Source organism: Tolypothrix sp. FACHB-123, from assembly GCF_014697075.1.
Lineage (GTDB): Bacteria > Cyanobacteriota > Cyanobacteriia > Cyanobacteriales > Nostocaceae > Aulosira.
Map to the genome: position 1 here is coordinate 1 of NZ_JACJRE010000035.1, position 57,671 is coordinate 57,671.

The window sequence follows — 57,671 nt, forward strand, 5'->3', positions numbered from 1 at the left end:
AAGGGGAATGAAGGGGCTGCCGACGGCAGCCCCTTCATTCCCCCCTTAAAATGATTATCATTCTTGTTAATGGAATAGTTTATTTTCTGGAAGTCCCTTACATCAAATTGCTGTCACGGTAATTACAGTTCAAGAACTTTTTAACGGCTGGATTGGTAAAATTAATGAGCCGTCTTCAGTGCATAATCTTCCCGCACTCTACTCAAAGCTGTGGACAACCGTCAAATATCTGCAAACAGTTGAGATCCTAGATTTCACACCAGAAGCTGATAAATGTCTCAAACAATTGCTGAAAGAGAATCCTCCTCTGCGGAAAAATCGATTGCAAAAAGATATGCGAATAGCTGCAATCGCATTATCTCTTAATGCCACAGTTGTTACCCGTAACCAACGAGATTTTGCTTTAGTACCCAGATTAGCGATCATAGATTGGACGCTGTAATCAGGCTTCTCAATTAAACCTAAATAAAAAAATTCCCACCCAAGCATAAACTTGGATGGGTAATAGGGGGTAAGGATGCGATCGCATCCTCAACCACGAAATTACTTAGTTTCAGTGAAGTCAGCATCAATGACATCATCACCACCACCAGAAGGAGGAGTGGGGCCGCCATCACCAGCACCAGGCGCACCAGGCGCACCACCGCCAGCTTGTTGATAGATGTTGCTACCGACTGCGAATAGTGCTTGTTGCAATTCTGGTGTCAGCTTCTTAATTAGCTCATCATCTTCTTTGGCTACAGCGTCGCGGAGGTCTTTCACCAAACCTTCAACTTTGGTTTTGTCAGCCGCAGGAACTTTATCACCTAATTCTTGCAACTGCTTCTCTGCTTGGTAAGCCAAGGAATCAGCTTGGTTCTTGCGTTCAATCTTCTCGCGACGTTCCTTATCAGAAGAAGCGTTTTGTTCAGCTTCTCTCACCATGCGATCAACATCGTTTTTATCTAATGTTGAAGCACCAGTGATACTGATGGATTGTTCCTTACCAGTACCTTTGTCTTTTGCAGTAACGTTGAGAATACCGTTAGCGTCGATGTCAAAGATAACTTCAATTTGAGGAACACCCCGTGGTGCTGAAGGAATACCATCTAAGCGGAAGGTTCCCAGACTCTTGTTATCGTTAGCAAATTCCCGTTCACCTTGGAGAACGTGGATTTCTACATTGCTTTGACCGTCTACTGCTGTGGAGAAGACTTCTGATTTCTTGGTAGGAATTGTGGTGTTACGAGGAATAATCTTGGTCATCACACCACCCAAGGTTTCTACACCCAGAGACAATGGTGTTACGTCTAACAACAAGATACCAGTAACATCACCAGCCAATACCCCTGCTTGAATAGCAGCACCAACAGCTACCACTTCATCAGGGTTCACGGTTTGGTTAGGATCTCTACCTAACAACCGCTTCACTAACTGTTGTACTGCGGGAATCCGGGTAGAACCGCCCACGAGTACCACTTCATCGATATTGTCTTTGGTTAGCTTGGCGTCTCTGAGAGCGTTTTCTACAGGGATGCGGGAACGGTCGATTAGGTCAGAGCAGAGTTCTTCAAACTGAGCACGGGTGAGGGTTGTATCCAGGTGCTTAGGCCCGTCTTGGGTAGCGGTGATAAATGGTAAGTTAATTTCCGCTTGGGTAACGCTGGAAAGCTCAATTTTGGCTTTTTCTGCGGCTTCAGTTAAACGCTGTAAGGCTTGTCTATCTTTGCGTAAATCAATACCTTCTTCTTTGCGGAACTGTTCTGCTAAGAAGTCAACAATTTTCTTATCGAAGTCGTCACCACCTAAATGGGTATCACCAGATGTAGCTAGTACTTCAAATACGCCGTCACCAACTTCTAAGACAGATACGTCGAAGGTACCGCCACCAAGGTCAAATACGAGGATGGTTTCGTTACTCTTCTTGTCAAATCCGTAGGCGAGAGAAGCGGCTGTCGGCTCGTTGATAATCCGCAGAACTTCAATACCAGCAATCTTACCAGCGTCTTTTGTAGCTTGGCGCTGAGAGTCGTTGAAATAAGCCGGAACAGTAATTACAGCTTGTGTAACAGTTTCGCCCAAATATTTACTAGCGTCTTCAACTAGTTTGCGCAGAACCTTAGCAGAAATTTCTTCAGGAGCAAATTGTTTACCAGCTCCAGGAGAGTCTACCTTAACGTTACCGCTACTGCTGAGTACTTTATAGGAAACTTCTGTCGCTTCGTTTGTTACTTCATCGAAGCGACGACCGATAAAGCGCTTCACAGAGTAGAAAGTATTTTCTGGGTTCATCACCGCTTGACGCTTAGCGATTTGCCCTACCAAAGTATCACCATTTTTCGCAAATGCTACAACAGATGGTGTTGTCCGAAAACCCTCTGCGTTAGCAATAACTGTGGGTTTACCACCTTCCATGACTGCTACGCAGGAGTTTGTTGTACCTAAGTCTATTCCAACTACCTTTGCCATTTTAACTGCTGGCTCCGTATAACTACAAATGAATGAGATTTATTAAGGTCTAAATTTTTGAACCAACTGTGTTGATTAATGCAGCCAGTTCAGCATGAATACCTTTGGTGGGGTTTTTTGGGGCATGAGACCCAATACTATGCTGATATATATACTGAGCTTATGTAGTCAGTTCATTAAAGGGGGTTTCCCGAACCTGTTAAGGGACGGTTCAACTTGACGATGCATTGAGTTGGCTCATGGATTAATTCGCTTGCACACTGTACTAATGTATGAGAATTAATACTTTCAGGAATTGGGGCGAACCGTAAAATCAAAGTGGGGTTTGCCGTCTTTATAATGTTTGTCAGTAGTCAGTGGTCAGTGGTCAGTAGTGGATAAGTCAATGGTAAATAGTCATTTGTCATTGATCATTGGTCATTTGTGATTAGTTTTCCTTGTCGATTCTATTCACTCACTGTGGGTGGGGAAAAATTGTATGCGTCGTGCTTCTGGATGTTTATTTGGGCTGGCTCTTGGTGATGCATTGGGTGCTGTGACAGAATTTCTGAGCGTTGCAGAAATCTGTCGTCGCTTTCCGCCTAATGGGCCGCAAGTACCAGAAAGTAATCCAGCACTAGTGACTGACGATACGCAAATGACTTTAGCTGTAGCGCAGGCTTTGATAGAGACTTCCTCAGTCAACTGGAATGCAACTAATTTGGAAGCAGCGCTCACACATAACTTTGTTGAGTGGTTAAATAGTCCAGATAATAATCGTGCGCCTGGTATGACTTGCTTGGGGGCTTGTGAAGCTTTAGCAACTGGGATACCTTGGCAGGCAGCAACTAGGGTAAATTCTAAAGGTTGTGGTGCCAATATGCGGGTTGCGCCTGTGGGTTTGTTGCGATTAGATGGAACAACTCGTGCAGCTATTTCCCAATTTCAAGCTGCATTAACACATGGTCATCCTACAGCTTTGGCGGCTTCTAATTTAACCGCAACTGCGATCGCAGATCTGATCAGTGGTGGCGATCCCCAAGGTTTACCTTCCCGGCTCTACAACTATGCCCAGAGTCAGCGCTTAGTTTATCATCATGATTGGCTAGGTTCGCTTTGGCAACGTTCCTACATCAATACACCAGAGGAATTTATTAGTCGTGGCTGGGATGAATGTCTCGCTGTACTCGATCGCCTCAACAATGCATTAGCTAATCCCAACCGCGAAGCCGATCCTTGTTTAGCGACAGGCGATGGTTGGGTAGCAGAAGAAGCATTTGCTACAGGTTTATTATGCTTTTTACTATTTCCCGAAGAACCATTAACTGCACTACGACGTGCAGCAGTCACAGCAGGTGATTCTGATTCAATTGCTTGTTTAACAGGGGCGTTTGCTGGCGCTTATTTAGGTATGGCTGCTTGGCCGGAAGATTGGGTAACTCGTATTGAATACCGCGATCGACTCACAACAATAGGTAAACTTTGGGATTGAATTTTTTTGCTGCCAATTTAACAGCGTAAAAGCGGTAAAATCGCAAAAGCGCAAATTTTAGCCCAGCCAGAGTGAAAACTGACAGCATCTTTTATCGCCTTTTTCAAGAACTACCAGAAATTTTTTTTGAATTAATTGGTAACTCTCCCGACAATGCAGAGGCTTATCAATTTTCCTCTGTGGAAATTAAGCAGACTGCATTTCGGATTGATGGTGTTTTTCTTCCAATCCAAGGAGAACAGAATCCGATTTACTTTGTGGAAGTTCAATTTCAACCTGACGCAGAAATTTATTCGCGCCTAGTTTCGGAAATTTATTTATACCTACGTCAAAACCAACCGAAAAATTCTTGGCGGGGAGTAGTCATTTATCCAACGCGAAGTCTAGATATATCAGATATCAATAATTACAGTGAATTATTCACCAGTCAGCGTATCAGTCGGATCTATCTGGATGAATTAGGTGAAATAGCATCATTACCAGTTGGTATTGCTACTATTAAATTAGTTCTGGAAGATAAAGATACAGCAATTGTAAGTGCTAGGGAATTAATCAACAGAACCCAACAGGAAATTAACACCGGATCAAAACAGCGACAGTTACTAGAATTGATAGAGACAATCTTAGTTTATAAGTTTCCTACTATGAGTCGAGAGGAGATAGAAGGTATGTTTGGTTTAAGTGAGTTGAAGCAGACAAGAGTTTATCAAGAAGCGCAAGAAGAAGGTAGACAAAGAGGTATTGAGGAAGGTAGACAAAGAGGTATTGCAGAAGCGAATTTAAATGCTATCTCTGGAATGCTAATGTTAGGTTTGACAATTGAACAAATTGCCCAAGCTTTGAATTTGGATATTGAACAAGTGAGAAATGCTGCACAACTAGCAAAAACTCAGAATGATAGATAACTGATCGTCGTTAAAATCTCTGACTAGACTTATACAACAAGGAAAATTATTACCCTCACAGCACTAAGTGTGATGTGACTAAAATTATCGAAAATTTAGCGATCGCTCAATCAGTCTTTTAATTAAGAAATATCAATAATTTGAAATTTTGGATTATTTATATGCTTACTCTTTCTCCTAGCCTACAAGCTAGACTTTCTCAACCTCTGAAAATTGGCTCGTTTACAGTCAACAGCCGAGTTTTACAATCACCTTTATCTGGAGTCACAGATTTGGTATTTCGCCGTTTGGTACGTCGCTACGCGCCAGATTCGATGATGTACACGGAAATGGTAAATGCTACGGGGTTGCACTATGTGAAACAGTTACCGAAAATTATGGAGGTAGACCCCAAGGAACGACCAATTAGCATACAGTTATTTGACTGTCGCCCAGATTTTTTAGCAGAAGCCGCAGTCAAAGCTGTCGCTGAGGGTGCGGATACTGTTGATATTAATATGGGTTGTCCAGTTAATAAAATTACCAAAAATGGCGGTGGTTCTTCGCTGTTACGTCAGCCAGAAGTTGCAGAAGCAATTGTGCGGGAAGTGGTAAAGGCTGTTGATGTCCCTGTAACAGTTAAAACCCGTATTGGCTGGAATGATAAAGAAATTACCATTCTTGATTTTGCCAAGCGAATGGAAGATGCTGGCGCAAAAATGATCACTGTCCACGGACGCACTCGTGCCCAAGGATACAATGGTAATGCACGTTGGGAATGGATTGCCCGTGTAAAGGAAGTACTTTCTATTCCAGTGATTGGAAACGGGGATATATTCTCTGTAGAAGCGGCGGTGAAATGTTTAGAACAAACCGGTGCTGATGGGGTAATGTGTTCTCGCGGAACTTTAGGTTATCCGTTTTTGGTGGGAGAAGTCGATCATTTCTTGAAAACTGGAGAACTGTTAACGCCACCTACTCCGATTCAGCGTTTAGAATGTGCCAGAGATCATTTACAAGCCTTGTGGGAATATAAAGGCGATCGCGGTGTTCGTCAAGCCCGTAAACACATGACTTGGTACGCTAAAGGTTTTGTCGGTGCTGCTGATTTACGGGGACAGTTAAGTTTAGTGGAAAATGTTAATCAAGGTTTAGATTTAATCGATCGCGCCATTGAACAATTGACTAAGGGTTATGAACCGGAAGTAGATACAGAATCTAACTTTGCTATAGCCTAAAGTTCATAGTCAATCATTTTGAATCTGTACTAATTTTGACAAGACTTTCAGGAATAAACACTACAGCATTATCAACTTGGGTAGAGCAAGCTAAATCCCATGTTCATCGCGGACGAGTAGCCGATCGCACTCCGCGATTAAACATGGCTAATCCTTATTGGTTTGCGGTTCACATCTGTTGTGTTACCGGACAAAATTACAGCGTTGGCGATACAGATTATGTATTCCCACTCATGAGTGTAGTTAAAGCGTTTTCGCTACTCTATCTGCTAGAAACTTTCGGCGCAGAGAAGGTTTTGCAATGGGTAGGCGTTGAACCATCACAAGCACCGTTTAATTCCCTAGATCAATTAATTGCCGATCGCGGTTACCCCCGCAATCCGATGATTAACAGTGGCGCTATTACTTTAGCTGCTAAATTACCAGGCGATAATGCTAGCGATCGCACTCAGCGTTTTTGTCAATGGCTAAATCAATTAGCAGGTTGTCAGCTAAAGTTAGATGAATTAATGCTAGCTTCAGTTCGCTTAACACGTTCGCCAGCTAATCAAGCGATCGCTAATTATCTCGCCCAAAGCCAACATATTGAGCTTCCAGAAATATCACTTGACACATACGAACAAATATGCTGCTTGTCGGGAAAGGTAGAAGACTTAGCTTTAATTGGCAAACTCTTAGCAGTGAGAGATGGGATAATATCACCAAAAAACCGTCGAATTGTTAATGCTGTAATGTTAACCTGCGGATTGTATGAAGCATCTGCTGAGTTTGCTGTCAGAATCGGTCTACCGATGAAATCAGGCATAAGTGGTGGACTGTTAGCAATAATACCAGGCGCAGGAGCGATCGCTTGTTACAGCCCTGCCTTAGATACAGTGGGAAATCCAGTAGCAGGGTTAGCATTTGTCGAAACTTTAGCACAGCAGCTAGAGTTGAGTATTTTTGGATGAACACAAATATCAACCAGAGGATGCAGTTGTTTAAAGTTAAGACCAGTAGTTTTTTTAATTATCAAGCCTGCCAAAGCAGGCTTTGTTAAATTAGCAGCACCTTTATAGGTTAACGGCGGAATTTCGGACGTAGCGAGAGATATCCCCCTTAATTAGATACAGGAGGCTCAACAATTTCTGGTGTTGTAGGCGCAACACTCGGTGATGTTTGAGGTGTAGGGCGTGGACGACGCTGAAAATATTTGCTTAATCGCGTTTTTAAAGGCTGTTCTACCTCTGGCTGTGGTGTTTCTGTAACAGTCGGTGTTGGTGTCGCTTCTGGCTGTGGTGTTTCTGTGACAGTCGGCGTTGGTGTTACTACTGGTTGCGGTGTTTCTGTAACAGTCGGTGTTGGTGTCGCTTCTGGCTGTGGTGTTTCTGTAACAGTCGGTGTTGGTGTTACTACTGGTTGCGGTGTTTCTGTAACAGTCGGCGTTGGTGTCGCTTCTGGCTGTGGTGTTTCTGTAACAGTCGGTGTTGGTGTTACTACTGGTTGTGGTGTTTCTGTAACAGTCGGCGTTGGTGTCGCTTCTGGCTGTGGCGATGCTGTCACAGTTGGTGTTGGTATTACCTGTGGTTGCGTTGGCGAAACACTAGGGGATGGAGTAGCTACAGGACGAGGACGACGCTGGAAATATGCCCCAGATTTTGGTTTTTCTGGTGACTGAGTAGCCTCAGGAGTTGGCGTTACCTCTGGTTGTGGTTCTATTGTCGGTTCTGGCTGTTTCGATTCAGTTGGCTGAGTTATCGGGGTTTCTGGAACCTCAACTTCTGGAGTTGGCTGTGGTTCGGGTGTGGCTTTAGGTGTAGGTGTAGGTTCTGGGACTTTAGCAGTATAATTCGGGTCTACAATGCCACGTACCTGATCCGCTGTCAGTTCCCCTTTGACAATTCTCGAAAGTGTATCTTTACCATTGGGCTGGTAGTTAATTATTCCAACTGTGGTATTAAAGACATTTTTGACAGGATTACCCTGATTATCGAGAAATTCCAGTTTTACCCAATTTTTACCAGGTTTAAAGCCATTGAGATAAACAGCTTGCCAACGATCTAAAACGAAGCTTTCACCATTAATCGTGCAGCGAATCCGCCAATCACTGAGATCATCCTTGGAGTTGTCTTGCGCTAAGAGGTGCAGCGGGGCATTAGTGAGGTAAAAATCCAGTAGGATAGGTTCTGCCCCATAGTCGCCTTTAGGACGGCTGTAGGTTAACAGAGGTAGAGATGGATCGGGGTTGTTATCTTCAGTTTTGGTAACAATATGAAATTGTGTCTGGGCATAAGCACCCTCATTTTTAAAACTCTCATGCCAAGGGCGCGAAGCAAAGACACGCAAAGTATGAGTCCCTGGAGCTAAGTCTGAAAACACCAGGGGCTGATTTAAATCATAAACAGGTGTATAAGGTTGATTATCAAGAATTACATGCAGATGAGGCCCTAATTCCAGTTCAGGGTTCTTAAATATGGGTAGATCCTTTACTTGAAAGCGGACTGTAACTTTATTTTCTGGTAGAACTTCCTCAGGTTGGGGTGTAATTATTGCCACCTGTGGCTGATAGCCTTCCAAGGCTGGGCGAAGTTCTTGGATTGTCGTTGGTGGGGAAACTTCCGCAAACTCTTTGGCAATCTGTTGTGACTTGTCTGTATAACCAAAAGACACATCTTGGCTGGCAGCTTTTTCGCCACAGCTAGCCAAACTCAAGACTATTAACAATGTCATCAGCCATCTTACAACTGCGAATCTCCTCGTGAGGAGATTCTCTAAAACTTTTTTGTGCCAAGAGTTCATGCCTTCTACCGAGCGATCGTCTTCAACAACTGCCAAATTATTTTGGCTCAAACTGTCCATAGGGAACTATAGCCCAAAAGGTGAGATCTGCTTTAATCAGCATAATTTTTACCGCCATACTACCGCCCTACTTATGTCAGTTGTCCTTGCTGACAAAGTTTTCAGCGATGAAAACCGTTTTTGTATTACTCGGATTTAGCTGCGGGAGAGATTTACACAAGTTCCTTATCTGCTGTGTCTACTTCCCCGTATTGAGCTTAATCAATAAATTTTTCGCCCAAGATTTTTGGAGACATAGCATGAAGATGTCATTTTTTTGACAGTTTTTTGCTAATCGTAATTTAAATCAGACTGTAACAAGGGTAACAGCCAGAATCCTTGCTGTACGGCAAAAACCTATAATGTTTACGAATTGTGTTCCTTTGTAAATTAAATGAATAATCTATTGACTTTTTGTCCATTGCTTTGAACTTCAAAGGCAGATTGGACAGTTATTTTGGTGATTTTGAATTATTGTTAAATTATCGCCAACAATGTACAAGTTAAGACTTTATAATTCAACAGAAACAAACTTCCACATCGGGTCTTCATCGCCCCCCAGAATTTTCTGGAGGATGCGGTAATGGTTAACTTTGTGGTTTCCTGATTCCTCATTCCTTATCTAGAGAGGAGGTCGAATGACGATTAGTCCTCCGGAGCGAGAGGAAAAAAAGGCAAAAGTGATAGTCGATAACGATCCAGTACCTACCTCATTTGAAAGATGGGCAAAACCTGGTCATTTCGACAGAACTTTAGCCAGAGGTCCCAAAACCACCACATGGATTTGGAACCTGCACGCCCTCGCCCACGATTTTGATACACATACAAGCGATCTAGAAGACATCTCCCGCAAGATATTTGCTGCCCACTTCGGTCACTTAGCCGTAGTGACCATTTGGCTGAGCGGGATGATATTCCACGGCGCTAAGTTTTCCAACTACGAAGCTTGGTTAAGCGACCCTCTAAACGTTAAGCCTAGTGCGCAAGTCGTTTGGCCCATAGTCGGACAAGACATTTTAAACGGTGATGTTGGCGGTGGCTTCCACGGTATTCAAATCACCTCTGGCTTGTTCCAAGTATGGCGTGGCTGGGGTATTACCAACTCCTTCCAGTTGTACTGTACTGCCATCGGCGGCTTGGTATTAGCAGGCTTATTCCTGTTTGCCGGTTGGTTCCATTACCACAAGCGCGCTCCCAAACTGGAATGGTTCCAGAATGTGGAGTCCATGCTGAACCACCACCTACAAGTATTGCTAGGTTGCGGTTCCTTGGGATGGGCTGGACACTTAATCCATGTGTCCGCACCAATCAATAAGCTGTTGGATGCAGGGGTAGCCGTCAAAGACGTTCCCTTGCCCCATGAGTTCATCCTGAACAAAGGCTTGTTGACAGAGCTTTATCCCAGCTTTGCTAGTGGTTTGGCACCTTTCTTCACCTTGAACTGGGGTCAGTATGCTGACTTCTTAACCTTCAAGGGTGGTCTCAACCCAGTAACAGGCGGCTTGTGGCTGACAGATATTTCTCACCACCACTTGGCGATCGCTGTACTGTTTATCATTGCTGGTCACCAATACCGCACCAATTGGGGTATCGGTCACAGCATTAAAGAGATCCTCGAAAACCATAAAGGTCCTTTCACTGGTGAAGGCCACAAAGGTCTTTACGAAAACCTGACCACTTCTTGGCACGCTCAATTAGGTACTAACCTTGCCTTCTTGGGTTCCTTGACCATCATCATCGCGCACCACATGTACGCGATGCCACCCTATCCATATTTGGCAACTGATTACGCTACACAGTTGTGTATCTTTACTCACCATATGTGGATTGGTGGTTTCCTAATCGTTGGGGGCGCTGCTCACGCAGCAATCTTCATGGTTCGGGATTACGATCCAGTTGTAAACCAAAACAACGTACTGGATCGGGTGATTCGTCACCGAGATGCGATTATCTCTCACTTAAACTGGGTTTGTATTTTCCTCGGCTTCCACAGCTTTGGACTTTACATCCACAACGACACAATGCGTGCATTGGGTCGTCCCCAAGACATGTTCTCTGATACAGCAATTCAGTTGCAGCCAGTATTTGCACAATGGGTACAAAATATCCATGCCTTAGCTCCTGGTTCAACTGCACCTAATGCTCTAGAACCAGTTAGCTATGTCTTTGGCGGTGGTATTTTGGCTGTAGGTGGTAAAGTAGCCGCTGCTCCTATTGCTTTAGGTACAGCAGACTTCTTGGTTCACCACATTCATGCCTTTACTATTCACGTAACTGTCCTCATCCTGCTCAAGGGTGTGCTGTTTGCTCGTAGCTCTCGTCTAATTCCAGACAAAGCTAACTTGGGCTTCCGCTTCCCTTGCGACGGTCCTGGTCGTGGTGGTACCTGCCAAGTTTCTGGTTGGGATCACGTCTTCCTAGGACTATTCTGGATGTACAACTCCCTGTCAATTGTAATTTTCCACTTCAGTTGGAAGATGCAGTCTGATGTATGGGGAACAGTAGACGCAGCAGGTAATGTAACTCACATTACTGGTGGTAACTTTGCCCAAAGTGCCATCACAATCAACGGTTGGTTGCGTGACTTCTTGTGGGCGCAAGCTTCACAAGTAATCAACTCCTACGGAAGTGCACTGTCTGCTTACGGACTTATGTTCTTAGGCGCTCACTTTGTATGGGCATTCAGCTTGATGTTCCTGTTCAGTGGTCGTGGCTACTGGCAAGAACTGATTGAGTCCATCGTTTGGGCGCATAATAAACTGAAGGTAGCACCATCCATTCAGCCTCGTGCTTTGAGCATCACTCAAGGTCGGGCAGTAGGTGTAGCTCACTACCTCCTAGGAGGAATTGCTACTACCTGGGCATTCTTCCACGCACACATTCTTTCAGTAGGCTAGCAATCAGCGAATTTAGGGTTTTGGTGAGGTAGCTTGCTCTGGGAGTTATAACCCACGAGCAACTGCCAAACCAGGAAGATTTGAGATTTAGCCCAAAATCCCCAATCTATCACCAAAAGCTAAAATCCGAAATTAAAGCTGAAACCTGATGGCTAAAGGTCAGAGGAATTATCAAACCTATGGCAACAAAATTTCCAAAATTTAGCCAGGATCTCGCACAGGACCCGACTACTCGTCGGATATGGTATGCGATCGCTACAGGCAACGACTTTGAAAGCCATGATGGCATGACAGAAGAAAATCTTTATCAAAAGATTTTCGCTACTCACTTCGGTCACTTGGCAATCATCTTCCTGTGGGCTTCCAGCCTCCTGTTTCACGTAGCCTGGCAAGGTAACTTTGAAGAGTGGATCAAAGATCCAATTCACATCCGCCCCATTGCTCACGCAATTTGGGATCCCCACTTCGGTAAACCAGCGATCGAAGCTTTCACCCAAGCTGGCGCTAGTAATCCTGTAAACATTGCTTACTCTGGTGTTTACCACTGGTGGTACACCATCGGTATGCGCACAAACAGCGAACTGTACACCGGTTCAGTTTTCCTTCTGCTGTTTGCAGCCGTACTACTGTTTGCAGGTTGGTTACACTTGCAACCCAAGTACCGTCCTAGCTTAGCTTGGTTCAAGAATGCTGAATCTCGCTTGAACCACCACTTAGCTGGTTTGTTCGGCGTTAGCTCTTTGGCTTGGGCTGGTCACCTAATTCACGTTGCTATCCCTGAAGCTCGCGGACAGCATGTAGGTTGGGACAACTTCCTCAGCACCGCTCCCCACCCAGCAGGGTTACAACCCTTCTTCACTGGTAACTGGGGTGTTTATGCGCAAAACCCTGACACAGCAGGTCATGTTTTCAGCACATCCCAAGGTGCAGGTACTGCAATCCTGACTTTCTTAGGTGGTTTCCATCCCCAAACAGAATCCCTGTGGCTGACTGACATTGCTCACCACCACTTGGCGATCGCTGTACTCTTCATTGTTGCTGGTCACATGTACCGTACCAACTTTGGTATTGGTCACAGCATCAAAGAAATGATGAATGCCAAAACTTTCTTTGGCAAGCCTGTTGAAGGCCCGTTCAATATGCCTCACCAAGGTATATATGACACCTACAACAACTCTCTGCACTTCCAATTAGGTTGGCACCTAGCTTGTTTGGGTGTAATCACCTCTTTGGTAGCACAGCACATGTACTCCCTGCCTCCTTATGCATTTATTGCTAAGGATTACACCACACAGGCAGCGTTGTACACCCACCACCAATACATCGCCATCTTCTTGATGGTTGGTGCTTTCGCCCACGGCGCTATCTTCTGGGTTCGTGACTACGACCCCGAACAAAACAAAGGTAACGTACTAGACCGTGTTCTCAAGCATAAAGAAGCGATTATCTCCCACCTCAGCTGGGTATCTCTCTTCTTAGGCTTCCACACCCTAGGCTTATACGTTCACAACGACGTAGTAGTTGCTTTCGGTACTCCTGAAAAGCAAATCCTAATTGAGCCAGTATTTGCTCAGTTTATCCAAGCTGCTCATGGTAAAGTTCTCTACGGCTTAGATACTCTACTGTCTAACCCCGATAGCGTAGCCTACACAGCTTACCCCAACTACGGTAACGTTTGGTTACCTGGTTGGTTAGATGCCATCAACTCTGGCACTAACTCCCTCTTCTTAACAATTGGCCCTGGCGATTTCTTGGTACACCATGCGATCGCTCTAGGCTTGCACACCACCACCTTGATTCTCGTTAAGGGTGCTTTGGATGCCCGTGGCTCCAAGCTGATGCCCGATAAAAAGGACTTCGGTTATGCATTCCCTTGCGACGGCCCTGGTCGTGGCGGTACTTGCGACATCTCTGCTTGGGACGCTTTCTATCTAGCTCTGTTCTGGGCATTGAACACAGTAGGTTGGTTAACCTTCTACTGGCACTGGAAACACCTGGGTATTTGGCAAGGTAACGTTGCTCAGTTCAACGAAAACTCCACCTACCTCATGGGCTGGTTCCGTGACTACCTCTGGGCTAACTCCGCTCAGTTGATCAATGGTTACAACCCCTACGGCGTTAATAACCTGTCTGTTTGGGCTTGGATGTTCCTATTCGGTCACCTAGTTTGGGCAACAGGCTTCATGTTCCTCATCTCCTGGAGAGGTTACTGGCAAGAGTTGATTGAAACTCTAGTTTGGGCACACGAGCGCACTCCTCTAGCTAACCTAGTTCGCTGGAAAGACAAGCCCGTTGCACTCTCCATCGTTCAAGCTCGTTTGGTTGGTCTAGCTCACTTCACCGTCGGCTACTTCGTAACCTACGCAGCGTTCCTAATTGCTTCTACTGCTGGTAAGTTCGGTTGATCTGGCTACTAGTTTGTAGGTGATTAAACAAAATCCCCCACTCTGTAAGTGGGGGATTTTGCTTGTATAAAATTGGCTATTGCTTGCTTGTAAATAACCTCTAGAAGTGAAAGCAATAGATTTGCTAGAATTTTAGTAATTTCAAAAATAAAGTTTTGTAAAAGAAAATTTATTAGCCTTACAAAAGTTTGCAGTAACTTTACATGTTAGGTTTTTGTAATTTGGTGTGAAAAATATGGCAGAACTAGAAATCCCAGACAGATATAAGCCTGGGTTCGAGAAACTCTTAAGCATTGACAACAGAACTGTAGATGAATTAATGGCGGCCTTGAAGCAAGCAACTCCATCGCTGCTGATTGAGGATTTAGCTTCAACAGTTGCGTCAAAAGTTCAGGCTTTGACAGTAGAAGAAATCATAGATGTCGTAGAAGCTTTAATTTCTTTATATAATTTTCGAGACTACTCTGGTGAATCGATAGAGGATCTTGTAGAGAGGCTCAGTCAGTCTGTTCGAGATGATGAAGAATTTCTAGATATTTCCGATGAACAAAAACAAGAATTTAAGCATAAATTAACTGCTTTCTTAGAATTTGATGGTGTACTTAGTGTTACCTCCAAAGCAATAAACGTCGTGCGCGATCATGAACGTGTGTTTACACGCTCTCGTGTTTTGACAGATATGCGTCCCATATTTGAATCGGACATAGAAAAAGGCCCAGCAGGTGTCGCAATAGTTCACATGCTGAAAATTGAGTATGTAGATTTAGATGGGACACATGAATTTTTTGTCGCTTTGGATTCAATAGATTTAGAACAATTACGCGAGCAATTAGATAGAGCAGATAGAAAAGCAAAAGCTATTGAGTTAATGTTAGGCAGAGTAAATATCCCTTATTTGAATTACCTAGATGTGGAGTAAAGGTTATAAAAATGGCAGTAGTAGAAAAGCTCAAGCTTAATCCTTGGATTCAGGAAGCTCGAGAGAGACAGAGTTTCAAGCGCTCTCAGTTAGTTGATTCAGTCAGCGACTATGGATTTGTAGTTAATAAGAACAAGTCAAAGGTTAAGTTTGGCTTGAATTATCCAGAGGATAAACGAAGAATAGGCAACGAGAATAACTATGATACTTTACTCTCCTTAAAAAAACCTAAATGTCGTCAATATGGACGAGGCAATCGTTCCCAATATTACGCTGTTTCTAAACAAGTTGAGATAGAAGATACTTTTGCAGCGCTTGTTAAACAATGGCGTGAAGAAAACCGAGGAGTATCATCTACTAATCAAATATCAATGCACCCTGCATACCAACAAATTATTGGAATGGGTGAAGCGGTAATACCGCTACTACTAAAAGAGCTTGAGAAGAAATCTGGACAATGGTTCTGGGCACTAAAATCTATTACCAGAGAAGATGCTGTACCTCCAGAGTATAAAGGAAACACAAAAGAGATGACAAAGGCTTGGCTGGATTGGGGTAGGAGAAAAGGCTATAAGTGGTAGGTAATAATTTTTGGATAAGGAATGTAAAATCATGGATTGAACGTGATTATCCCAATTTAATTACCCACGGCTATAACATTACAAGTCCAGATACACCTGACTACAACTGTGTTGGTTGGGCAGCAGAGGATGATCAAAATTGGTGGTGGCCAGATATTCAAAATTTACACTACTGGCCTCCAGGTGTTCCTAGGGAAGAGACTATTGAGGCTTTTAAACAAGCATTTAGAACACTTGGTTATGAAGTCTGTGAAAATGATGTCTTGGAAGAAGGATTTCAAAAAATAGCAATATATGCTAATTCAAATAAAGTACCGACGCATGTTGCTAGACAGCTTCCTAGTGGTAAATGGACAAGTAAGCTTGGTCAAGATGAAGATATAGAGCATAATAATTTACAAGGATTAACGGGACAGCCTGGATATGGTGAGGTTGCCTGCATTATGAGAAGAGCAATTTAACTTTTATTATTGGTGATTTTCTCGATTATTTGAACTCAACGATTTGAGGCTGAAAAAGTACTACATCTGTACAAATCCTTCTTCAAATTGACAGCACATTAATGGAAAAGATAAACAAAGAGTGGGCAAGAATTCATATATATTAAATAAATATCTCAATTAAGTTTAGGTGCAATCCCCCACACTTTAATTTGTTTATCAAAACTACCACTGGCTAACATTTGCCCATTGGGGCTAAAAGCGATCGCACTTACCCAATCTGTATGCTCATTGAGTGTAGTAATTAACTCGCCTGTAGTCCAATCCCACAGTTTAATTCCGTCTTTACCAGCACTAGCAAGAGTTTTACCATCAGGATTAATAGCGATCGCATTTACCCAGTTGTTATGTCCTTTAAGGGTGCGGACTAGTTCGCCAGTATAAATATTCCAAATTTTAATAGTGCGATCGCGACTAGCAGTAATTAAATTTTTTCCGTCTGGGGTAAAAGCTACAGTGGTGACTAAATCAACATGTCCGACATAAGCGCGAATTAATTTTTCGCTACCTAAGTTCCACAGTTTCACTACACCTTGATAGTCTCCACTGGCTAAAGTTTTTCCATCAGGGCTAACTGCAAGGGTATGAATTAAATTACCAAAACTGGCTAAAGTTGCTAAAGGACGCTGCTGTGGTAAATCCCATAAGCGAATTCCATCCATTGCGCCGCTGACGAGAACTTGATTATCTGGGGAAACAGCTAAAGACAGCACATTAGTACTATGTCCCACAAAAGAACGTTTAAATTTTTGATTTTTTAAATTCCACAGATTAATTGTGTAATCACTACTACAGCTGGCAAGGGTTTGTCCATCGGGGGAAATTACCAAAGATTCCACCGCTGTTTTATGTGCTTTACGAATCGTCCCCACTCTATTTCCTGTTGTGAGATTCCACAGGCGAATTACACCTTCATTTTCCGCTCCACCACTAGCGAGAATTTTGCTATCCGGACTAAAAGCTAGAGATTTTACTGTTCCCCCATGTCCATGAAGAGTGTAAATTAACTGAGGATGAGCAAAATCGCTTCTAGATTGTAACTTTGTTGGTTCTACGGCAGCATGAGCAGTTTTCTCAGAAAATCCTTGCCAGATTGTAGACGGAAAAGTCATAGCAGCCATAAATGCCAAGACAATATACGGGCGAAGCACAGAATAATTTCTAACTTTTCCCTTACTGCTCACTGTCGTTTCCCATTTTGTAACACCTGCTGCCACCGTACTCTACTTTTCGTACAGCCGTCCTCCGAGCGTATACTGAGGTGTTGGGTGTTGGGCATTGGGCATTGGGCATGGGTGGACTAATGACTATCAACGAACGCAAAATACTTCACTTGGAAAACTCCCAGTGAAGAACATCAAGACCACGTTACCCTACCAAGGTACTGTGCTTTTATTTTTGAATTTTGAATTGTTACTGTGGTGGTTTTTTCTTCGTTACAGTCAGCATAGGTAAAGTCGTGCTAGAAGAACGAGATGGGAGGTAATGCTGAACAACAGGCTCCTCTTCTGGTAAAGGGCGACTTTGCTGAATGCGCCAGAGTTTTACACCAAGGCTAACTCCGGCTGTAACCAAACCAAAGGTAAATAACGACCAACTATCATCTAAACCACCAATCAGCGCATCTACTACGCCCATTGTGATTAATAAACTAACGATTGGCTCTTTGCGGTAGGATGACTTCAAAAAACGAGGAAATATAACGTTCATCACTGTTTAATTTGATTTCGTTTGGCTTTTCGTCAAAGAAAATAAGTCTTTCCTTGATCCCTCTGCCTTTGGGTGCAGTTAGTCAAGAAATTGAAAGTATTATAATTATCTTCAGTAGGAGAGGAAGTGTAGTAATTTACCTTCTTGCACATAGAATTGCAAGTTTTGGATAAATTCATCACTTTTGCTGGATCTCTTAGCCATAGACGGTAAGTGTTGAGAGGTAGTTTCGCTATCTATTACTTAAGTTAAAACCAGCTAGAATACCCAGCTGGTTAGAACTCTTCTAATTACTAGCTTACAACCTTCATGCTTGTGCGTTGTGGCTGATCTACTTGAGACCGAGCCATGATAGCACGCCTTGATTGGTGACGTATTCAATTACCACCATTAAGATGAAGCCAATCATTGCTGCTCGACCATTTAATCGTTCGGCATATTCGTTAAAGCCTAACTTTGGTTCCTCTAGTTTGGGTGTAACAGTTGGCTTTGGTTGTGTCATCATTAACAATTCCTCTCTTATATTCGGCAAACGAAATTGGTCGTGAAAAGTCTGTAGACGTTGCGACTGTTTGCTGAGTTGTCTTCAACTTAGCACCATTGTGACTAGCCTTCAGACATTAGAACTTCCTTTGGTGTGGAACTGACTTGCTCTGCTAGGAACTCAAGCTACATTGCTTTAGTAACCAAGCAGCAGCTTTGGGGGACGACCCCATGTAAACAGAAGTTTACAATTTTTTATTATTCTTTATATATTTTAGAAAGACTAGGGCAATAGTCAAGGGTAAGACTTGGTCGCACCGTAATGGAAGTTAAAAAACACAAGAGCAATTTAGTTAGCAATCCTGAATACGGAAGTAGCCAGTCGATTACTGGCAGGCTAAAGTGTAACCACAATTTATCAGAGGCTATAAATGGAAATCGGCGTTCCTAAGGAAACCAAGGATCAAGAGTTTCGTGTTGGGTTGAGTCCTTCAAGCGTACGAGTATTAAAAGAAAATGGTCATGCTATTTTCGTGCAGACACAAGCAGGTATTGGCGGTGGATTTACGGATGATGACTACATAGCTGCTGGGGCTGAGATTGTTCCTAAAGCAGAATTGGCATGGAACAGAGAACTAACGATTAAGGTTAAAGAACCACAAGCAGCAGAGTATCAATTTCTACAAAAAGGGCAGATATTGTTTACTTATCTGCATCTGGCAGCCGATCGCAAATTGACGGAACATTTAATTGATTGTGGCACTTGTGCGATCGCCTATGAAACCGTAGAACAACCTGGTGCAAATAAATTACCTTTGCTCACACCCATGAGCATAATTGCAGGACGGTTATCCGTACAATTTGGTGCAACTTATTTAGAACGCCATAAAGGCGGGAGAGGCGTTCTTTTGGGCGGGGTTCCGGGAGTGAAACCGGGTAAAGTAGTGATTTTAGGCGGCGGCGTTGTGGGGACAGAAGCCGCTAAAATCGCTGTAGGTATGGGAGCGATCGTGCAAATTTTAGATGTAAATGTCGAGCGCTTATCTTACCTAGAAACCCTATTTGGCTCTAGAGTTGAATTACTTTACAGCAACTCTGCTCATATAGAAGCCGCAGTTAAAGAAGCTGATTTGCTTGTTGGTGCAGTTTTAGTGCCAGGACGTAGGGCACCAATATTAGTATCCCGCGAATTGGTACAAAAGATGCGTCCTGGTTCTGTAATTGTGGATGTTGCTGTCGATCAAGGCGGTTGTGTAGAAACTTTACACACTACCAGCCACACAAATCCAGTGTATGTGGAAGAAGGAGTTGTGCATTATGGCGTTCCTAATATGCCTGGTGCAGTACCTTGGACAGCCACCCAAGCACTGAATAACAGTACCTTACCCTATGTTGTACAGTTAGCAAACTTGGGCATTAAAGCGTTAGATGTTAACCCTGCATTGGCTAAGGGTGTAAATGTGCAAAATCATCGCTTAGTGCATCCCGCTGTACAGGAAGTATTCCCGGACTTGGTAAGCTAAGACCATAACAAACTTGATATTTAGAGAAAGTTTGTATTTACTTAGGGATTACAGGTGTAATTTTTATACCTAATTTACCAAATTAATTTACCAGATACGAGGTTTCGTATCTGGTAAATTTTGGTGTATGAGAGAGATCGCCTAATATTCTGATTATATTTTATACCAATCGCCATTTGTAATTCAGAAACTCAGATGCAGTAATACTGGCGAAAATTACATCTATTATTTGATTTTCGATAATTGGGATTAACTGTAGGTTGGCGATCGCTGTTTTGTTTACTTTAAATTATTAGAATAAATCATTGTAGCAGCATTCAATAATTTTGCTATGGCTCAATTCCTTCCAAGTTACACAAATTATTAATCAACTACTTTAATCAAACCGCGCTGTAAAGCATCAAAAACTCGACTAATTTGCAATCTTTCTTGTTCGTTCAAATCTTCTTTAGATAGCAGTGTTGACATCAAAAGCTGCTGATCGTGACGGGTAATTCTACGAATAGCAAATATATGCTCTAAGACTGTTTCTAACTGCATTTGGCTTGAAGTGGCAGTAGTTAGCATATTCTTGAATAAAATTTTTGGGATTTATATAAATAACTGTTGTTAAAATAACAAGTTTTGGCAAAGTTTGACATTGGTATCTCTACGGAATCCCTGATGATTAGTAGTTTTCCCAAGATGTTGTTGCTGGACAAGCTCTTGATATCAATTCCATGTCAGGTGGCGCTATATTCCCCTTGAAGCTGAAATATCAGGCGAACAAACAAAGCCCACTTACCCTACTCTATTCTTCGGGAACGACTACCCTACGGGAAGGGCTTCGCCCAACGTCGTACGAGAACGCCTGACGGCGAACGGGAATGTCTTCGACGAATTTAGGCTAATTAGGCACAATTTCGTACAAAAACTCTGCCTGAAATATTGCTATTTAACGGCAACACCTTTATATAAATATCCTGAGATTTTTGGTATTTTGGGAATATAAAATTGCTCAACTGTCAAATTAGCAAACTGTGCTGCAACTAACTGTCTGATATTGCGGTTGATGTTGCAACCATCACCAATTGCTTTGCTGAGGGGGTTCAGGCGATTTTGCCAAACTTGAATATTTGCCTCATCACTTAATCCATGTTCCAAAAAAAAGTATCTTCCACCTGGTTTGAGAACCCGATGAATTTCATTAATAGCTTGAGTAACCTGGGAAATACTACATAAACAAAAAGTACTGACGACAGTATCAAAAATGTTATCAGCCATTGGTAAATCCTCTCCACTGAGAACTCGATTATCAACTTGAATAGAAGAAGATTGAATACGTTTTTGAGCTAACTTATTTATTCCCGCATTAGCATCGATTGTAATTAGCTTTTGCAGATGTTCTGGGTAGTAAGACAGGTTTACCCCAGAACCAAAGCCAATTTCTAACACTTCTCCGGTGACATCTGCTAAAATTTCTCGACGATATGCAGACAATGTAGGACTAGACATGGCTGCATCTATAAGTCGTGGAGCGATAACCTGTGAATAGAAACCCATTGACTATACCTCCAATCAAGCAATTGCAATTAATAGTAGCGTTAGTTTCACCTACTGCTGCTGTGCTGTGCTACATCCAAAAGATTCACCTAACGGGGTGAATCACTTGGACGAAGTATTTTTATATGCATAGTCTTACTGTAACTATAAGCAAGTCAAGTTGCTGATTGGGTTGATAGTTAAACTCGATTTTATTTAATACATAAATATGCAAATTGAAAGTAAACGTCTAATTTTAGTACCTATCTCACCCGCATATAGAGAAATCATATTTCAGGAGTTTACACCAGAAATCACTGAGTATACCTATGCAGTTTCCTCAGCAGATATTGCCCAAACTGATCAATTTATTAATCAATCAATGAAAGAGCTAGAAAAAGGTACTAATTTAGTATTAGTAATTTTACTCAAAGAGACGAAAGAATTTATCGGTTGTATTGGGTTACATGATATCAATACAAATACACCTGAGTTAGGAATATGGACGAAAAAATATGCACATGGCAATTATTATGGAAGAGAAGCAATTTCTATACTTAAAGCATGGGCAGAACAAAATTTAAATTATGAATATTTGCGTTATCCAGTGGATAAACGTAATATTCCTAGTCAGAAAATTCCTGAATCTTTGGGGGGAATAATTGCCGCAGAGTATGACAAAATTAATTTAGGTGGCAAGCTTTTACATACAGTTGAATATCGGCTGTATAAATCTAATACATGTAGGGTGGTTGACTGTTAACCGTTGACAGTTAACAGTCAACAGCCAAAACCGATATTTTTCACCACTGAAATAGGATCGCTATATGCTGGGCATTGAATACCCTTAAGCATATTTAAATTGATTGATGGGATAAATTAGCGAATAAATTTATTTACTTATTTCACAACTATTTTAAAATTCTCAAAGGTAACTGAAAAACCTTCTCCCTGAGGTGAGGCGCACATTATTCCTACTTGTAATGTTTCAGTCTGGGTAAGATATGCCAATCGCAGCATTTGATAATTCTCATTATCTAGCGAATATTGTACTTCTACAGTTTCTGCACGACGCTGTACCCGGAGACAAAGTGCAACTGGTGGTTTTGATAGGGGAATTACTGACCAATCAGAGTAATCTCTTGTGACTACTGCACTAACATTTTGTACTTCTTCAACATACTCAATTCCGCATTTGAGCCAAATATTTTCATTTTCCCGAATCATCAACCCAGCTTGGTCATATAATGCCTGATACTCGCCTATAATTTTGACTTCAACTGTAAAATCACCTGTAACTTCCTGATAGTAGAAGTTGCCATTATCACGCATGAAATTATAGTGAGTCTTTTGCCAAAAATCAGTTTTAGCACCTGCACTAACATGAATAGATTCTGCCTTTTTATGCCATGCAGGAGGTTCGTTATACCATTTCATTGAGTTCATAAAGCCGATTGCAAGTTGGTGAGGTACAGATAATTGTAAAGGCATGGCAGTACTATGCTCTTACCTGCGTACACCATTTACCTGAAATACGCGGTATTTTGCATTCTTTTTTCAAATTGGTATAACTCGTGAATGAGGCTCAGAAGCTCGTGAATGAGGCTCGGAAGCTCGTGAATGAGGCTCGGAAGCTCGTGAATGAGGCTCAGAAGCTCGTGAATGAGGCTCAGAAGCTCGTGAATGAGGCTCGGAAGTTCATTAATGAGGCTCGGAAGCTCGTGAATGAGTCTTTGATATTTGTTTACCTGCTTTTTATAGCGATCGCAATAGCAATATTGATCGCGTCTCAACTCACCAACCCAGATCGCAGTGCATCTAGGTAAGTTGCGCCTTGATAATTAAAATATGCCGGCGTTACTTCCACCGTCAACTTGCAGCATTACTCCATTGACATATGAAGCCACGGGAGAACAAAGAAATACAGCAACGTTAGCAAATTCCTCTGGAGTACCCATGCGACTTAAGGGATTATTGGCATTGATAGCTGCAATTTCTGCTTCTTTTGTTGTGCCATTTTTGGTAATGCGGGCGTTGATTAATTCTTCTACTCGCTCTGTATATGTCCAGCCGGGTAAGATACTATTAACGCGGATTTTATCGTTACCTAATTCTTGGCTGAGTGTTTTAGTTAAGCCAATCACTGCTAGCCGAAGGGAATTAGATAAAATTAAATTTTGAACTGGTTGCTTAGTAGAAGTTGAGGTAATAGTCAGAATCGCCGCGTTGCGAGATTGGCGTAAATAAGGCAAAGCAGATTTTACTAAGTTAACTGCACTGAGCAAATTAAGATTAATTGCGGCTTCCCACTTTGCTAGATCAATATCATCAAATGTGCCGGCAGGCGGCCCCCCAGCATTAGTAACGAGAATATCTAAGCCGCCAAATTTATTGACTGTTGCATTAATTACTTGTTCAATTTCTGCTGGTTGAGTAACATCTGCACGCATAGCAATTACTTCTGCACCTGTTTCACCAGCAATTTCCGCAGCAGTGTTGTCAACTAATTCACTGCGGGCGCAAATAGCTACTTTTGCACCTTCACGGGCAAATTGCTTGGCTGTGGCTTTACCCAGTCCTTTGCTAGCGGCTGTGACTAAAACTATTTTGTTATTCAGTTGTAAATCCATATCTTCGGTCTGAGAAATTTATTTATAAGAATGGGAGATAATTTTGAAGATTCAGGATTGAAGTCCTGATGATAATTTATTTACTTACTTACTGCACTAATCAAGTAAATCTGGTTGTTCGCGTACCATCCGCTGATAGAGTGGCTGAAAGCAACACCAGCCATTAAAAGGCGTACCTACTTGGGTTTGTGTTAGGCGTGCAGTCTCATGTCCAATAATCTTAGGTTTACCCGCAGCTTCAGCTAACAGTTGTGCTTGGCTTGAGCGTTCTAAGTTAATAAACCACCAACTAGCTTCATCTACAGAACGACCGACGGTAAGCATTCCATGATTGCGCAAAATTACAGCTTTTCGATGACCTAAGATTTCGGGAATTCTTTTAATTTCGGCTATATCTAGTAAATCGCCTATGTAGTCATCAAAAACGCTATGATCTTCATAGAAAGCACAAGCATCTTGATTTAGTGGGTCAAGTAGACGACCTAAACTAGACCAAGCTTTACCATACACAGAGTGGGTGTAAACTGTAGCGATCGCATCAGGTCGAGCTTGCAGAATATGGGAATGAATGGTAAAAGTGTCTCGATTTACCGGGCTATTGCCTTGAACTACATCACCGTTGTGATTTACCAATATTAAATTAGAAACTCGAATTTCACTAAAATCTAACCCCTGTGGGTTGATCCAAAAGTGGTCGATCAATTGTGGATCGCGGACTGTAATATGACCATTTGGAGTTTCGTTAAATCCCAGCTTGGCAAACAAGCGAAAAGCTGCGGCTAGGCGTTGCTTGCGGTGTAAGCGTTCATCTTCAACTTGCTCAAATACGGGAGGTTTGGGTTTCTCTAATTTACGCATATTATTTTTCCTAAAGTTTCCAGCAACCACTAGCAAGTAACCATTAGTCTTTTGACAATGGTTCCCATATCTTGTAGTGCAACATCATCTATAAATTCGATGCCAAAACAAGCAATCGGCATCAATAGCGATTTTCTTGCCTTTAGCGGGCATTAAAAAATGTTTATTTAGGCTTTTGTACTATTGTGAAAGTAAATGTTATGTACGCTGGACGCTATTTTTTTGATTAGCACCATCGGTCTTTATGCCTAGTTGCTCCAATCTGGAATAACTTAGGGATTCCTTTAAGATAATTGTAAATGGATATCGCCGGAATACAGTAGCTTGTCCTTTTGACAGCAGCTTTCTGGCATGACTAAGGTGTATGGGAGATAAAGGTAGTCTGTTGGCATCAAGAATAAAAACTTTAGTCATTATGGCTAAATTACCAAGGCAATAATTATCAGGTGTTCGTTTAACAATGCAACATCCATCTATTGTTGGTGCTGCTGTTGACGTTTGTTTTTAGTGTTAGGTAATTAGATGGTGAATATAGGCGATCGCGTCTTGTAGAAGATGCAATCTTCAAATCAGTATAGTATTTACTCTGATACCATAGTTATCCACATTAAATTTTGCTACTAATTCATTAATCATAATTCGGCTGGTGTCTAGAAAATTTTGCTAAATCTGCACCTGGGATAATTATTTCTAAATACTTCTGTGTCAAGCGATCGCCAGTTTTATATATATTAGAGTCTGCTATAAATGAGAAAATATTAAGTTTTGTAGATATGCAAAGGTTTTTTACTTTTGCGCCTAAATTTCTAAACAAAACTTAACAATCTAGGGGGGTAGGGAAGGAGGACAAAGAAGCAGAGGGGTAGGGGAGAAATAAGCAATGCCCAATGCCCCATCCCCAAAACTTAAGACACTTTCAACTGTGCTTCTGATATCCAAGTACCGTGAAAACCATAAGGTACTCGTTGGGGAATGATTACTCGCGCTACAGGTTTGCTGCTGACATCTTGAGCATTTACTATCACTAATTCTGATGTACCTGAACCTTCATCGTAAACAAAGGTTATTAGCCAGCCATCATCCTCAGCAGTTGCACCAGGACGAGGCGCAAATACAGCTTCGCCACCATAGCGTCCTTGTCCATATTCATGGGTTTGGGCTTTCCCACTGTTGAGGTCGTATTTAATTAGACCATCAAATAAAGGTAAGGGACTATTCGCCATCTTACCTGCATAGCCATATCGCGTTGGCAGCCCAACAAAGCTTTCGTTGATCCGGGGAAATTCCGCAGGCACATCATTTAATTGCTGTTCCCTAACTGTCCCAGTTCTCAGGTTAAATCGCCATTCATGTAAGCGAGGAATATTAGCATCTGGATCGGTGGGGTTTTCTTCAGTAGCTAAAATAGTAGTGGAACTCATGCGACAGGCTATAAGTACAACTTCATCGCCGATTTCGTAAGCATTGAGAACATGGAAAATGTAACAGGGCGAACTTTCAAACCAGCGGATATTACTGTTATTACCGTAACGGGGGACAATACCAAAACGACTAGGGCGATCGCGCTCAAACATCAGCATCGGTTCACCACGCTGTGCCCGTTCAACGCTGAGAGTTATTGGTAAATCCAGAAAAATACTATAGTTTTTGGTGATGGCAAAATCATGCATCATCACTGGCACAGGCAAATCAATAGGCACCGTTTGTAATAACTCGCCCACAGCGGAAACTATACTGTATTGCAGATATGGCGGCGCGAAGGAGTAACCAAAAAACATCATCTCGCCTGTGACTGGGTCTACTTTAGGATGAGCGGTAAAAGCAGATACCAGCTTGTCATTGTAAGTGTATTCGCCAATTGTTTCTAACTGCGGAACTTTAATCGCGTGAGGTGCGCCGCCTTCATTCAGCGCCAACATTTGCCCACCATGCCAAATTAACGCCGTATTCCCAGTATTTTTATAAGCACCGTGGGGGTTATCCATTTGTGGTGGTTCTAAAAATCCACTCCAGATAGCCTTACCTGCTTCTTGCTCAATTTTCCATCCCCTAGTTTGCACATAACGATTGCGATAAGTAGCTTTACCTTCGCTAATTTGTACGCCATGTAACATGCCATCGCCATCAAACCAATGATACTTACCAATAGGCGGCCATTGGGGATTAGGGCCATTGCGGACAAACATCCCCGATAAATCTAGTGGTAATTCCCCAAATACCTGCAAAGTATCTGTAGCGATTTCTTCACGCACTGGTGCAAAATTACCATTAAGATATGGATTAACTGCTGTGCTAGAAATTATGTTACTTGTCATAAGGAGCAAACGCGATCGCGGCAATGTGACCCATATATTTTAGCGATCGCATTATCAAGGTAGGATATTCTGCTTTTAAGTTATACAATCCATCGTGACGGCTGTTGAGTGTTGACTGTTAACCGTTGACTGTCAACAGCCTTTGTTAGTAGTCATACAATTTAAACGCACATTAGTTTAGGTTTTTTTGAGGACAAAGGAAGGGAAGGAGGATAAGGGCGACAAGGAAGCAGAATAGAAAGATCAATCATCACCAATGCCCCATGCCCAATGCCCAATGCCCAATTCCCTAAACTAGCGATCCCAGCTTTAGTTTTTCAAAGTTTTAATATTTACGTTCTCTGACATGGGAATACCCTTAAATGGAATATAAGTACGGGAAGAATCTCATGGCTGACCTGAATGGTACTTGGCTAGGAACCTATTGGCAACAAGGAGTCCCTAGCCGCTTTGAAGCAGTATTCGTTCAAAGTGGCAATGCTCTTAGTGGCTCGATTTTAGATGACAATTACTTAGGCGAAGCCCAAATTAGTGGCGAAGTAAATGGGCGCAGTATTAGCTTTACCAAACGCTATTTAATTACCTCCCCTGCTCCCATTAAATACATTGGCACCCTTTCAGAAAATGAAGATTATATCCAAGGACAGTGGAACATCGGCGCACGCTACTATGGCCCGTGGGAAGCGCGACGCAGTGGAGAAGATTTGATGGCGGAGTTAAAAACGCGGATTCAGCAGCAAATTCCCCAGGCGACAGGGTGAGAAGATGGGGAAGACAAGGAAAGGGAGAAATAGCAATGCCCAATGCCCAATACTTCTCTTCGAGACGCTTCGCGTAGCTTGCTTCCCGGAACGGGTACGACTTCGCTCAGCACAAGTGCCCAATGCCCAGTGACAACTAACAAATGACAACTCTTTATTTCCTCCGTCACGGACAAACTGAATGCAGTCGCAATAATGCCTTTTGCGGTTCGCTAGACTCGGAACTCACACCTGAGGGTTTGGCGATGGCAGAAGCTTTTGCCAAGGCTTACAGTTCTACTCCTTGGAGAGCAGTTTTTTCTAGTCCGATGCGGCGAACTGTGTTGACAGCAGCACCACTATGTGCAGCGCTAAATATTCAACCAGAAATGCGGGATGGTTTAAAAGAAATTAATTATGGCAAATGGGAAGGAAAACCACCGGAAGTCATTAACCAAGAATTTCACGATGATTATCTGCGTTGGTCTGCCGATCCCGCATGGTATGCGCCAACGGGTGGAGAAATGGCAATTACCATAGCTTATCGGGCTATGCAGGTAGTCGAAGAAATTAAACAGCTTTACACGAGTGGCAATGTTTTAGTGGTTTCCCATAAAGCAACTATCAGAATTATTTTGTGCAGTCTGTTAGGTATTGATGTAGGACGCTTCCGTTATCGTATCGGTTGCCCAGTTGCTTCTGTGAGTGTTGTAGAATTTAGCTCTCACGGCCCCTTGTTGCGTTCTATGGCAGATCGGACACATTTGGATGAGCATTTACGAAATTTACCAGGAACGTAAATTACCCACATACAGGTATTTCAGGTATCTGCCTCAGTCATGAGCGAAATTGCTGAACTATTAGCCAAATACTAGCAAAATATTCTCAATTACGGCAATTTATCTGTAAATAATGGCACAGCATTCCTCATACCTGTTTTAATTTTTGATGGTGCGGCGCTTGGCGACAAAACACCCTACATTGTGCCTCCATTTAAAGTAAGAATGCGATCGCCAATATTTTACGGTTAAGCGATAAAAATACCGTAGACTCAGATAACCTAATATCTATATACTACTGTTAGTTTATCGAAAAACAGTATTATACAACTAATGGCTCTATACTCTGTTGTTACTAGTAAAGTCAGTAAAAATACCAAACAGATTTTTACACGTAGGGCGTTCTTACCAGAACATCAAAGCCTTCTGTGGCAAATTGATTCAGGCTTTGTGCGGACTTTTACATATTTAGAAGATGGTACCACTGTCGCTTTAGGCTTGTGGGGGCCAGATGACATTGTTGGCAGCAGCTTGTCTCGGCTACAACCATATCAAATGGAATGCTTGACTAAAGTAGAGGCGAGAATCTTACCCATAGAAGAATGGGAGCAACCAACACAGACTTTGTTGAATCACATTCAACAAGCTGAAGAGTTGATGGTGATTCGTAGCTACAAAAAGGTAGATACCATGTTACTTAAATTATTGGCATGGTTATCGAAAAAGTTTGGTTTACAAGTTGAACAAGGACGTTTAATCGATATGCGTCTCACTCATGAAGACTTAGCAGAAATTTTAGGTTCCACTCGCGTCACCATCACGCGGATTTTGGGACAGTTTGAGCAGGAAGGCTTAATCGATCGCCTTTCCTTACATCGGATTGTGCTACGAGAAGAAGATATTTGGTATTACGAAATTTAAATTGTTGACCGTTGACTGTTGACCGTTGACTGTTGACTGTTGATTGTTGACTGGTGACTTTTGACCACTGACAACTCAGTAACGGTAGAATATACCTAATTTTCGTAGCTTCAAACGAAGTATGACAATGCATTCTTCTCTTCAACGTGCTTTTGCTAACCGCTGTGTCCTGAAGGCAATCAGCGGTTTAAATAACTTTGATAGCGATCGCGTCGCTGCTACTATCAAAGCTGCCGATTTGGGCGGTGCTACTTTTGTTGATATCGCTGCCGATGCTGCTTTAGTAAAATTAGCAAAGAGTTTGACAAATTTGCCAATCTGTGTGTCAGCAGTAGAGCCAGAAAAATTCGTGCAAGCTGTGGCGGCTGGTGCAGATTTAATTGAAATCGGTAATTTCGATTCCTTCTATTCCCAAGGACGGAGATTTGAGGCTGAGGAAGTTCTTGCCCTCACTCACCAAACTCGTGCTTTATTGCCAGAAATCACTTTATCTGTGACTGTGCCTCACATTCTCACATTAGATAAACAGGTACAACTAGCAGAAGAACTAGTCAAAGCTGGTGCTGATATTATCCAAACTGAAGGCGGTACCAGCAGCAGCCCCACCCACCCCGGAACTTTAGGCTTAATTGAAAAAGCCGCTCCCACCTTAGCAGCAGCTTTTGAAATTTCTCGCGCAGTTTCCGTACCCGTATTGTGTGCTTCCGGCATTTCTAGCGTGACAGCACCACTAGCGATCGCATCTGGTGCAGCTGGTGTGGGTGTCGGTTCAGCTATTAACCAACTCAACAGCGAAGTAGCCATGATTGCTGCTGTTCGTAGCATCGTTGAAGCTTTAGCATCTGCGAAAGTAGGGGCTAGAGGCTAGAGGCTAGAGGCTAGGGATTAGGGGTTAGGGGCTAGGTAATAATATATTCTCCCCTGCTCCCTGCCCCCTGCCCCCTTGCCTCTTTTACCCCAAACAATCCTTCAGGGCGTAAATCACCTTGTCTTGCTGTTCCTGGATGAGTTCTGGGAACATGGGCAAAGATATGACTTCATGACAGGCTTGCTCGGCAATTGGTAAGGAGCCTGGTTGATAACCGAGATTTTGATAAATTGGTTGCAAATGTAAGGGTAAGGGATAGTAAACCATTGAACTTACACCCTTTTCTTGCAATTGCTGGCGTACTGAGTCGCGATATTTGGCGCTAGCACCGTTTCGCCCTGCACCAGAAACGCGAATTGTATATTGATTCCAGACACCAACGCCGCCGGCTAACTCTTGCGGGACGATGATACCAGGAACTTGATTGAGGAATTGATGATAATAAGCGGCGATCGCTTTTCTTCTTTCGTTCCAATTATCCAGATAACGCAGTTTAATTTCTAAAATAGCGGCTTGGATGGCATCTAAGCGGCTATTAACACCAATTTCTTCATGAATGTAGCGTACCTTACTGCCATGTTCCCTAAGTACCCGCAGTTTGCTGGCGATTTCTGGGTCATTGGTAGTAATTGCACCGCCATCACCGCAGCCGCCCAGATTTTTTGTAGGGTAAAAACTAAAACAGCCAACGTGACCAATACTACCGACTTTTTGCCCGTTCCAGCTTGCGCCTGTGGCTTGGGCGCAGTCTTCAATCACAGCTAAATTGTGAGCTTGCGCGATCGCCATTAACGCCGTCATATCTACAGGTTGACCAAACAGGTGAACGGGGATAATGGCTTTAGTCTGGGGCGTAATTGCCGCTTCTACCTGTTGTAAATCAATATTAAAAGTATCATCAATATCAACAAAAACTGGCTTGGCACCTACAGCGCTAATAACTTCAGCCGTTGCAATAAAAGTAAAGGTTGTTGTAATTACTTCATCACCTGCACCAATATTCAAAGCACGTAGCGAGAGAAACAGTGCATCAGTACCGGAATTACAAGCTATGCATTCAGTTACATTATGATAAGCAGCAAATTGTTTTTCAAAACCTTCTACTAAAGGCCCGCCAATATAACGACCAGAAGCCAGAACTTCTAACACAGCCGCACTCACCTCTGCTTCTAGAGTCGAATATTGCTGTTTAATATCAAAAGCAGGAACAGAATTTACACTTTGGATCATGAGTTTTTATTGATCTGGAAATACAAAAGATGCACTTCTACGCTCAATTGTTGCTATTAATGGTCAATGGTCAGTTGTCAGTTGTCAATGGGCATTGGGGAGCCAGTCGCGTGGGCGGGTTTCCCGACTTGAGCGAACTGGCGTCATTGGTCATTTGTCCTCCTTATCACCCTATCCCTAGCCCCTAATCCCTAGCCCCTAGCCCCGGAGTAATGAGCAATGCAAGATTTAATCAAGCTGGATTTAGCTGATTTGGCGATCGCAATTGGCTTAATGGCGATCGCGGTTGGTTTATCTGCTTGGGAAAAGTTAGGACTAGAATTTAACTTCGTCGTCGCTACTGGGAGAACTCTTCTCCAATTAGCAGTCCTGGGATATGTTTTAGACTTCATCTTTGCTGTAAACAATGTTTGGGCTGTTTTGGGGATTGTAGTAATTATGCTGACAATTACGGCGATTGTCTCACGAAACCGCATCAGCCAAAAACTTCCCCGGTTATTACCTTGGGTGTGGGGGTCAATTTTTGTTAGTACAGCATTGACTGTGCTTTATAGCATCTTTTTGATTATTGAACCAGATAGATGGTACGAACCCAGATATATCATTCCTCTGGCGGGGGTAGTTTTAGGTAATGCCATGAATGCAGCTGTGATCGCTGGCGAACGTCTGGTGAATACCATCAATTTGTCTCACATAGAAATAGAAACTCATTTAAGCTTAGGCGCAACACCAGAGCAAGCTATCAGCCAATATCGCCGGGAAGCCATTCGCGCCGGCGTACTTCCTACCTTAAATCAAATGATGCTCATCGGTATGGTTGCGCTACCAGGAATCACCACCGGACAGTTACTAGCTGGAGTCAATGCACCCGATGCTATTTCCTACGAAATTTTACTGATGTTTATGGTTGCTTTTGCTAACTTATTAACAACAGTTTTAATTACACGCGGTTTATCACGCCAGTTCTTTAACTCTACCTTGCAGTTAATTAGGTAAAATTTATGCTTTATTAAAATTTGAGAAAGTAATGTAATAAATAGGTAGGGCATGGGAATACCATGCCCTCTAGAATATATGGATGTGTCGCCAACATTATTTGAATTTTTATACCAATTCAACATGAAGATGCATTAATCTCTCTCTTGAAGACGAAAAGTTATAGATAATCAACATACTTAAGGCTGAATAAATTTATTACTCACTTCACTTATAATTGGGTCGTTTGTTTAAATAGATAGGTAATGCCCACCCTAAAAATACTTATTGATTTTTATTTTCCTATTAGAGAAAATTAAAAACTCAATTATTTATAATCAAAATGCTCATCAGTTGGTTTTACCTAGTTGCTGCGGTAATATTTGAGGTTTTAGGTACAACTTGTATGAAGTTGTCACAAGGATTTACTCAAGGATTGCCTACAGTATTTATATTTATCTTTTACGGGCTTTGTTTGACTTTTTTAACACTTTCTCTCAAGACAATTGAAGTTAGCGTTGCTTATTCTTTTTGGGCTGGGTTAGGAACTACACTAATTGCTCTCATTGGTATTTTGTGGTTCCGTGAATCTATTACTACCGTAAAGCTTGTATCTATTTCTTTAATTGTGATTGGTGTAATTGGTTTAAACTCTGCAAAATAATCAGGCAGAAGGCAGGAGGCAGAGGGGTATCAGTAAGAATTTTTTATCAATTCTACAATACTCAAAAAATAGACTATTTTTTGATAAATACTGTGCCCTTGTTAAGTAAGTTACCGTTATAAAACCCTATTAATATAGGGCAAAAGCGGTAAGAATGATGTTATGTAACCTTCTGCCCTCTGACTTTACTACCTTTAAATTTGTAACATCCCTTCTGGATTCACCGAGAAAAGCGATCGCTTCTGCAAACCCTCACGAGATAAAATCTCATTGGCTGCTAATAAACCACTGCTAACGGCTCGTTCCATTAACCCACAAGGGAAGGGCATTTTTACCCAATCGCCAGCAAAAATTAAATTAGGAACACCAGTGCTAGTTTCTGGGCGTTGTGCATAACTATTTGGTGGGTAGCCAGAGAAATTATGTTGATTTACCAATTCTTGATGTAATATCTTTGCCTGCTTTAATTCGGGAACAATTTCATACAATTCTTCCTCAAATTTCGCTAACAACGCTTCTTGGGTGGGAAATTCTTTTTCTTTATAGCAGTAAGCATGTAATTCTACGACACTACCACCTGTGCGTTCTGCCCAATCAATAAATTGTTCTTGAATGCGATGATAAAGAGTTATGCTATCAGTTAGCTGGTAGCCTGATAAAGAAGTAAAATTACTTTGTTCCCACTGAAAATCACGATCAAACCAGAAACGACAGACAGCAAAAGGATCGGCAATATCTAAAGCTGCAACTTGCGATCGCACTTTTTTATCTACCTCACCATTAATCTGTTTAAAGAGTTGCTGTACTCCCGGTACATCAGTTGCAAATACAAAATAATCGGCCGCTATTGTCTGAGGTGATGATGATTCGGGATTAGCTGCTACTAGTTGTATTTCCGCATCTTGGCGTTTAGCTATTTTAAATTTAGCTAAATCTCGTTGTGCAGGCCCTTTTAACACTTTTCCATCAGCAGCGAATACTGCACCATGACAAGGACAATGGAATTTTCCATCATCGGCTTTTTTCACAGTACAACCTTGATGGGTACAGGTAAGAGAAATTGCGGCGTCACTTCCCTTTGATGCTGCGAATACTTCATCCGCAGCACCAAAATATTCAATCTCTTTATCTGTCACCACTGAGTTACGTTTTATCCAAAAAGGCACATTATTTTGATTACTACCAACAAAATATTTGAGTGAGTGAATCTCATTTTCTTCAGCCAGAATTTCACTCACTGTTCCATCGGTAATAATTTTACCGCCATTACTTAAAATTGATTTGGCGATTGGTTGGACTAAACTCGTCCCCATATCATCTTTAGTACCATTAAAAGCTAGCCCTTCGGGATTACCAAAAAAATAAAAATGGAAGAATTGCATTAATTCCCCCACACTCATCATATCTGGCGCATTCAAACTCGATTTTGCAAATGGGAGAAAATATAAGTCATATAAACCTCTAGGAAATTCCGTTGCTACCCAATCTGCAACGGAAATATTATCGAAGCGTTGGTAATTTCTTTCTCTTTGAAATCCAGTAATTGCTTGAAAAACTTGTAAGTGTTTTAAGTTAATTAAATTAATACCCCATTGTAAGCGATTAGGTGAGGCGATCGCTAAATCTACAATATTCCAAGGAAAGGCGGAACGACTAGGGCGAAATATCTCCGGTTGATATTTACGATCGCGGTACATAACCGCATAAAAATTTAATGATTGAAAATGATCATTTATCCCCAATTCACTAACTAAACTATTCAAGTTATAGTACTGGGGAAAAAAGCCATGAAACCCATGTTCCATCATAAAGGTTTCACCTACAGCTTCAATTTGCCAGCTGGCAATTTTACCACCAAGTTGCGGGGATTTTTCTAAAAGTGTAACTGCAAATCCCCTCTGACTCAATTCATAAGCACAAGCTAAACCCGCTAATCCAGCCCCAATAACTACTACAGATTTACCTTGACTTAACATCCTTGGTAGTTGTAAGGTTTCTCTTTCAAAAATCGTTGGTTGTGGCTTACTAAAACGAGAGTATCCAGTTACTCCAGCGATACTACCAATACCGAACCACTTGAGCAGTGTGCGGCGGGAAATAGTAGATGATTCTGGTGAATTCGATAATTGGTTCATTGGTTACAGAATTAACTCTTCATCATGAAATACTGGTGTGAAATCATGGCTATAAATTAGCCTTTTTTCGGAAAATTTTTCCCATTTCAGCAATCGTCCTCAGCAGATTTTTTGCAGGAGAACGGGAGCAATTATCAATAGCTGGTTGTTGTATTTTTAAATACTTTACACTCAAAGTTGCTCGGTCAGGTTATTTATGCACTAGACAATAAATCTGCTAATTTAAATTCACAAATAAGCAGATTATTTGCCAGTGTAATATAATATTTGAAAGTTGACTACTAAACGTTAGGTAGGTTTGAGAGTGCCAGACGATCGCAACTCTCCAAAACAAGTCTCATCTGGTGGTAGAGAAAGAATTCTTGAGCAAGCAGAAGAGCTATTCCGCAGCCGGGGCTATAATACAGTGACAATGAGGGAGATTGCTCATGGAGTAGGAATTCGTCAGGCTTCTTTGTATTACCATTTTCCCAGTAAAGAGCAGCTGTTTGTCGCCGTCAACGAACGTTTGTTTGAGCGTCATCGCCTGGGTATAGAGCAAGTAATTACGCAAAATGGGGCTGATTTGCGATCGCAACTCTATGCAATTGCTAGATGGTTCCTATCTCAGCCTCCCATCCACTTTTTAAGCATGGTACATACAGATATGCCCTTATTGGATGCGGAAAATACAGCGAGATTAACTGCTTACTCATCTGATTGCATATTTGAACCTATTTGTCAAATATTTAACCAAGCACAACAGCGAGGCGAAATTCGACAGGTGCGTCCCCAACTGCTAGCCGGATTTTTTCTGTCTGTTATCGAGAGTCTTCCCCTCGCCAGTACTTTTGTGGATGCTGTACCAAAAGAAACGATTGTGAATGAAATGATTTCGGTTTTATGGGAGGGGTTGAAAATTGAACGCTAAGTTAAATTGTCCAGTATGCGATCGCACCGATATTGAGGGTGACATTTGCCCTAATTGCGAAACTGATCTGAGTTCAGTGCGTATACTGATGGAACTACCAATAGAACGCAAAAGCATTCCCATATTCTTAGCAATAGCTATTGCTCTAGCCTGTTTTATTTTCGGGATTGTATTGTCAAAATTTTATCTCTTTTGAAACTAGAGGCTAGAGACTAGGGACTAGGGACTAGGGACTAGGGGAGTAGGGGAGAGATTTGCTGATTATTGAGTAACTTGAAACTAGAAATTACGGGAATGAGGGTAAGAAGGACAAAGAGAATCATCAATGCCCAATGCCCAATGCCCAATGCCCAATGCCCAACAATTATAAACGCTGGAGTAGACTTAAACCGTGAGTATCAGTACCACAGGTATTAAAAAGGCCGTATTCCTCAGCCAACTGTTGCACTTGTTCTGATTCTATAGTGCTAGGTTTCCAAGGGTTGGGGTTGTTGTAAGCATAGAAACTTTCTACCCCATCAATTCCCGATACCGCAGCAGCAGGAATTAAATCAAAATGCGATCGCCTGTAACGTGCGGGATGCGCGAGTACAGCTAATCCCCCCGCTTCATGAATTGCATCAATTACGTTATTTGCTTGATATTCTTTACCTGTAGTTATTTTCCTTTGTAAATAAGGTTTCATGCTGCTATGTTCTACTTGGAAGGAGTAAGCCAAAATATGCACTTCAACTTCCAAAAGGTTGGCATTAATCTCCACACCACTCCACAGGTGGGGAAGACCTTCACCGGGATTATTCCATTTCCAATCTTCTAGCCAAGCTTTTGCTGCTTGATAGCCGCTAATACTATGATGATCGGTAATTGCTAGTCCTTTTAATCCAATAGCGATCGCCTGCTCCATTAATACATTGGGCTGTAATCTACCATCAGAATAGACAGTATGCATATGAAAGTTAAATAATCTTGGACAACTTTGGGCATCAATATTCTGGAATATTTGCCTTAAGATTTCCGTAGAAGCAGAAGTCCGAGCTAAATTTACAACCATAACCCCCTCTAAGATAAAAGTACATTGTTATTCACACACAAACACGCCACACATTTTTAGATAATAAACACTCAACACTTTTAGTTAGTGCTGTAGCAATTTTTTTGACTTTGACCGCAAAGTTTTCAATATATTAAGACTACGTTAGCAAATCTCAACACTGACGGCGATGAGTATTTTCAATTGGAACAATCAGAATAGGTAACAAATACTGCCATCTGGTTAGTCAATGGTTCAGAAACCTTTCTACTGGAGACATTTGTACAGGCGGGTTTCATCTCCATAACTTCTTTGAGAGTCAATATCTTAGAAAACCGCCCCTACAATTTATGTATTTTTTAACACCCTAATTAATTTATACCTGGCAAATAAAGTTTGCTAACATAAGTTCTTTCTATGGTAACGCTAATAACGTTCCCATACTGCCGCATTCAGTTTTTGCTAAGTACTAATTCATGGCAGAAATTACGTAATTATGCGGTTATTCAGGCGATGAGACAGAGCAAATCTCAATATTTTGAATAACCTGCATCAATTTTTTGATTTATGACAGTAATCCAACCAATGAATTATCGCCAGTAATGACTTCACCAATGGCAAAAGCGGGTATTTCTTCTGCTTGAAAGTAGTTAATTGTTTGTTCTACCTGCGCTGGAGGTACTAAAAGCACAAAACCAATACCCATATTGAAAGTATTGTACATAGCCTCAGGATTTACATTACCTGCTTGGGCTATCCACTGAAAAACGGGCGGAATTTGCCAACTATTGAGGTTAATTTTAATTGCTTGATTTGTGCCTAAACATCTAGGTAAATTTTCTGGTAAACCACCGCCTGTGATATGCGCCATCCCGTGAATTTCTAAACCTGCTTTCCGGGCAGCGAGTAAGGGTTTGACGTAAATTCTTGTGGGGGTAAGGAAAGCTTCGGCGATAGTTTGCCCGCCTAATAATTCTGGACGTTGATCCCAAGCAAATCCGCGTTCACTGACAATCTTACGGACTAAACTTAAGCCATTGCTATGGACACCGGCGCTAGCAAGTGCGATCGCCACATCTCCGACTTTTACCTGGGAACCATCCAACATTTGGCTTTTTTCCACGATTCCCACACAAAATCCCGCCAAATCATACTCGCCCACTTGATAAAAACCAGGCATTTCTGCTGTTTCTCCACCCAGCAAAGCGCAACCTGCTTGCTTACATCCAGAGGCTATACCCGCCACAACCTCAGTTAATTGTTCCTTCTCCAGCTTCCCTGTGGCTAAATAGTCCAAAAAAAACAACGGTTCCGCCCCAGATGTCAGCACATCGTTCACACACATCGCCACCAAATCAATACCCACAGTATCGTGACGGTTGAGAACCTGAGCGATTTTCAGCTTTGTACCGACACCATCAGTACCAGAAACCAACACAGGTTCCTGATAACCCCCAGGAAGCTGGAAGCAACCGCCAAAACCGCCCAATCCACCAAGCACTTCCTTTCTAAAAGTACTGTGAACCAAATTGCGAATTTGGTCTACAAAGGCTCGTCCAGCCTCAACATCAACCCCAGCATCCCGATAATCCATTCCTAACCGCTTCCTGACTGCTCTGTTATTAATTCTTTACACACATAGAACATCATCACATAATATTTACTTAATTTGTATTGGGCATGGGGCATTGGGCATTGGGCAATTCAATTTTGGATTTTGGATTTGCAATTTTGGATTGGGTTTGAATCTAAAATCTAAAATCTAAAATCCAAAATTCCTTGTCCCCCTTGTCTTCCTTATCCCCCTTCCCCTGCACCCTTATTTCTTCGCTTCTGGCTTCTGATACTTACCAGGATACTTCCGGTGAAAATATTCTTCCATAATTTCTTTAATCATGGGAGCAGCTACGCTACCACCGCCACCACCAGAATGTTCAGCAAAAGCTACTATCAATACCTCTGGTTTATCATCTGGCGCATAAGCACCAAACCAAGCGTGATTTTGTTTCACACCACGCTTCCAGGCTTCGGCTGTACCGCTTTTACCTGCTACTGGGGGAAGTGAGGGTATATTTAAAGCTTTACCTGTACCTTCAGATACTACTTTTCGCAAACCTTCACGCAGGATTTTCATAGTACTCGGCTTTATATTTAACGATGAACGCCAGCTTTTTGCATCTTCATTATCTTTAAGTAAATGGGGCTGGACGCGATCGCCTCCATTAGCAGGTACAGCAAACATAATTGCTACTTGTAGGGGCGTGGTTTGTAAAGCACCTTGACCAATGGACATATTAATACTGTCGCCTACAGTCCAGGGCATTTTCCATACTTTCTGCTTCCATGTCTCATCGGGAACTAAACCCTTGGCTTCTTCGGAAGTAAACTCAAAGCCGGTTTTTTCCCCAAATCCATACTTGCGCGTCCACTCAATCAAAGTTGGGCCGCCGACTCCCCTAGCAATTTGATAGAAAAAGGTATCGCTACTCCACTGTAATGCGCCAACAAAGCCTAAAGGCCCAAATCCCGCATGGTTCCATTCGCCAAAAGTAGTGCCGCCAATCGTTAAGGAACCGTAGGTTTGCAGCACAGTGCTAGGAGAAAATTTACCCGATTCCAAGGCAGCAGTTGTAGTGACGATTTTGAATGTACTAGCAGGAGGAAAGACACTTAAGGCACGATTCACCAAAGGATGTTCTTCGCCTTGAACGGTGTCCCAGTCTTTTTGCGAAAGTTTCTGCTTCGAGAAAATATTGGGATCGAAGGTAGGGTGAGATACCAATGCCAAAACCGCACCATTTTTGGGATTGAGGGCAACGATCGCGCCATTGCGTGTACCTAAGGCTTTTTCTGCTGTCTTTTGCATCTCCAAATCAATGGTTAAGTGCAAATCGTTACCAGCTTTAGCTTGTTTCTCCCCCAAAACCCTAAGCGGTCTACCAGCACCATCCACTTCTACTTGCTGACCGCCCCATTCACCTCTAAGTTGCTTTTCATAGGCTTTTTCCACCCCCATCTGACCAATCACATCTCCCAAGCGATAGCCTTCTTGGCGCTTCTGTTTTAACTGCTCGGCAGTTAGTTCGCGAGTATAACCAAGTACATGAGCCATTGGTCTGCCGTGGGGATAATAACGCACAGCATCGAGATGAATTTCTACATCTGTGAGTTCATTTTGATACTCTTTTAAGGCAGTAATTTCCGCTTCATTGAGATCCCGCGCAATCCTAATCAAAGATGAAGAGTTTCTCCCGGCTGCTACTAGTTTTTTTTCAATTTCTGATTGAGGAATATCAAGAATTTGGGAAAGACGCGCCCCGACAACAGGCCAGGAAGGTTTGGTATGAGCCATCGGCCACAAATATACCGATCGCGGATAGCGAGTACTAGCTAAAAGTTTGCCATAACGGTCAAAAATATTACCCCTTTCTGGCTGTTTGGGGATCATTCTAATACGGTTAGATTCAGCGCGCTTACGATGATTTGCACCTTCAACTATTTGTAAATATGCCAAACGCGCACCTATGGCACTTGTCATTAACAGAGTAAATATAATCAGGAATGTTGGCTGAAAACTTTTACCAACTGTACGTGTATTTTTTGGTCTTCCCAGTGGAGTCGGTTCTATTAAAGCCATAGGACGAGTAATGACTACAAAATTAATCTAATTTATACAGTTATTGATGCTGATTTTTTAACCAGCACTTTATGGCAGTTCTCAGAAAAACTGTATCAAGAATCAATGATGACTGATAAGTTCACTTATAAGTTCACAGTCAGCACTCCAGTGTTGAGAATTTTCTCTAAACTTGGGGCGACAATTGACCATGAAGCCTGGTGTGAGCCATCAGCCATAAATATACAGAATGAGGATAGCAATTACTAGCTAGAAGCTACCCATGAAAGCGAAATATATTACCTGATTCTGGTAGTTGAGGAATTATCTGAATGCACTGAGACTCGGATGTGGGGGGGGTAGTTTTGACCTTGTATATTTTTTGTTACCTGGTAGATTTGTTGATAATGAACCCATAACACAAGATTATGATGACAAAATTTTAGGATTTTTTAGTATTTATTGATATACACAAGCCTCAAAGAGGCTACTCAGTATGAATCGGCAAATAATTCCAAGAATATCTTCCCAATCAATAGTTTTTGACGGATACAATGAACCAAAGTGCCAGAGGTAGGCTGGTTAATAGACTACCTAAATGTGCACGATCGCGTAGATTCACGGCATTTTACTGAGGATTATGGCTCAATCTGTGACGCAGGATCGGGGGGAGATGATGGCTTTGCAGCCGCTAGATGTTGAGCTGCGTAACGTATTCAAGTTTTTTAACCAAGAACCAGCCGTCAATGGCGTAGACTTGGACGTTAGGCAAGGAGAATTTTTTAGTATTTTAGGCCCTTCTGGTTGTGGCAAGACAACAATATTACGTTTAATTGCGGGGTTTGAACAAGCGGATGCGGGTAAAGTATTGATTCAAGGTCAGTTTATGACTAATGTCCCGCCTTATCGCCGGCCTGTCAATACGGTATTTCAAAGCTATGCATTGTTCAATCACTTGAATGTTTGGGATAATATTGCTTTTGGACTGCGCTTGAAAAAATTGCGTAAACCAGAAATCGATCGCCGCGTCAAAGAAGCTTTAAAACTGGTGAAAATGGAAAGTTTGCGATCGCGCTTTCCTAATCAACTTTCGGGAGGACAGCAGCAAAGAGTAGCCTTAGCCAGGGCTTTAGTCAACCGTCCCTCAGTGCTGTTACTCGATGAACCCTTAGGCGCATTAGATTTAAAGCTGCGTAAAGAAATGCAGGTGGAGTTAATCAATCTCCATAAAGAATTGCAATTAACCTTTATTATGGTCACCCACGACCAAGAAGAAGCCTTATCATTGAGCGATCGCATAGCCGTGATCAATCAAGGGAAAATAGAGCAAATTGGTACTCCCAGCCAAATTTACGAATTTCCCCGCACATCTTTTGTCGCTGATTTCATCGGTGATACCAATTTATTCAGTGGTGACATCATTGGTGTAGAAGCTTCTACAGTTCAAGTTGAGACCAAAACAGGACTAACTATTGTTGTTAACCGTCATGAAGAAACACCTACAGAAATATCTCAACCAGTAGTAGTTAGCGTCCGTCCTGAAAAAATTCAACTTTCACTTTATCCACCTAATTTTCCTAATAACTGCTTTGAAGGGCGACTGATTAACATCATGTATCTAGGAACCCATGTTAATTATGTTGTTGAATTAATCAACGGCATTAGTATTAATGTCTTACAACCTAACACCTTTGGTAGCTTACCAGACCCAAATACACCTATTTATGCTTGGTGGGCAGAAAGTGATTGTTTGGCTATTAGTCAATAGTCATTGGTCAAGACGGGCGTATACTCGTAAACTATTAACCCCTAAACAAATAAAATCTATCCAAACCATCATTAATGAATTAGCATCTAAATTAAATTCATATCTTACCTCAATTGGTAAATTACCCAGTGGCAAATAACAAATGACCAATGACTATTGACCAATAACAAATGACTACCAGACGCACATTTATACAACAAATTACCGCACTTTCTAGCTTATCTTTAGCTGGGTGTGGTTGGCGATTAGCAGATGTCCGCGCTAATGCTAAAACATCTGCTCAACGCGACCAACTTTATATTTATACCTGGACGCAATATACTGACAGCCAATTACTTAAAGCTTTTAGTACCCAAACTGGGATGAAAATCCTTGCAGATGTCTATGAATCTAATGATGTCATGCTAGCTAAATTACAAGCTGGAGGCGGTAGTAATTACAGTATTATTTACCCATCTGACTATATGGTACAGAAGATGGTGCAGAAGGATTTATTAACAGAAATAGATCGCGATCGCTTAATCGGCTTAGATAATTTATTTCCCCGGTTCCAAAATCCTACTTATGACCTCAATAACCGCTATAGCATACCCTTCAATTGGGGCACAACAGGTATAGTTTATAATAGCGAAATTCTGAAAAATTCACCTCTAGATTGGGATTATATTTGGCAAAATCAAGAGCAGTTAAATAAACGCATGACTTTATTAAATGATGTCCGTGAAGTTATGGGTGCAGTTTTGCGAATGCTCGGTTATTCATACAATTCTCAAAACGAAAATGAAGTTAAACAAGCTTATGAACAATTGAAAGAACTGAAACCAAAAATTACGGCATTTGATACAGAAGCTTGGCAAAATCAAATTTTGGCTGGAGATTTATTATTAGCAATGTGTTATTCGGCTGATGCAATCAGAGTAACCAAAGAAAATCCTAAATTAAAGTATGTAATTCCTCGGAGTGGTTCTTCATTATGGACTGATACAATCGTAATTCCCAAAACAGCAATCAATCCTGATGGAGCCTATGCTTGGATTAACTTTATTTTACAGCCAGAAGTAGCAGCCGAAATTAGCCAACGGCTGAATATTGCCACTCCTAATTTGGCAGGATTTGAGCAATTACCTATCAGCCTACAGCAAAATACTAGTTTATTTCCCCCGGAGTCAATTCTAGAAAAATGTGAACGTATTACGCCTTTAGGAAAATTTGATGAGATTTACGATCGCTACTGGACGCAATTAACTAGTAGTTAAATATTCTAAATTTTTATCAATTTTTTAATTATTGAAAAATCTATTTATGAATAATCAAACTTCTGAATCTCAACTACATCCAAACAGTAATATTGCCACAATCAAAAACGAGCGTTACGCAAATCTCAGTTGGCTCCAACCTTTAATATTACTAGTACCATCTGGAATTTGGTTATTACTCTTACTGGTACTACCAACATTAATTATTTTTCAATTGAGTTTAGTACCCAACATTCGTCCTGGAGATTTAGTTAATCCTAGCGGCTTACAAAACTATCTTCGGATATTCGATCCGCTTTATTTGCAAGTAATTTTGCGCTCAATGGCTTTAGCCATAACAACAACAATTATTTGTTTAATTCTTAGTTTTCCGGTTGCTTATTGGATTGCTCAAATCGTAACCAAACGCTGGCGGAATTTATTATTATTAGCTTTTATTTTACCTTTGTGGACTTCGTCTTTACTGCGTTCCTACGCTTGGATTACGATTCTGCGTCCGACTGGTTTATTAAATACTTTATTGAAAAATTTACATTTACAACCTTTAGAATTATTGAACCATACTCCAGCTGTATTAATTGCCATGAGTTACAGCTTATTGCCTTACATGGTGTTAATTTTATATGCTTCTCTAGAAAAATTAGATATGCGTTTATTAGAAGCAGCCGCCGATTTAGGCGCAAATCCTACACAGGCGTTTTGGCAAGTGACAGTACCACAAACTTTACCAGGCTTAACTGCTGGTTCAATGCTTGTTTTTATTACAGCCTTAGGCGATTTTGTCAATCCAGAACTACTAGGTGGTGCTTCTAGTATGACAGCAGCCAGATTAGTTTATAATCAGTTTCTTGGTGCGACTCAAAATTGGGGTTTTGGTTCAGCGTTGAGTATGGCATTAATTATGCTGGTGAGTATTGCGATCGCACTAATAATTAAGTTTGGTGACGCTAAACCTCAACGTTAGTTATTGAGCTAAATTTATCAGAGTTAGTAATGTAGCTTTATTCAAAAATAATATAATATTTACAATAAATAGGGTGGGAAATAAATGCCCACCCTAACGCTTACAGAATCTATTTCTATGCTAATGACTCATGACGTAATTATTAGAGTCATGGCTGTGTCGGTTAATTAAATCTCCAATTGTCGAAACTAATTTATCTTCTAAATATGGCTTAGTTAAGTAAGCATCTGCACCTAAAGATTCAGCAAGTTGGCGATGTTTTTCCGCACTACGGGAAGTGAGAATTACTATAGGTACTTCCCCTAATTGTGAGTTTTTCCGCACATTAGATAAAAGTTCAAAACCGTTCATTCGTGGCATTTCTAAATCAGAAACTACTACTTGAATTTCTGGATAAGCTTGTAATTTTTCTAGAGCTTCTACACCATTTTGTGCTTGTAATACTTGATATCCATACTTCTGTAATGTCAGCGACAGAGTTTGACGCAGACTCAGAGCATCATCTACCACTAACAGCACTTTTGATGATTTTTGATTTGCTGACAAAGACTGACTGAGCTGGCTTGACGTTGTATCTGTAGGATTAGCTGGAGCCAGTAGAGGTGTAGAGTTGGATATTAAATCTGACGAAGTTAAGGCTTGTTGATTTGGCAAATAATCTGTTGATAGTGTCGCAATTTCCAGCGTGGCTTGCATCTCTTGAGAGTACAATAACAGTGTCGGATCGATAATTAAGATGAGATTACCACTGGCTAAACTACTACAACCATAAATATATTTTGGGGGAGCGATCGCACTTCCTAAAGGTCTAATTACTAGTTCTTGTTCACCAATAATTTGGTCAACTTCTAACCCAAAAATTTCTTGATTGCGGTGTAGTAATAACACAGGATTTTTCATGATTCCTGTTTCATAGGCAGTGGCTGGATTATTGTAACTAATACAATTGAAAGATGAACCATTATAGTCAATTAAATCAGAAATATGGCGGAGGCTAACCATACGTTCATCTCCGGCAATGTTATAGTAGAGTACTCTCTTGCCTTTATATTCTTTAATTTGTTGCTCTGAAGGAACTAAGATTTTTTCTAAATTATCCAATAGCAAAGCGTAGATAAAACCACCTGCTTGGACTAGCATTAACTTATCGGTAGTCATAGAGAAAGGAATTTTTAATATAAATGTTGTACCTTGATTAGGCAACGATTTTACAGATAAAGAACCGTTGAGAGACTGTATCTGCGAACGCACAATATCTAAACCCATACCACGTCCAGAAATATCACTTACCCGATCGGTAGTGGTAAATCCTGGGGAAAACATCAATTCTAAAAGTTTAGCTTCCGCCGCTTGGTAATTATTACTTCTAACTACATCGTCGGCGGGGATAAGATTTTGCTCAATAGCTCTTTTGCGAATTTTTTCTAAATTCAAACCCTGTCCATCATCGCGGACTTCAATAATAGTTTGACTTCCCTGATTATAAGCATGAATTTCGATGACAGCTTGTTCTCGTTTACCAACAGATTGGCGAACTTGAGCCGTTTCAATCCCATGATCGAAAGCATTACGTACTAAATGCAACAGCGGTTCATAAAGTTTTTCTGCGATCGCTTTATCTACCAGTACTTCTGTACCTATAAGTTTTAGTTCGACAATTTTGCCATGAACGCTCCCCATTTTTTTGATCATTGGGGGAAACCGATTCAAGATGTTTCCTAAAGGAGCCATCCTGGCTTCTACTAAATTATCAATAATATTTAACGTTAATCGTTGTTTTTTCTCACTAATCTGAATCGCTTGCGATAACGATAAATCTAGAGATTCGATGATTTCGTGGAGTTGCAAACTTTCTGCTATGGCTTCATGCAACTTCGTTTGCAATTCTGTATATGCATCCATTTCTAAAGAATCAAACTTTACAGATGCAAAATCTCGATTATTCTGTAAAGCGTGATTCTGGGAGTGTATGGGTAGATCGCCTAATTGATTTAAAATTATTTGTTGTCTGCTTAGATGCTCTCTTAATTGTTCAATAATTTCTTTAATTTGTTCATCATGTAATATGCGCTGTTTTTGCTTAATCAGGAGTTCACCCGCTAAATAATTCAAGCGGTGTAATCCTTCTGTATCTACTCGTACAAATGAAGGTGTACGAGAATTTTTTACAGATGAAGTTGATAATTGCTCTGTTGTTTGGTTGCTTTGAATAGCCGCATCAGCAATGGCTGTATTAACAGTAGTGGCGATATCTGTAATGACTGGTTCGATAATAGCTAAAGATTCATAATTTTTTTGTTCGGGTTCTGGTTCATCAATTTCATGGATATGGTTTTCATTAGTTTCTCCTCCCCAAATTGACTCTAAGAGATGATTAGTTTCTGCGAGAATATTTTCCTGGAAAACTAATAGTTGTTTTAATTTAGGCTTGTCCAGCCAATTTTTTTCTTGGGTTGTAACTGGTGGAAAGTTTTTGTATTCTTGAGCTAATTTCTTAATTTGCTTTTGCAGTGCTGGAATGACAGAATTATTTTGCTTAACTTGCTCGGTTGTATAATGGAATTTGGCAACAGCTAGAATGATTGTCAAAATCACGCCTTGGCGATATAAGCAGAGGCTTTGGCTATCTTCAGCTTCTTGGATAAATTCTCTAAATTGGTTCAACCAATTTTCAATATAACTAACAGTAACTTCGCCGTTATTAGAAATAATTAGAGCCAAATTGAGATTTTCTTTGTTAATTTCCCTGCGATGATTAAACCAGCCGAGGATAAAACGAATTACCTTAAGATAAAACTTGGCTTTGGCTGGGTTAAGTGGCTGATTTTGGCTATCAGCAGATGTTGTGAGAAATTTATATAATGCTTTAAATTCATTTTGTAAAGCAATGGGAATTACAGAATCTTGTGTGGCTGAATATAATTCATCTGTGGCTACTTGGGTGAAACTCTGCAATGCTGAAGAAGCTTCACCACCACAAGTGCGATCGCCTGCTAAGACAGATGCTTGAGCTTGTTGTAAATTAGCTAGAGCAACTTTCCCAATTTGATGCGCCTGGTTGGGGTTAGCTTTGATTGCGGCGATAATTGTTTGGGCGATCGCGCCAAATCCTGGTAAATTTAAAGATTCACCTAAACCAATAAATACTTCAGCTTGCGAGCTTAATAACTCAGCTAATTCTGTTGGTTCTGATATTTGATCCAACGCCTCAGCAATCATTTCTAAGCGTTGCTGTACTCCAACTTCAAAAATAGATTGAACGAGATCGAAGCCCAATTCTTGGGAAGTAGGAATATAAGCTTCGCTACCAAAAGCATCACCGAGTTTTTCTTGTAGCTGAGCAAAGATTGAAGCTGCTCTTTGCAAAATTTCGTCACCATTCACAGTACTACCTGTTAATTCTGCGGTAAGTGCCAACCTTAGGCATTCGTAAGCTTGTAGTATCAGTGATTGTAATTGATCGTCAATAACAACGCTAGGATTGTATAACGCATTGAAGACATCTTCTAAAGAATGTGCAATAGAGCTAATTACCTCTAGCCCAACGTTAGCAGATCCCCCTTTAATTGTATGGGTTGCCCGCATTAGCTGATGTACTTTAGCTATACTAAAATCTTCTGACAAACTAAACAGTTCTTCTTCGATAGTTTGTAGTAACTCTGGAGCTTCAGCTAAAAAATAGATGTAACCCTGTTCGCGAATATCAATATCTGAAGTCATATTTTTAAGTCATTATTTATTAGTTTCATTAGTCATTATTCATTAGTCATGTTTTAGCGGGAATGGGGAATCAGGAATTACCATGAGTAATACTGCGTATTATCATCTCGTTTCCCTCATCCCCATACTTTAAACTAGGGCCAGTTATTTGGTTATCAATTGACTTTAAACTTGCTAGCAGTTGTTAATAGTTCTTTTGCCATGCCTGATAATGTTTGGAAAACAACGGCAATTTCATGAGATTCATCAACAGTTTGGTGAGAAATTTGCGCTACATCTTTCATCGTTGCCGTTACCTTGACAGACTGATCCATTTGTTGTTGAGTGGCTTCGGTAATGCGCTGAATTAACTGACTAATTTCCGCAGTAGCGCTAACAATAGCATTCAAATTCTGTCGAGCATCACTGACAAGGTTTGTCCCTTCTACTACCTGTTGGATACCTATGTCCATAGCTACAGATACTTCTCCAGTATCTGCTTGAATCTCTTGAACTAATTTTTCAATTTCGATAGTAGCTGCTGCTGACTGGCGCGATAAAGAACGAACTTCATCTGCTACCACAGCAAAACCTTTGCCATATTCACCTGCACGAGTAGCTTCAATAGCAGCGTTCAGCGCTAGGACGTTGGTTTGAGTGGCAAAATTACTAATTAAGTTCACTACTTTGGAGATTTTTTGTGAAGATTCGCTGAGCCGTTTAATCTTTTTACTGGTTTGAGCAACAGTTTCGCGAATTCCTTCGATAGCTTGTACAGTCAAGTTCATTGCACCATCACCAGACTCGACAGTTTGGTTAGCTTGTTTGACTGCTACTTGTACCAATTCAGCGTTAGCTACCACAGCTTTTGTCGCGTCAACCATTTGTTGAATGTCACTTAAAGCGGTGGCCATTTCTTGGGATTGTTGGTTTGCTAAGTTGGTCAGTCCCACTAATGATGCTTCGCTAGTATCAGAAGTCTGCGCAACTTGTTGAGCTGCTGTCTGCACTTGGATGACAATTTGTCGCAATGCTTGCAGGGTATTATTGTAAGCATCAGCAATTGTACCGAGTTCATCCTCTGTGATGGGCGCGCGTACTGTCAAGTTGCCATTAAGGGCGGGTCTTAGGGCTGTTAACAGTTGAATAGAACGCTGTTGTAATAACTCTTTAGCGGCTTTTTCTCGTGCGGCGGCTTCTGCTAATTGTGTTGACTGTGCTTTTACTTGTTGCAAATACTCAGTTTGTTGTAATGCTAACCCTAATTGGTCGGAAGTTCTTCCTAACAAGCTAATTTCCGATTCTTCCCACTCACGAGTTCCAGAGTTTTGGTAAACTGCCAATAATCCCCACAGTTTTTCACCAAAGAATATCGGCACTGTCACATAAGCCCTAACTTCAAATTTCTCTAATGCTTCAATGTGACAGGGAGAATGTCCAGCATTGTAAATATCATTAGTGAAAAAATAGTCACCTTTCTGATATTTACCCATTTGAGCGCACTCTTGTATTTGGGTATCTTTCCAGACTGTAATTTTATCGGGGCCTACCAATTTTATCCAGCCATGAGCTACTGATTCTGCGACAAATTCGCCACTCCAGTCAGGATTAAAACGATAGATACAAGCGCGATCGCATTTTAGTAATTGGCGGATATCTTGAGTGGATGTTTTGAAGATTTCTTCCACATCTAAAGATTGGCGAATGCGATCGACTAGTTTCGTTAAGGCTTTTTCTTGTTCAGCTATCTGCGCTAATTTTTCTGATTTGACTCTGACCTGATCAAAATATTCAATTTGTGATTTAGCTAGGCTAAATTGTAAGCCAATTTGTTCTAAAAAGTTAACTTCCCAGTTTTGCCAATGACGAGTGCCTGAGTTTTGATAAGCGCCTAACAAACCCCATAATTTTTCACCTAAGAAAATAGGAACTATGATAAATGCTTTAACTTCAAAATGCTCTAAAATTTCCAGATGACAAGCCGCAAAGTTGGTTTGATAAATGTCATTAACAACTGAGTTTTCGCCTTTAACATATCTACCTCCCTGGGTTTCTTGCAAATAGGTATCATCCCACACTGTGTTCAGATCTGGCCCTACCAGTTTCACCCAGCCATGGCCTACCGATTCTGCAATAAACTTACCACCCCAGTTAGGATTGAAGCGATAGACGGCAACGCGATCGCATCTTAGCGATTGACGGACTTCTTGAGTTGTGATTCTAAAAATGCTTTCTGTATCTAAAGATTGGCGGATGCGGTTAGCTATTTTTGTTAAGGTTTTTTCCTGTTCAACTATTTGAGTTAGTTGCTCATTTTGGGCTTTCACCTGTTCTAAATATTCGGCTTGAGAAATAGCAACGCCAAATTGCAAGCCAATATCTGTCAAAAAGTTTGTTTCCCAAGGTTGCCAATTACGAGTTTCGGAGTTTTGATAAGCTGCTAGTAAACCCCATAATTTTTTGCCAGACAAAACGGGAACTATGATATAAGCTTTGATTTCAAACTGCTCTAAAATTTCTACATGGCATTGAGAGTGCCCGGCTTGAGAAATATCATTAACAGTTAAACTTTCGCCTTGTGCATAACGTCCGCCTTGGGTTTCTTGCAAGTATGTATCTTCCCAAACAGTTTTGATATTCGGGGCTACTAGTTTTACCCAAGCATTACCCACAGATTCTGCAACAAACTCGCCACTCCAGTCGGGATCGAAGCGATATACAGCTACGCGATCGCAGCGGAGAAATTGGCGAATTTCATGAGTAGTTGCTTGAAAAATTTTATCAATAGATGTGACGTGGAGAATTCTATCAATAACTTTGGTAATTGATTTCTGCGCTAGTAGTTCTTGTTGTATTTGTGTTTGGGATGTAAAGCTTTGTATCCTGTAAGCAATTTCTGTAGTAATTTGAACTAGTAAGGTAATTTCTAATTCTTGCCATTGACGGGACAAAGCACAATTATTGACTACCAGTAAGCCCCATACCTGATCGTTGACTAAAATTGGTACGCTTAAGCTAGCTTTAACCTGAAATCTATCTAGTAGTTGTTGTTGATAAGGTGTAACTTTTATCTGCGTAACATCATTAATAACTACAGGTTCTAAATAATCTTGACTGGTATAGGCACCAAAGGTGATACTTGGCAGATTTTCTTCAATAGTTGGTGTCCAACCTAAGGTGAGAGATTCTGCAACTACTTTCCCAGTATCAGCAGTTTTAAACTCATAAATTAAAGCGCGATCGCTAACAATTTCTTCTCTGACTTGGACTACAGCTAATTTAAGGATTGTTTCAATATCTGGAGCTTGACGTAGCTGATTATTAATAGTTTTTAACTGCTGCCGCCAATTTTTAAATTCTTGTTCTATAGCATTTAATGTAGATAACTCATCAGTAGCAATATTAGCGATATTGCTACTACCATTTTCATTTTCTATATTGCTAATAATTTGCGTATTTTTTGGAGATTTGTTATACGAAACTGTCATTTTACACCCCTGAGTAATTGTTTTTAACGAAGAAATTTGAGGTTTCCCACTTAAAAAAGATGATACATACCACCAATATCTGCTATTGCTGAATATGCAATCGTTAATTATGATTTATCCACATCGGAGATTGGATAATCGACGGCGCATTCAAATTAAACACCATCGCCTCTTCAGAATTAATATAGTAACCCTCTACAAAAGGCGAAATAGCTGAATAAAATAGTTCGGCAGATGGAGCTTTCATTTTTTCTGTATCTAGCCACTCTATATCTGTCAGTTGACGTACCAATAGCCCTAAATATTTACCATCATTTTCTAGGACAATTGCCATCATTTTGGCAACTACATTGTTACTTTGTAATAATGGCGGATAACCTAACATCTCTTCTAAATCGATTAACCACAGCATTTCGCCACGCCAATTGTAAATACCTAAAACACAATTGGGCATTTGTGGTACACCACAAATTTCTGTCAAAGAAATTTGTAATACCTCTGCAATGTGCTGTAAATTAATGACAGCTAAGTCATTAGTTCCTAAATTAAAGCTCAAAAATTTTTGCTTGGTCTCCAACGTCATAGTTCCTTTATAGTAGATGTTTCCCTATAGCCACTGTCTTGATTTTCTTGGAAAATAAAAAAGCTGTAACTATAATTTTGCACCTATTTTTGCTGCGTCTAAGGTTTAACTAATTGTTGTAAAGTCACAACTAATTCTTCCTTATTAATAGGTTTTGATAGGTAAGCTTGAGCACCAAGCATATTACCCCAAATTTTATCTACATCAGTATTTTTGGTGGAACAAAATACTACAGGAATTTTACTAGTGTTAGGATCGTTTTTTAGCTCGCGACAAATTTCATAGCCGCTTTTACCAGGTAAAATTACATCGAGAAATATTAAATCTGGCTTAGATGAACCTATTTTGTCTAAAGCTTCTTCACTACTTTTGGCACATACTACATAGTATCCAGCTTGTTGTAAATAACCGCTGAGAATTTCCATGTCTGTCAAACCATCTTCAACAACTAAAACAGTGGTCATAATTAAGTTCCAAGTAAATTTCTATGTTTAATTACAATCAAGTAAAATTTGGTATATTAATACTAATTTAATTTCTCATAGTTTTACATCAGAAAAAGCACTTAAAAACTATTTATTTTAATAAATATATCCGATTAACTGAACTACAAAATCAGCTTTACGAAGCTACTAAATGATATTTAGGAGAATTTGGCGTCAGGAATAGCTAAATCAGTAAATATTATTTCTAGTATGCACTTTTAATCAAAATATATAATTAATTATATTTAAAAATAGTAAATATTTGAGTTTAATTAAAAAATTTGCATCATCAAATTCTCAAAAATTAAGCATTAGATATCAGCTAAAAAATTGTTACTGTATCTTATTTTCTGCATGAGAATTGTGGATGAGAGAGCAGCCATTTATCTATGTATGTATGCAATATATGTAGAGACTTTATAATACAGTCTCTACATAGTTTTGCTTTTTAAGCCTGTACTTCATTCACATGAAATCGACTGTATAATCCATCAACTTTAGAAGCATTGACCTTGATTGATGAAGCTGAAGTAGGTAGATATTTACGTACTATTCCCATGACCTTATCACCAGCTAAAGGCTTAGTGAGAAAATCTGTAGAACCCACAACTTTAGCACGCACTCTATCTATTAATCCATCATTACCTGTGATGATGACTACTGGTGTGTTAGCAAAGGTAGAAATTCGTCGCAGTTGAGTGCATATTTCGTAACCACTAGCAACAGGCATAACTAAATCTAAAAAAATTAAGTCTGGCTGATATTGAATCAAAGTGGGTAAAGCTTGCACTGCATCTTGAATGGCGATAAATCTTAACCCATGTGAGGTAATAATCTCCTCCATCATTTTACAGATTTGAGGGCTGTCATCGATACAGGCTACCAATGGAGCAGTTGAATGTTTTGATTTGGTAGTTGTGAGATTTTTCTCCACTTCAACGGCTACTAAAGGTAAATCGGGTACTTCTACTAGTTCAATAATGCCTTTGAGGATATATGGTAGCAAGGAACGAGCAACTGGCATTAAATTCTGCTTCATTTTTACTGCTAAATCTCGCAGTGTATATTTGCCATTAATAAAGCTGACAAAGTTGTTATAAACAGATGAACTTACCAATTGCTGGAGTTGTTCTGGTTTGCGCAGAACTGGTGCAAAATCAGGATGTAAATTTGTTAAACCTGCTTCTGACCAGAGCTTCCACGAGTCTTGCATTTGCTTTAAAGAAACCTCTGCACTCGTGAAACTCATGGGCATATCTAAAATTACTTGCTGGCTACGATGACAAGTTACAGAAGTAAAATCTGCTTCTTGAGCTAGATCAAAAAATAATTCTGCTATTGTGTTTTCTACAATTATTTGGATTTGCTCGCGCTGAATTTTTTGTTTTTTATATAAGGCTTCTAAAAGGTGGTAATCCCAGTAATCGATAGTTAAATGTTCAGCACTGACACGAAGCTTATCTACATCAATTTGAGGGCAATGTTGCGCCATTTGTCTACGCCAACGGCGAAAAGGATGAATTCCTCCAGTGGCCCAAACTATTCGTCCTAGTCGATAATAAAAAGTCCAATGGTTTCCCTTTGAGCTTTTAATGTTTAGCTGCCCATTATATTGGAGTTGAGTACAAGTTTTAAATTCATTAATTAAATTGTTTAATATCATCATGTTTTGGTGGGTCATACATTGTCCTTCTACTAACAATTCAGCCCTTCGCAACACTATCTAGTTAATAGTCAGCCAATACCTTAATATTGCTAATAGATTAGGCAAGAATCTCCGGATGCTTGCTATTTCTCTTGTACAAATTAGATATAGGACTACTAAATTCAAGCTGAAAATCACAAACGCAATAGGATGGTAAAAGCACTGTCATCAGAAGAGCAAGATAAAAAATCATCGCCCTTCATGGCACTGTATTCGCTACCAAGAATTAACTAATCATGAGGAATAGATATTTTTCCCAACGTTAGTCTATAGCCTTGTGATTAAATTATCTTATTCATTTTTGGGCTAGATAACGATCGGGGTATATACTGATTTATATTTAAAAAACTCTTGGCCGTAAACAAAATTATTATTCAGATTGTCATTGATGATTGATTTGTTTACTTTTGAAACATTAATTTACATATACTCGGTAATCTTGATGAGTATATATCCTTAAAAAATATCTTTGCTATGTAGCAGGTGTCTAAAATTTTAGTTTAAAACGTTAGTATACTTTCGTTACAAGTATTGATATGACGGGGTTTTCCCCGCCATAAACTCCAGTTATTTACCAAAAAATCTCCGGCATTTCTGGCTAATTATTTCTGGTTAATTGACTCTGCTGTGATTCACTTTAACGCATAAAAGCAACATCTTCTGAGAATTTGTTGTTATTGTTTTTTATGGTTATGGCTGGCAATAGCAGCCTTTAAGTTACCATCATGTTCTAACAAAAGTTGCTCGCCTGCTGCTTTTTCTAACCCAGTCCAATGCATTAATAGAGCTAGCTTCACCCAGTTAGCGCTACGATCTAGTAATAAACCTGCATCTTCCCGACTTAAATCTGTCAAGTCTTGCAAAATGCGCAAAGCGCGATCGCGTAGTTTTTGATTGGTCACAGCTACATCTACCATGCGATTGCCATAAACTTTACCTAGTTTGACCATCACTCCGGTAGAAAGAATATTTAGAGTTAGCTTTGTTGCTGTCCCAGCTTTCAGGCGAGTTGAACCAGCGAGAATTTCCGGGCCAGTTAACAAGCGAATATCAACATCGGCATCAAATTTTACCTGTTCAACAGGCACGCAGGCCAGAAAAATTGTCATGGCTCCCCGTTGGCGAGCAGCGTTTAGCGCACCGTGGACAAAAGGTGTCGTCCCACCTGCGGTAATCCCAACTACCACATCTAATTGTGTAATTTGGCGTTGGGCGATCGCCGCTTCTCCATCTTGGGCGCGGTCTTCTAAATCTTCCGAACTACGTACTAATGCACCAGCACCACCAGCTATAATTCCCTGTACTAATTCTGGTGGCGTACAAAAGGTAGGTGGACATTCCGCTGCGTCTAATACCCCCAATCTCCCACTTGTCCCGGCACCAACATAAAATAAGCGTCCCCCTTGGCGCAACCGTTCGGCAGTACAATCAATGGCATCAGCTATTTGATTTTTTGCCGCCGCTACCGCCGCAACTGCATTGTGGTCTTCAGTATTAAATAACTCTACCAATTCCAGAGAACTGATCTGATCTAAATTCAGACTATTAGAGTTCACTTGCTCGGTTAACAGATAACCGCGTTCCTGTAAATTTGTCATTAATTTTTGTCCTTTCTTACAAAGTTCCGATACCTGCGGTAAGACGCTTTGCGTCTACGCCGGAAGCCGGCGCTTTGACTTTGCGCTTTGTCAGTTGTCAGTTCTCAATTCTCATATCATCTCCCAATACCATAATGAAAGTAACGTTCCCTTAACTATGGCTGGGAAAAGAGGATAAGGGAGATAAGAGAAGAAAGCGCATGAATATGGATAATAACTATTACTTATTGCCTTCTTGATTATTGACTATTAACTATTGACAACTGACAACTGAACAATTATAGTAAGCCTTCCAATTTGCGACGAATCTTTTCTATTTCACTATCAGACAACTCTGGTTCTGCTTCGTCTGCTGGATGAGGGCGGGAAGGTGGCTCAAATTCGCGATCGCTATCCTCAATTTCCCCATCAGGCTTCCAGTCTGTTTCTTGTACATTTAATTCTGGGGGAGTGACGACTATACTACTATTTTCCGGAACGATTTCCCAGTCATAGTTAGCGCTTACACAAAATTCCTTAATTTCTTCGGCATCGATCGTTTCTACGCTAGGGACGGGGAAATCTTGAGCTTCTAACATTAAAGCGTAGCGGGTTGCATCATCTTCCGACTCAAACATCAGAATTTTATTGCGATCGCCTATCCGCACGGTGTGAATCCCCTCATTTTCAGTTCGAGCATTGAAAATCAATACAAAAACGCGCATGGGTGTAATCATCTATCTTTAATGGTGGTTCTCTGGTCTCTATCTTAATTAAAGTTCTACGTTGTACCGATCGACTAGCCTTTTATTGATTTTCTTCAACAGTAAATATTTCTGGAACAAGGCCCCACTAAGACCGTCTACAATCGTGATGTGTTTGTCTTAGTTACCACCTTTACGGAAGTAAAATGGCATTTTGGCTGGGGTAGAAGTTGTTGCTATGGGCTTAGTCTCAACCAGTCAAGAGTGCCATCTCTAGTTTGCATAGAGAACTACGCTCAAAGAAACACTGCCAGTAGAGCAATTTTTGATCGCATAGTTTGCGTAGTTTACTTGATTACGGTATTCCTGACAAT

At 40.9% G+C, this 57,671-nt stretch carries 47 protein-coding genes; 23 read left to right on the plus strand and 24 right to left on the minus strand.

What is annotated here, in order from left to right:
* Positions 1 to 178 precede the first annotated feature (178 nt).
* Positions 179 to 442, plus strand: coding sequence for a type II toxin-antitoxin system VapC family toxin (locus H6G41_RS21385; RefSeq protein WP_199316248.1), 264 nt, complete (start codon positions 179 to 181; stop codon positions 440 to 442).
* Positions 443 to 543: 101 nt separating this feature from the next.
* Here H6G41_RS21385 and dnaK read toward each other — a convergent pair whose 3' ends face one another.
* Positions 544 to 2,448: a molecular chaperone DnaK gene (dnaK, locus tag H6G41_RS21390; RefSeq protein WP_190748393.1), complete on the minus strand. Its 1,905-nt coding sequence runs from the start codon at positions 2,446 to 2,448 to the stop codon at positions 544 to 546.
* A 478-nt stretch (positions 2,449 to 2,926) separates the two neighbouring features.
* Here dnaK and H6G41_RS21395 point away from each other — a divergent pair, with 478 nt between their 5' ends.
* The 4 genes from H6G41_RS21395 (at position 2,927) to glsA (ending at position 6,991) form a co-directional block, all read left to right on the plus strand.
* The gene (locus tag H6G41_RS21395; RefSeq protein ID WP_190748394.1) at positions 2,927 to 3,919 is read left to right on the plus strand and encodes an ADP-ribosylglycohydrolase family protein; all 993 of its coding nucleotides are present in this window, start codon (positions 2,927 to 2,929) and stop codon (positions 3,917 to 3,919) included.
* A 71-nt stretch (positions 3,920 to 3,990) separates the two neighbouring features.
* Entirely contained in the window at positions 3,991 to 4,824 is an 834-nt protein-coding gene (locus H6G41_RS21400) for an Rpn family recombination-promoting nuclease/putative transposase (RefSeq protein WP_190748395.1), read from the plus strand.
* A gap of 161 nt (positions 4,825 to 4,985) precedes the next feature.
* Positions 4,986 to 6,041, plus strand: a complete 1,056-nt coding sequence (gene dusB / locus H6G41_RS21405; protein ID WP_190748397.1) for a tRNA dihydrouridine synthase DusB — start codon at positions 4,986 to 4,988, stop codon at positions 6,039 to 6,041.
* A gap of 35 nt (positions 6,042 to 6,076) precedes the next feature.
* A complete protein-coding gene (gene glsA, locus H6G41_RS21410; RefSeq protein WP_190748399.1) occupies positions 6,077 to 6,991 on the plus strand; it encodes a glutaminase A in 915 nt (304 codons plus the stop codon).
* Positions 6,992 to 7,139: 148 nt separating this feature from the next.
* On the opposite strand, the gene H6G41_RS21415 is transcribed toward glsA, so the two are convergent.
* Positions 7,140 to 8,819, minus strand: coding sequence for a hypothetical protein (locus H6G41_RS21415; protein ID WP_190748486.1), 1,680 nt, complete (start codon positions 8,817 to 8,819; stop codon positions 7,140 to 7,142).
* 677 nt (positions 8,820 to 9,496) lie between these two features.
* Here H6G41_RS21415 and psaA point away from each other — a divergent pair.
* From psaA to H6G41_RS21440, 5 genes are all read left to right on the plus strand, one after another.
* Positions 9,497 to 11,755 (plus strand): photosystem I core protein PsaA, encoded by a 2,259-nt coding sequence (gene psaA / locus H6G41_RS21420; RefSeq protein ID WP_190748401.1) that lies wholly within the window; start codon positions 9,497 to 9,499, stop codon positions 11,753 to 11,755.
* Between the two features lie 179 nt (positions 11,756 to 11,934).
* On the plus strand, positions 11,935 to 14,160 hold the full coding sequence (gene psaB, locus H6G41_RS21425; RefSeq protein ID WP_190748403.1) for a photosystem I core protein PsaB: 2,226 nt from the start codon (positions 11,935 to 11,937) through the stop codon (positions 14,158 to 14,160).
* Between the two features lie 235 nt (positions 14,161 to 14,395).
* Entirely contained in the window at positions 14,396 to 15,079 is a 684-nt protein-coding gene (locus tag H6G41_RS21430; protein WP_190748405.1) for a hypothetical protein, read from the plus strand.
* A gap of 11 nt (positions 15,080 to 15,090) precedes the next feature.
* Positions 15,091 to 15,660, plus strand: coding sequence for a hypothetical protein (locus H6G41_RS35270; protein ID WP_242037998.1), 570 nt, complete (start codon positions 15,091 to 15,093; stop codon positions 15,658 to 15,660).
* Complete coding sequence (locus tag H6G41_RS21440) at positions 15,654 to 16,121, plus strand: hypothetical protein (protein WP_190748407.1); 468 nt, start codon at positions 15,654 to 15,656, stop codon at positions 16,119 to 16,121. The genes H6G41_RS35270 and H6G41_RS21440 overlap by 7 nt, the downstream gene beginning before the upstream one ends.
* 155 nt (positions 16,122 to 16,276) lie before the next feature.
* On the opposite strand, the gene H6G41_RS21445 is transcribed toward H6G41_RS21440, so the two are convergent.
* The 3 genes from H6G41_RS21445 to H6G41_RS21455 all read right to left on the minus strand — a co-directional run bounded on the left by H6G41_RS21445 (position 16,277) and on the right by H6G41_RS21455 (position 18,372).
* Positions 16,277 to 17,281, minus strand: coding sequence for a WD40 repeat domain-containing protein (locus H6G41_RS21445; protein WP_190748490.1), 1,005 nt, complete (start codon positions 17,279 to 17,281; stop codon positions 16,277 to 16,279).
* A 292-nt stretch (positions 17,282 to 17,573) separates the two neighbouring features.
* Positions 17,574 to 17,870, minus strand: a complete 297-nt coding sequence (locus tag H6G41_RS21450) for a hypothetical protein (RefSeq protein WP_190748409.1) — start codon at positions 17,868 to 17,870, stop codon at positions 17,574 to 17,576.
* A 331-nt stretch (positions 17,871 to 18,201) separates the two neighbouring features.
* A complete protein-coding gene (locus tag H6G41_RS21455; RefSeq protein WP_096647654.1) occupies positions 18,202 to 18,372 on the minus strand; it encodes a chlorophyll a/b-binding protein in 171 nt (56 codons plus the stop codon).
* A 412-nt stretch (positions 18,373 to 18,784) separates the two neighbouring features.
* On the opposite strand from H6G41_RS21455, the gene ald reads away from it, so the two are divergent.
* Entirely contained in the window at positions 18,785 to 19,876 is a 1,092-nt protein-coding gene (gene ald, locus H6G41_RS21460) for an alanine dehydrogenase (RefSeq protein ID WP_190748411.1), read from the plus strand.
* A 363-nt stretch (positions 19,877 to 20,239) separates the two neighbouring features.
* Here the strand turns inward: ald and H6G41_RS21465 are convergent, their stop codons facing one another.
* The gene (locus H6G41_RS21465) at positions 20,240 to 20,443 is read right to left on the minus strand and encodes a hypothetical protein (RefSeq protein WP_190748413.1); all 204 of its coding nucleotides are present in this window, start codon (positions 20,441 to 20,443) and stop codon (positions 20,240 to 20,242) included.
* Between the two features lie 363 nt (positions 20,444 to 20,806).
* Positions 20,807 to 21,418, minus strand: coding sequence for a class I SAM-dependent methyltransferase (locus tag H6G41_RS21470; RefSeq protein WP_190748415.1), 612 nt, complete (start codon positions 21,416 to 21,418; stop codon positions 20,807 to 20,809).
* Between the two features lie 208 nt (positions 21,419 to 21,626).
* Here H6G41_RS21470 and H6G41_RS21475 point away from each other — a divergent pair, with 208 nt between their 5' ends.
* Positions 21,627 to 22,160 (plus strand): GNAT family N-acetyltransferase, encoded by a 534-nt coding sequence (locus H6G41_RS21475; protein ID WP_190748418.1) that lies wholly within the window; start codon positions 21,627 to 21,629, stop codon positions 22,158 to 22,160.
* Between the two features lie 137 nt (positions 22,161 to 22,297).
* Here H6G41_RS21475 and H6G41_RS21480 read toward each other — a convergent pair whose 3' ends face one another.
* From H6G41_RS21480 to H6G41_RS21500, 5 genes are all read right to left on the minus strand, one after another.
* Positions 22,298 to 22,843: a DUF1349 domain-containing protein gene (locus H6G41_RS21480; RefSeq protein ID WP_190748492.1), complete on the minus strand. Its 546-nt coding sequence runs from the start codon at positions 22,841 to 22,843 to the stop codon at positions 22,298 to 22,300.
* Positions 22,844 to 23,238: 395 nt separating this feature from the next.
* Complete coding sequence (locus tag H6G41_RS21485; RefSeq protein WP_190748419.1) at positions 23,239 to 24,027, minus strand: SDR family oxidoreductase; 789 nt, start codon at positions 24,025 to 24,027, stop codon at positions 23,239 to 23,241.
* 96 nt (positions 24,028 to 24,123) lie between these two features.
* A complete protein-coding gene (locus tag H6G41_RS21490; protein WP_190748421.1) occupies positions 24,124 to 24,885 on the minus strand; it encodes a class II aldolase/adducin family protein in 762 nt (253 codons plus the stop codon).
* Between the two features lie 198 nt (positions 24,886 to 25,083).
* Positions 25,084 to 25,299, minus strand: coding sequence for an RRXRR domain-containing protein (locus H6G41_RS21495; RefSeq protein WP_190748423.1), 216 nt, complete (start codon positions 25,297 to 25,299; stop codon positions 25,084 to 25,086).
* Between the two features lie 491 nt (positions 25,300 to 25,790).
* Positions 25,791 to 27,200 carry a carotenoid oxygenase family protein gene (locus H6G41_RS21500; RefSeq protein WP_199316249.1) on the minus strand — a complete coding sequence of 470 codons (1,410 nt, stop codon included), beginning with the start codon at positions 27,198 to 27,200 and terminating at the stop codon, positions 25,791 to 25,793.
* Between the two features lie 389 nt (positions 27,201 to 27,589).
* On the opposite strand from H6G41_RS21500, the gene H6G41_RS21505 reads away from it, so the two are divergent.
* From H6G41_RS21505 to H6G41_RS21520, 4 genes are all read left to right on the plus strand, one after another.
* Positions 27,590 to 27,961, plus strand: coding sequence for a hypothetical protein (locus H6G41_RS21505; RefSeq protein ID WP_190748497.1), 372 nt, complete (start codon positions 27,590 to 27,592; stop codon positions 27,959 to 27,961).
* Positions 27,962 to 28,104: 143 nt separating this feature from the next.
* Complete coding sequence (locus H6G41_RS21510) at positions 28,105 to 28,740, plus strand: histidine phosphatase family protein (protein ID WP_190748425.1); 636 nt, start codon at positions 28,105 to 28,107, stop codon at positions 28,738 to 28,740.
* A gap of 312 nt (positions 28,741 to 29,052) precedes the next feature.
* The gene (locus H6G41_RS21515; RefSeq protein WP_190748427.1) at positions 29,053 to 29,640 is read left to right on the plus strand and encodes a Crp/Fnr family transcriptional regulator; all 588 of its coding nucleotides are present in this window, start codon (positions 29,053 to 29,055) and stop codon (positions 29,638 to 29,640) included.
* Positions 29,641 to 29,761: 121 nt separating this feature from the next.
* Positions 29,762 to 30,508, plus strand: a complete 747-nt coding sequence (locus H6G41_RS21520) for a DUF561 domain-containing protein (RefSeq protein WP_190748429.1) — start codon at positions 29,762 to 29,764, stop codon at positions 30,506 to 30,508.
* Between the two features lie 84 nt (positions 30,509 to 30,592).
* Here H6G41_RS21520 and H6G41_RS21525 read toward each other — a convergent pair whose 3' ends face one another.
* Positions 30,593 to 31,738: a DegT/DnrJ/EryC1/StrS aminotransferase family protein gene (locus H6G41_RS21525; protein ID WP_190748431.1), complete on the minus strand. Its 1,146-nt coding sequence runs from the start codon at positions 31,736 to 31,738 to the stop codon at positions 30,593 to 30,595.
* 29 nt (positions 31,739 to 31,767) lie between these two features.
* On the opposite strand from H6G41_RS21525, the gene H6G41_RS34800 reads away from it, so the two are divergent.
* From H6G41_RS34800 to H6G41_RS21535, 3 genes are all read left to right on the plus strand, one after another.
* Complete coding sequence (locus H6G41_RS34800; RefSeq protein WP_206756947.1) at positions 31,768 to 31,926, plus strand: hypothetical protein; 159 nt, start codon at positions 31,768 to 31,770, stop codon at positions 31,924 to 31,926.
* 31 nt (positions 31,927 to 31,957) lie between these two features.
* Complete coding sequence (gene fetB / locus H6G41_RS21530; RefSeq protein ID WP_190748433.1) at positions 31,958 to 32,734, plus strand: ABC transporter permease; 777 nt, start codon at positions 31,958 to 31,960, stop codon at positions 32,732 to 32,734.
* Between the two features lie 322 nt (positions 32,735 to 33,056).
* A complete protein-coding gene (locus tag H6G41_RS21535; RefSeq protein WP_190748435.1) occupies positions 33,057 to 33,377 on the plus strand; it encodes a multidrug efflux SMR transporter in 321 nt (106 codons plus the stop codon).
* 194 nt (positions 33,378 to 33,571) lie between these two features.
* On the opposite strand, the gene H6G41_RS21540 is transcribed toward H6G41_RS21535, so the two are convergent.
* Positions 33,572 to 35,512, minus strand: coding sequence for an FAD-dependent oxidoreductase (locus H6G41_RS21540; protein WP_190748437.1), 1,941 nt, complete (start codon positions 35,510 to 35,512; stop codon positions 33,572 to 33,574).
* Positions 35,513 to 35,816: 304 nt separating this feature from the next.
* Here H6G41_RS21540 and H6G41_RS21545 point away from each other — a divergent pair, with 304 nt between their 5' ends.
* Positions 35,817 to 36,422 (plus strand): TetR family transcriptional regulator, encoded by a 606-nt coding sequence (locus tag H6G41_RS21545; protein ID WP_190748438.1) that lies wholly within the window; start codon positions 35,817 to 35,819, stop codon positions 36,420 to 36,422.
* Positions 36,423 to 36,786: 364 nt separating this feature from the next.
* On the opposite strand, the gene H6G41_RS21550 is transcribed toward H6G41_RS21545, so the two are convergent.
* From H6G41_RS21550 to mrdA, 3 genes are all read right to left on the minus strand, one after another.
* Positions 36,787 to 37,473 carry a PHP domain-containing protein gene (locus H6G41_RS21550; protein ID WP_190748439.1) on the minus strand — a complete coding sequence of 229 codons (687 nt, stop codon included), beginning with the start codon at positions 37,471 to 37,473 and terminating at the stop codon, positions 36,787 to 36,789.
* 544 nt (positions 37,474 to 38,017) lie between these two features.
* Positions 38,018 to 39,046 (minus strand): phosphoribosylformylglycinamidine cyclo-ligase, encoded by a 1,029-nt coding sequence (gene purM, locus H6G41_RS21555; RefSeq protein WP_190748440.1) that lies wholly within the window; start codon positions 39,044 to 39,046, stop codon positions 38,018 to 38,020.
* A 225-nt stretch (positions 39,047 to 39,271) separates the two neighbouring features.
* Positions 39,272 to 41,089: a penicillin-binding protein 2 gene (gene mrdA, locus H6G41_RS21560; RefSeq protein WP_190748441.1), complete on the minus strand. Its 1,818-nt coding sequence runs from the start codon at positions 41,087 to 41,089 to the stop codon at positions 39,272 to 39,274.
* 619 nt (positions 41,090 to 41,708) lie between these two features.
* Here mrdA and H6G41_RS21565 point away from each other — a divergent pair.
* The 3 genes from H6G41_RS21565 (at position 41,709) to H6G41_RS21575 (ending at position 45,056) form a co-directional block, all read left to right on the plus strand.
* Positions 41,709 to 42,836 (plus strand): ABC transporter ATP-binding protein, encoded by a 1,128-nt coding sequence (locus H6G41_RS21565; protein WP_190748442.1) that lies wholly within the window; start codon positions 41,709 to 41,711, stop codon positions 42,834 to 42,836.
* Positions 42,837 to 43,006: 170 nt separating this feature from the next.
* Positions 43,007 to 44,092, plus strand: a complete 1,086-nt coding sequence (locus H6G41_RS21570; protein ID WP_190748443.1) for a spermidine/putrescine ABC transporter substrate-binding protein — start codon at positions 43,007 to 43,009, stop codon at positions 44,090 to 44,092.
* A gap of 46 nt (positions 44,093 to 44,138) precedes the next feature.
* A complete protein-coding gene (locus H6G41_RS21575) occupies positions 44,139 to 45,056 on the plus strand; it encodes an ABC transporter permease (RefSeq protein WP_190748444.1) in 918 nt (305 codons plus the stop codon).
* A 120-nt stretch (positions 45,057 to 45,176) separates the two neighbouring features.
* Here H6G41_RS21575 and H6G41_RS21580 read toward each other — a convergent pair whose 3' ends face one another.
* The 7 genes from H6G41_RS21580 to H6G41_RS21610 all read right to left on the minus strand — a co-directional run bounded on the left by H6G41_RS21580 (position 45,177) and on the right by H6G41_RS21610 (position 57,330).
* A complete protein-coding gene (locus H6G41_RS21580) occupies positions 45,177 to 48,776 on the minus strand; it encodes a hybrid sensor histidine kinase/response regulator (RefSeq protein WP_190748446.1) in 3,600 nt (1,199 codons plus the stop codon).
* A gap of 155 nt (positions 48,777 to 48,931) precedes the next feature.
* A complete protein-coding gene (locus tag H6G41_RS21585; protein ID WP_190748453.1) occupies positions 48,932 to 52,243 on the minus strand; it encodes a GAF domain-containing protein in 3,312 nt (1,103 codons plus the stop codon).
* Positions 52,244 to 52,346: 103 nt separating this feature from the next.
* On the minus strand, positions 52,347 to 52,820 hold the full coding sequence (locus tag H6G41_RS21590; protein WP_190748499.1) for a chemotaxis protein CheW: 474 nt from the start codon (positions 52,818 to 52,820) through the stop codon (positions 52,347 to 52,349).
* Between the two features lie 104 nt (positions 52,821 to 52,924).
* Complete coding sequence (locus tag H6G41_RS21595) at positions 52,925 to 53,290, minus strand: response regulator transcription factor (protein WP_190748456.1); 366 nt, start codon at positions 53,288 to 53,290, stop codon at positions 52,925 to 52,927.
* Between the two features lie 469 nt (positions 53,291 to 53,759).
* Complete coding sequence (locus tag H6G41_RS21600; RefSeq protein ID WP_190748457.1) at positions 53,760 to 54,992, minus strand: response regulator; 1,233 nt, start codon at positions 54,990 to 54,992, stop codon at positions 53,760 to 53,762.
* 698 nt (positions 54,993 to 55,690) lie between these two features.
* A complete protein-coding gene (murQ, locus tag H6G41_RS21605; protein ID WP_190748459.1) occupies positions 55,691 to 56,614 on the minus strand; it encodes an N-acetylmuramic acid 6-phosphate etherase in 924 nt (307 codons plus the stop codon).
* Between the two features lie 278 nt (positions 56,615 to 56,892).
* A complete protein-coding gene (locus tag H6G41_RS21610; RefSeq protein WP_190748461.1) occupies positions 56,893 to 57,330 on the minus strand; it encodes a DUF3110 domain-containing protein in 438 nt (145 codons plus the stop codon).
* Positions 57,331 to 57,671: the final 341 nt, after the last annotated feature.

Excerpts from the sequence above, each read along its gene's own strand:
- H6G41_RS21585 (WP_190748453.1), bottom strand. The coding sequence starts at position 52,243 with ATGACAGTTTCGTATAACAAATCTCCAAAAAATACGCAAATTATTAGC.
- psaB (WP_190748403.1), top strand. The coding sequence starts at position 11,935 with ATGGCAACAAAATTTCCAAAATTTAGCCAGGATCTCGCACAGGACCCG.
- H6G41_RS21565 (WP_190748442.1), top strand. The coding sequence starts at position 41,709 with ATGGCTCAATCTGTGACGCAGGATCGGGGGGAGATGATGGCTTTGCAG.
- H6G41_RS21495 (WP_190748423.1), bottom strand. The coding sequence starts at position 25,299 with ATGACTAAAGTTTTTATTCTTGATGCCAACAGACTACCTTTATCTCCC.
- H6G41_RS21600 (WP_190748457.1), bottom strand. The coding sequence starts at position 54,992 with ATGACCCACCAAAACATGATGATATTAAACAATTTAATTAATGAATTT.
- H6G41_RS21505 (WP_190748497.1), top strand. The coding sequence starts at position 27,590 with ATGGCTGACCTGAATGGTACTTGGCTAGGAACCTATTGGCAACAAGGA.
- murQ (WP_190748459.1), bottom strand. The coding sequence starts at position 56,614 with ATGACAAATTTACAGGAACGCGGTTATCTGTTAACCGAGCAAGTGAAC.
- H6G41_RS21445 (WP_190748490.1), bottom strand. The coding sequence starts at position 17,281 with ATGGCTGCTATGACTTTTCCGTCTACAATCTGGCAAGGATTTTCTGAG.
- H6G41_RS21570 (WP_190748443.1), top strand. The coding sequence starts at position 43,007 with ATGACTACCAGACGCACATTTATACAACAAATTACCGCACTTTCTAGC.
- H6G41_RS21465 (WP_190748413.1), bottom strand. The coding sequence starts at position 20,443 with ATGCTAACTACTGCCACTTCAAGCCAAATGCAGTTAGAAACAGTCTTA.
- H6G41_RS21580 (WP_190748446.1), bottom strand. The coding sequence starts at position 48,776 with ATGACTTCAGATATTGATATTCGCGAACAGGGTTACATCTATTTTTTA.
- H6G41_RS21540 (WP_190748437.1), bottom strand. The coding sequence starts at position 35,512 with ATGAACCAATTATCGAATTCACCAGAATCATCTACTATTTCCCGCCGC.
- H6G41_RS21490 (WP_190748421.1), bottom strand. The coding sequence starts at position 24,885 with ATGCGTAAATTAGAGAAACCCAAACCTCCCGTATTTGAGCAAGTTGAA.
- H6G41_RS21480 (WP_190748492.1), bottom strand. The coding sequence starts at position 22,843 with ATGAACTCAATGAAATGGTATAACGAACCTCCTGCATGGCATAAAAAG.
- H6G41_RS21520 (WP_190748429.1), top strand. The coding sequence starts at position 29,762 with ATGACAATGCATTCTTCTCTTCAACGTGCTTTTGCTAACCGCTGTGTC.
- H6G41_RS21430 (WP_190748405.1), top strand. The coding sequence starts at position 14,396 with ATGGCAGAACTAGAAATCCCAGACAGATATAAGCCTGGGTTCGAGAAA.
- psaA (WP_190748401.1), top strand. The coding sequence starts at position 9,497 with ATGACGATTAGTCCTCCGGAGCGAGAGGAAAAAAAGGCAAAAGTGATA.
- H6G41_RS21610 (WP_190748461.1), bottom strand. The coding sequence starts at position 57,330 with ATGATTACACCCATGCGCGTTTTTGTATTGATTTTCAATGCTCGAACT.
- H6G41_RS21595 (WP_190748456.1), bottom strand. The coding sequence starts at position 53,290 with ATGACCACTGTTTTAGTTGTTGAAGATGGTTTGACAGACATGGAAATT.
- dnaK (WP_190748393.1), bottom strand. The coding sequence starts at position 2,448 with ATGGCAAAGGTAGTTGGAATAGACTTAGGTACAACAAACTCCTGCGTA.
- dusB (WP_190748397.1), top strand. The coding sequence starts at position 4,986 with ATGCTTACTCTTTCTCCTAGCCTACAAGCTAGACTTTCTCAACCTCTG.
- H6G41_RS21575 (WP_190748444.1), top strand. The coding sequence starts at position 44,139 with ATGAATAATCAAACTTCTGAATCTCAACTACATCCAAACAGTAATATT.
- purM (WP_190748440.1), bottom strand. The coding sequence starts at position 39,046 with ATGGATTATCGGGATGCTGGGGTTGATGTTGAGGCTGGACGAGCCTTT.
- H6G41_RS21510 (WP_190748425.1), top strand. The coding sequence starts at position 28,105 with ATGACAACTCTTTATTTCCTCCGTCACGGACAAACTGAATGCAGTCGC.
- H6G41_RS21485 (WP_190748419.1), bottom strand. The coding sequence starts at position 24,027 with ATGGATTTACAACTGAATAACAAAATAGTTTTAGTCACAGCCGCTAGC.
- ald (WP_190748411.1), top strand. The coding sequence starts at position 18,785 with ATGGAAATCGGCGTTCCTAAGGAAACCAAGGATCAAGAGTTTCGTGTT.
- mrdA (WP_190748441.1), bottom strand. The coding sequence starts at position 41,089 with ATGGCTTTAATAGAACCGACTCCACTGGGAAGACCAAAAAATACACGT.
- H6G41_RS21415 (WP_190748486.1), bottom strand. The coding sequence starts at position 8,819 with ATGAACTCTTGGCACAAAAAAGTTTTAGAGAATCTCCTCACGAGGAGA.
- H6G41_RS21395 (WP_190748394.1), top strand. The coding sequence starts at position 2,927 with ATGCGTCGTGCTTCTGGATGTTTATTTGGGCTGGCTCTTGGTGATGCA.
- H6G41_RS21470 (WP_190748415.1), bottom strand. The coding sequence starts at position 21,418 with ATGGGTTTCTATTCACAGGTTATCGCTCCACGACTTATAGATGCAGCC.
- H6G41_RS21475 (WP_190748418.1), top strand. The coding sequence starts at position 21,627 with ATGCAAATTGAAAGTAAACGTCTAATTTTAGTACCTATCTCACCCGCA.
- H6G41_RS21500 (WP_199316249.1), bottom strand. The coding sequence starts at position 27,200 with ATGACAAGTAACATAATTTCTAGCACAGCAGTTAATCCATATCTTAAT.
- H6G41_RS21450 (WP_190748409.1), bottom strand. The coding sequence starts at position 17,870 with ATGAACGTTATATTTCCTCGTTTTTTGAAGTCATCCTACCGCAAAGAG.
- H6G41_RS21525 (WP_190748431.1), bottom strand. The coding sequence starts at position 31,738 with ATGATCCAAAGTGTAAATTCTGTTCCTGCTTTTGATATTAAACAGCAA.
- H6G41_RS35270 (WP_242037998.1), top strand. The coding sequence starts at position 15,091 with ATGGCAGTAGTAGAAAAGCTCAAGCTTAATCCTTGGATTCAGGAAGCT.
- H6G41_RS34800 (WP_206756947.1), top strand. The coding sequence starts at position 31,768 with ATGCACTTCTACGCTCAATTGTTGCTATTAATGGTCAATGGTCAGTTG.
- H6G41_RS21515 (WP_190748427.1), top strand. The coding sequence starts at position 29,053 with ATGGCTCTATACTCTGTTGTTACTAGTAAAGTCAGTAAAAATACCAAA.
- H6G41_RS21535 (WP_190748435.1), top strand. The coding sequence starts at position 33,057 with ATGCTCATCAGTTGGTTTTACCTAGTTGCTGCGGTAATATTTGAGGTT.
- H6G41_RS21550 (WP_190748439.1), bottom strand. The coding sequence starts at position 37,473 with ATGGTTGTAAATTTAGCTCGGACTTCTGCTTCTACGGAAATCTTAAGG.
- fetB (WP_190748433.1), top strand. The coding sequence starts at position 31,958 with ATGCAAGATTTAATCAAGCTGGATTTAGCTGATTTGGCGATCGCAATT.
- H6G41_RS21455 (WP_096647654.1), bottom strand. The coding sequence starts at position 18,372 with ATGACACAACCAAAGCCAACTGTTACACCCAAACTAGAGGAACCAAAG.